This window comes from Bacillus sp. SH7-1, assembly GCF_008042405.1.
GTDB classification, from domain to species: domain Bacteria; phylum Bacillota; class Bacilli; order Bacillales; family Bacillaceae_G; genus Bacillus_A; species Bacillus_A thuringiensis_N.
Window position 1 is genome coordinate 1 of the sequence record NZ_QNUD01000015.1, and the last position, 57,671, is coordinate 57,671.

A 57,671-nucleotide genomic window follows, 5' to 3' on the forward strand; every position below is an offset into this window, starting at 1 on the left:
TTTAGCTTACTTTACGTTATTTCAATAATATCCGTAGTATTAAATACGTAAGTTTTATAAAATGCGTCAGTACACATTATACTGTGCTTTAGCGGATTTATATGCACCACTGTCATGTAGCTGGTAAGTATATAGCCATTTTCAAAATATGTCACCAATATTTCTTTCTCAGTCAACAATGACATTAATAATTTATCAGAAATCCTCTCTTTTTCTTCTTTTGTTAAGAGCGGTTTTTGTACTTTAAATTTCTCTCCAATAACTTTTCGCATACTTAACAACTGTTCCGACATTACTGTAAATGGAACCCATTCTTTTTCTTCTTTTTGCACCTTTACATCATTCATTTCTTTATCTCCTTGATCATCCATTCAATCTCACACATATTGTTCCTTAATTATTCTTTAATAATTGCTAGGCTCATATTTATCACGTATAAGCAGACAGTATAGCTCCCACCTCAAAATTCAGCATATGCGCGAAAAATCAACTGCCCGTAAACGCCCAATTGATGAAAGCCAATAATCAGTAGACGATGCCCCCGCTGATTACAGTTTCACTTTATTTCTAATTCTTATACTATCTGCACCAGAGAGAACGTCCGTTCTAATTATACACGAACTTACGTTCTTTTGAGAAGAGATTTAATTATATTTTTTAACAAAATGTAATTAAAATCATTTCGTTATACATTTTTTCTTCATCAAATACACTTTTCACTTCCTATTTAATAGGATGTTCACACTTCAACTAAAAAAAGCGACTTCATACAAAGTAAAGTCGCTTTTTTCTAATAACGTATATTTCTATATTTATTTTTCTATCCTGATAAGTGTTCTTTCTGAAATACAAATTTCATCTATATGAAAATGATTTAATTTTAATTTTCCCATTCGTTCCTTATCTTCATCACCAACCCAACAACTGAATAATTCAAAATAGTCCCCATCATTTAAATACCCTTCCATAATCGAGCATAGAGCTAATAACTTTTTTTTAGCTTCTTTCTTCTCTTTTTTTTGCCACTCAACAAGTTCAATGCCCCAACTCGTTGAAACTTCATACGTGTAACTTGTTTGAACTTGAAACTCTTGTACAATTTCAAGTTTACTTTCGTCTGAAAAACATGGTCCAAAAACAATTACATCATTAGAATCTGGATCTGTTAATGGAATTTCTACATTGCACCCTATATAACTTGCTAAACTCATTTTTACTCCTCCAATATTCGTATAAAAAATACTTCATATGAACAATTATCTACTCAAATATAAAATTCCTTCCTACACTAAAAAGTTTTAATTTTTTCGAGTTTATTAACCATCTATAACTGAAAGCATAGATTATAAAGAACGAACTCATAACATTTAAGGGATTTATAATGGGCTTCAATTCGTTCCTTATGAATTTTTGTGAAAAGAGAGCAATTTAAACACTCTCTTTTCGTACATACTGCATAAAACTATTTATTAATAATTAACTCTAATTATTAAATATATTTCGGTTGTACTATTATATGTAATTCCCTCTCTGTTACTGCTTTTTTTGGATTCCGAAAATACTCTAATTCGTATTTTAATACTTCATAGTCAACCATCCCGATCTTAATCCCTTTCGTTTCTTTTAAAATAGCTAATAAGTTATTTATATCTTCATCATACGATTCAAAAATTTTCCCTCCGTCTTCTCTTTGAAAAATTATTTTCACATTTTCTCCCCCTACATAATTTATTCATCAATCCAATAATTCATTTAAAAGTATTCATTCTTCCCCTTAAAATTTCATACTAAAAAGAACATCCATCATAATAGAATGCTCTGCTTTTCACTTCATTTAGCGTCAATATATTTCAATATAATTGTATGTTTCATTCTGCAAATTATGTTTATCCACTTCAATAAAGTAAAACTTAAATCCCTTCAAGCTTTGTCCATTCCTGACTAATAATTAGCCCACGCAAATCGTACTGCCTACAAATAATGGGCTAAAATTAATTAATTTGTTTTATATTTAATAAAATGAAACAAAACATTATAATATCAACATTCTATGAAGTAATAATTATTTCACTTTAAAATAATTACATAAATTCCCATTGTAATTCTTAATATTTAAATGTAATATTGTATTGTCTTACTATCTATTTATAACTCACACACTAACTAGAAAAGGGAACCTATATAGGTTCCCTTTTCTAATTACAGTCATTATTTCTTTTCTAGAAATTCAAATGTATTTTTAAAGTCTTTATCATTCACCTTAATATCAGCATCTTTCAATAATTCATTGACTACTTGCTGTTTCCATTTGCCTGTCGTATCTTGTAGTCTTTGCTGTTCTAAATCTTTACGGATTTGATCTTTTACTTCATCATATGGCTTCAATTCTTTTTTATCCGTCACTTTAATAATATGGTAACCATAAGTTGTTTTTACTGGCTCACTTACTTGTCCTGCATCTAATTTATATGCAGCTTCCTCGAATTCTTTCACCGTTTGCCCTGGAGCAAAACCAGTTATTTCTCCACCTTGTTCCTTTGAACCAGTATCCTCTGAGTATTGCTTCGCTAAAGCCGCAAAATCTTCACCATTATTTACTTTCTCTTTCACTTCTTTAGCAGTTTTTTCATCTTTCACTAAAATGTGACTTACCTTCATTTCTGGTTTATAGTTATTTTTTACATCTTTTTCTGTGACAGTCGCTTTAATCGCTTTCTCAAATGCAATTTCTGGTTTCATTTTTTCTTTTAATTCATCTTCATTTTTCAACCCAACTTGCTCTAAAGTCGATTTGAAGTTGTCACCCATTTTATCTTTTGCTGCCTCTACTTGTTTTTTTGCTTCCTCATCTGAAACTTTATATTTATCTAGCAACGCCTTACTTAACACCATTTGGTATAAAGTACTTTCCCCATATTTTTGTCTTAATTCTTTACTTAACTCTTTCTCTGTAACATTTCCTACTTTCGATGTTACTACGTTGTCTGAGGAACCACATGCAGATAATGTCAGTACTACGCATGAAATAATTGTTCCTAAAAATAGCTTTTTCTTTTTCAATTCAAAATACCTCACTTTTATTATTATACAAGAACAAATATACAATGTACTTGTGTAAATAATGTGTTTTCTAGATGTAATTCATTTCATTTGAAAAACTATGTATCATGTTGTTTTTATTCAAATATTAAATGTTATCTTACTATGTATCACTAAAATGACCCTTTACGTATGTAAGCGTCAAATATTCCCCACCTACTATTTGTTAATAATCCATGAGATAATCTCCTTACATACTATATGTGGAGGTTTTTTTATGGAAAGACACCGATTAAAGAAAGAATGGGAATCTTCTTATCACGACAAACGATGGGAAATTGGTTATTATATGGGGCTAATCGATGGTTAATGACTTTGTATGAAAGGATGCATGAACACCTACTTACTCGAACTATTCTTCATGCGGGCGAAACAACCTTCCAAGTTTTACGCGAACCTGGGCGAGCCCGCAACAACGAAGTCCTATCTGTGGCTATATCGTACAGGACGAGAGGATATCACTATTGTCCTCTTTGACTATCACCCTATAAGAGCAGGCGAACATCCGAAACGTTTTTTAAGTGGTTTTAAAGGATATTTTCAGGTAGATGGATATAGTGGGTATCATCAAGTACCGGATGTCACCCTTTTTGGATGTTGGGCGATGCGAGATGAAAGTTTGATGAAGCCTTAAAAGCTTTACCTGAATCACAGAAGGGGCAAAAAGTGAAGGCGAGTGAAGGCTTACACTTCTGTAATCAACTCTATTCGATTGAAAGGAAGTTCAAGCACGTAATACTTTATGATAGTACAACCGTCATGGAGTATGTACTTTTTAACAGCCTATTCTTTTTATCAATCTTCTGCTTTAAATATTCAGCAATTTCTGTTTGCCCAAATTCTCTAGCGTATTCATAAGCATCCATATTCTTAATATTTTCTCCAGTGTATCTAATTGAAATATCTATTCCTTTTTCAACTAAACACTCAACTACTTCTTTATGACCATCATATGTAGAATTTATGGCAATACTCACACAGATCTTGCATAAAATAAACCTTGATACTGTTTGAGTGTAACATAATTTGATTTTTTACTCGTCTTTAATTAATAGGAGTCTCAAATAATGAATATCACTATTTCATTAATCTTTTAAGAATAAAAATCAATTTTCTAGAAAGGGGATTATGTATGATAGGGATAGTGACATTATTCATACTGTCATGGATTACACTTCAAATCTTCGGAAAACACACTCTCTCAGTATTAGGTTTACTGCCAACAAAAAAACGAACAAAACAATTTATTTTCGCATTCCTATTTACAAGTATGTTATGCGCGTTGGTACAAAGTATAGATTTCTTGATTACACATCAATATTGGAAACTCAATCCAACCTATTCATTTATGAATTTTCTCACAGTTTTTTGGTGGAATATAAAATCCGTTCTCTTCGAGGAATTTATTTTCAGAGGAGCATTACTATATATAATAATGCAAAAAATTGGAGAAAAAAAAGGGGTTGCTTTTTCTGCGATTTGTTTTGGTTTCTATCACTGGTTTTCTTATGGATTATTTGGAAGTTTCATACCAATGATTCTTATCTTTTTAGCAACCGGATTCTCTGGACTTGTCTGGGCTTATGCTTTTCAAAAAACAAAATCAATGCTATTACCCATTGGATTTCATTTAGGATGGAACTTCACACTCAATCAAATTTTTTCAAAAGGTCCATTAGGAGATCAGCTTTTTATCTCTGTAAAAGGATTTGACTATGTCCAGCTCGTAGGAATTCCTTCCTTATTTCATTTTTTATTACCCAACATAGCCGTGCCGCTCTTTACTTATTTATTCATTAAGTTTTATATTTGTAAAACTTAAACAAAATCAATAGCTTCTACACAAAAATAATTCAAAACTCAAATAAAAAAGGAGCATGATAGCTCCTTTTTATTTTGAATCTCGTATTGATACTAAAAAACAGTATCCTTAATAGTTTTTCTAATTACTTTTCTTCTCAATATTATTTTGTTAATTGACGAAGCAATTAAAGCTTTTGGTATTGATGTCGTCAATTCATTTCTCCCTTTAAAAGGAAAAACAAAAATATTAGAGAAAGTTAAACAACGTTTACTTTTATAAAAGAATACTAAGTAAAGGATATAATTAAAAAAGATAATAAATATGGGAAACACGCCAATAGCCGTTACTGAATCTATAACTTATAACGACCTAAATGTATCCAAATCCGAAAATATATTTAACGATTTACTTATCAATGTATATATAATGGCAAAGTCTTTTGATGATGATGAATTGCTTATTCCGTGTAACATAAAAAATTATGCACCATTATTAAATACTATCTTTTATTACGACATGCTTCAGGTATCTCACCTTCAACTATAGAAACCGTATTCAATATACCAAAGAAAATAATTTTAGCAACTGAGGGAGTAACATCCACAGATCAATTCGAAAAATTACTTTCTAGTCTCAGCAAACCTTGGGCTTCAACATTAGCACTTGCATTTAAAGAATTCTTAGAATTTTCATCGTTGCCAGGACATGAAAAATACATAGAAATATGCGACTCACTCCCTTCATTTACGTATTCATAAAATATGTAACTACTTATCGTTACATGCTCTTCCAGCAACCAATTATTTCATCCAATATCTACCGCATTTTTCGCTCTACCCCACATATGAAAAGATTTTGCCCCATCAATTATTCCCTTAATAATTTATACATCAGGCCCTGCATAGTAGTTAACTTCATATCATTATCAACTAAAGATTCATATTATATTAATAAGCCTTTACAATCTAAATAAAAAACGCAGTATATAATACTGCATCATAGGAGCTGATTTCATGAAAAAAAAACCTATTGTTTTCAAAGTTCCACCAAATTCAAAATTAAAAGTTACATTTTTCGGTCCTTGTAACGAGGTAATTACAAATGTTTCTATAATTAATCAACTTTCCACACTTAAATGTCAAACTATTACACAATATCCAAACTATAAAAAATACGAAACTGAAGTACGATCATTATCCAGTGGTTAATCCGTTCTATGCACAATCCTTACAATTTGGTTAGCTAAATGACTCCGGCAATAGACTAAAATTACGCATTTCATGATATTTCATTGATAATCTATTGATTTTTTACACGTTTTTATTAGCTGAGCATATATTATCGTATGGAGATTATCCACTCATAAAACCTATCTTTCTTTAGAGCGTACTTTTTATGTATGCTCTTTTTTTATTTATCCCTCATTCTGTACAAATAAATCTGTACACTTTTATATTTCATAAGTGGTAAACTCATCCGCTTCTTATAAACAATTTAATCAATAATACTCCTCTATTTATTTTCACTTTCAACATTACATCCTAGCATGCGAAATGCTCTTAAAATAAATTACATTTAACCTATTTACTTATATATTTTAGAAAAACAATAATAATCCCCCCACCATTCGGTGAAGGGGATTAACTCAACCTACTGAAAAGTATTTTATTGTCTTCATTATTCAATTGGAGATGGGAATCTTGCAGCTTCAAAATGCGAGCCGTCTTCCGAAGGACTTAAAACTCCGTCTATGCTACTTTGTGCATAAACCTCAACTTGATCTCCTTCATGCAATTGAATAATCGTCGAAACACTTACTACATTTCCAAAACTTATTGGACCAAAAAAGTCATTATCTATAGCTATTGCTGCGTTTCCATTCACACGAATTTCTACACGAGCTCTATAATTTAAGCTAGGATCGTTTAAAAAAAAACCAATCGTTCCAATAACAGAGTATACTCCTTTAGTCTTCGGAATAAAAATAGACGTTGCTGGATTATACTCATTTGCTAAATCAAATTGTTCATTTTGGAACAATACTTTTACAAAAGTATTAGCAGGAACAGGTTGATTCACCGTATTTCTAGCTCTAAATGCTGATGCCCTAACAAGACTATCCTTTTTGTCATTACACTTACTATTGTTCTTACAACAGTTATGCTGTTTCTTTTTATGCTCTTTACAATACTTACAGTAGTAATAGCAAGACATACTAGTTCCCCTTTCATGCTTATTACTATATATTATGTAAGGGGGATGCATAACGTTTGGATGAGTATTGTTTTAGCCCTATACTTATCGCCTATTTATATACACTTGAGCAGAAGATGCATCAATAAAACCACAACCTAATAGAATAGTACCCCTTATTCAAATTCGATAGATTCTTCCCTTATCTACTTTACTTTTTGTACATAAAAAAGAGCGAATCTACATTCGCTCTTTCCCACATTTTTATGGCCCAAAGCTTATCATCCAGCCTAACATAAATCCAACTATAGAAAACAGTAGCATAAAAAGATATAAACTACATGCCCACAATGCATATTTCCGACTTTTGCTTTTTGTAATCATACCTACGACTGAGCACACCAATCCAATACCAACTATTTGAAGAAAACCTTTACCTATAAATGTTTCTTGAATAAGCAATATAATGTTCAAATACAATAACGCTAGAAAGGCAATAATTAATGAAATAATCCCCATCCACGTTTCCTGTTTATAAATATGATTTTTTCTTTTTTTTAAGAATGCCAATTCCATAACCTCGCTTCACCTACTTTCAATTTTCTAACTTTTTCGTGGCTCATCAATTTTTCAACTTCTGCTTTAGGTCCTGTTACAACTGCCCCATATGTTTTTACCCCATTTTTTTCAAGGAAAGAAATACGCTTTGACAACTCTAATACTTTCGCTCTAGATAGCTTCACTGCTAAATTTTCATGATTCTGTAATGACTTTAACACATCAATAAATTGTTCCTCATGAGGTGAATCACTTACAAAAGCACCACTTGGCCTTGAAATCATATCTGACGGAAAGCCAACCGGGGCAACATACATACCATCGTCATTCGTTTGCTTCTCCTCTAATCCTGTATTAACGGCATACCACACAATATCAATAGTAGGAAACATATTCGTTACCTCTTGTACACTTAATAATTCTCTAAAAGATACAAATGCTTCTACTACAGATTCTTGCGGAAGACCCTTTAATACCTGCGCTTCTTCGCTACTATTATAGGACGCATTATAATTATTAGGATGAGACAATACCTCGTTATCTATATACGGGATTTCTGGAATTTTTTCATCTGTTGTATATTCACGGCTTACTCTCGTTGCTCTACTAAATACGTAATCTGTTTTCTCTTCTCCTATTCGAATATCTTTCTTCCCTACCCTTTTATACAAATCAAAATGCATTTGTAAACTAAGCGGTAACAATGATTGCTCCATGTCCCTTTCTTTCAGAAATACATTTGGTTCTGTTACACTTAACGTTTGATTTACTACATTCCGTATCTCCAATGCGTTTGTAGGTGCCAATGTATAATATAAGAGTGTAGATATATATAAAATAGGTTGAATCAGTAATAAAAAAGTAAATACAATTAATACATTCGTAATACGCGCTCTTTTTTTTCCTATTTTTAACACTTGCTCCTGTTTTCCATTAGAAAGTGAATCCGGCCTTTGATGAAGAGCTTCTTGTAACAATTCTTTATAATCATCTTGTTCAAAATGAGGTTTATCATTTGTCATTTTGACTCTTTTCCTCCTTTAACAATTCTTTTAATCTCTTTCTCCCGCGAAATATGTGACTTTTATATGTGTTTAACTTTAAATCTAATACAGAAGCACCCTCTTCGTACGTTAATTCATGTACATCACATAATAAAACAGCTTGTGCCTCTACCATAGGTAAAGTATGAATAATCTGAATTAATTTTTCATAACTATTTTTTGCGACTACATACTCTTCTGTAGATTCACCTGCTTGAATTGCCTCTAATTCCTCCGTTCCTACAAAAGATACTTTTTTCTCTTTCCTAACAAAATCAATAAACGTATGATATGCTACTTTAAAAAGCCATGATTTTACCTTTTGGTTTTCATAGTCTTCTAGATAAAGATACGCACGATAAAAAGTCTCCTGCATCAAGTCCTCCGCTACATGATGGCTACGAGAAAGGGAAAATAAATACCGATACACATCGTTTATATAAATCTTATATATTTCTTCAATCTCCATCCCCCTCCTCCTTTCATATATAACACGAATAGACAAATTAAAAAGTTGCATTATTTTTCCTTTTTATTTATAAAAAAATAAAAAATATTTATACATTTCAATAACCATTTACAATTATAAACAAAATATAAGATGTTGTGGCTGTAAATATCCTTCAAAACCAGTAAAAAACGGTTCGAATATTCTCCTGCTCTTGTAAGTTGATGGCCATAGAACAATCGTTCTGTGCGATATAACCACAGATAGCATTTCGTTGCTACCTCTTGTCCTAGTTCGCGTTAGTAAATGTTCATGTATCCTTTCATATAGTGCCACTATCCATCATTTGTCATGATAAGATAATTCTCATTCTTTCTTCGATCGATATTTTTTTATCAAAAAAACCACTTATAGATTATGTACAAAGATTATCTCATTAGTTATTTACAAATTGTAGATGGAACTATTTGACGCTTACATATACACTCATCCCCCTCAATTGTTTCCGCTATTTGCGGATACCTCAAAATTCGGCATTTGCGATAAAGGTAGGTGGGAGCTGGGTTTCCCGTATATGTCCAATTGGTGATGGCTAATAATCGGTTTGGGATACCTGCTCCTACTGATAAAACTTTCAATTTATAGATTAAATACAGTTCCATATGGGATTGTAAGAAAAGAACTTCCATACGGTGTGATTTGATGCACTGGATAAAAATACTCCATGGATGAATAATACGGCTGGATACCTTGTTGCTGCATCTGCATTTGTTGTTGCATTTGTAACGCTTGTTGAACAGCTTGAACTGTACTTTGTGCTCCGCTAAACGTTATAGATGTACCATACGCAGGTCGAATATTTGCTTGAGAAGCAAAATATGAATAAAACATTATTTTCAACTCACTTCCATATAAGTTATTACAAAGTATGTTATGATTCTTTGTTTCAATGAGTGCTGAAATCTAGTCTATTAGCTTTTATTAAATTTAAATATGTCTATTATCTCTTACAATTTCATATTTCATTTACAAGTTTTCAATATTTACTTTACTAATTAAAAAGGTAAAGAATTCACTATTACTAATTCAATTCGATTACTTTCGAAACTATACAAATGAATTCTCAAGATTATTAAAGGTAAATTATCTATCTATACATCCTCCACAAAATAAAAGCACCCTAAACGGATGCTTTATTTTTCACACTATTATTTCTTAGCAATAATTTAATTGTCCACGAATTTCACCATTAGGATGTTGTACTGTATGAACATTAATATAAATGTTTCCAGATATGATTTCATTTACTAGAGTACCTAATGTTTGACCCGCTAACGGCCCAACCAAATCTTCTTGAGTAATCATTCCCGTAAGCGTTGCACACTCTATTGAAACCGGATTTGTTATTGGTCCAAATAAAAAAGCTACAACAGGACCGTTCGTTCCTTTTGCTCCAAGATGCAGATGGGCAGCTGTTACATCCTCTATATTGAATAGATCTAACTTGAATTTTAGGATAAGTTCGTCCCGACTTAATTTAAAGAAAGCCTCTCCTCGAGCGTCTGTTTCTACTGGTGGAACTTCATTTCTACCACGTAACTTTGCAAAAAAGATATCTATCACTCCTATGCTTTTATATACTACTAATATATTCATACCCTTTTTATAAGGTGACAAAAAAGCAGCTGTTAGGCCATTTAAAATTCATTTTATACAATAGATTAATTTATCAATTTTATAAAATCTATTAATTTAACTATTACGTTTTTAAATTTGATTCATATACTATAGTAGATTACTAGAAAGGCGGTGTAAGTATGGAAAGTTGTGTTTTGTTCGTTAATGGACAACCTCTTTTAGTGGTATCAGTTGCTGGAATCGAAATTGCTAGATTAGAACTTTCTCTTCAAGTAGCATTGACTTTAATAGCATTAGGAATTCCAATCTGTGCATAAAAGTTAGGCATTTATTAAAAAGAGGGCTTAAGCTCTCTTTTTAATTTATTCCTTAACAAAAAAAGATACCACTAAGATCATGGTATCTTTCTTAATAATTACCATCAGTTTCAACACTACTAAACTAGCAATCCTAATTTGCGTACAATTCCTGAAAATGAAAAACCATATGCAAAACCTACAATACGAATTCTTGGATTCCATTTATGTTCTAGATCTTCATTGTACGTTTTCTTGTAATACGCTAGTTTAGAATCTATGTTATATTTGTCGTTAATAATTAATTCATCACCAGAAAATCCATCTATTTTAATCTGAACAGCTACATACTCTGCTCCTTCATTTAAGGCTTCATTATAACACCTTTCTAATTCTTCTAATGTCTTCCCCACCATTAACCTCCTATTCAAATGGGCATTTTGTTCAATAAAAAAGCATTTAAATCAGTAGTTGCAAGCAACAATTTCAATGATTATTTAATAGATTATAAGCTGTTTGCTTGTCTTACAAAGTATCATATGATTTTTATATAGAAATGGTTCATCAAAATGAAGGTTATTCATATGTCTTTTCAAACATGTAGTGATAACATTAAACTACATCAATAAACTTGATATTAGTGTTAATTACATTATAATAATTTATTAACTAATAAGACCTTTCCAGTAGAGTTCTTTTTCATTCTCTCAATTTAAATCCAATATTTCTTTATCAATAAGTACATGTTGTTTTTCAAAAAGTATTTCCTATTTCCATTTTTTACGAAAGCATTTAGCTTTTGCTAACCGCTCCTTTTAAACTAGTCTATTTATCGCTCCCTTCTAACTCCTCACTTTTTCACGTATTTGTCCAATTAATGAAAATACAGAACCTACAGCTTGGATCCAACTACCTATGGTACCTATTGACTGTCCTTCTTTCTTTTTATCCAGCTCCCTATTTACTTGATGGTCTAAATTCCTCCAATCGCCTGCAAGGAATTCCCTATAGCTTGCAACAAGTTTCCTACAATATTAAAAGATTCATCTTGATCTGAAGCATCTTCAAATTCGTCTGCTAATGCTGTAAGTCCTCCTAAAGTCTGTGTCCAATTTCCAGAAATCACTAATTTAATTTTTGTTTCATCTTTAAAATCAACAACTAATCCGGATAGTACAGTTACATTACCACTTGATTGAATTTCATTTCCGATTTTTTCAAGAGATATTCCCCCTTGACCATCAGCCTCTAAAGCGTTACCAACTGCTTGTAATGTGTTTCCATATATATTAAAATTCCCCCTTATATTACCGCCTATAAAATAGAACGGTGTACTTCCAATAGCGGAAGTTATTGTACCTATAGCTGCTATCAACGCACCAAATATTTCTTTCATTTGGTTTTCCATTTATAACCTATCCCAACATTAAGTAATTACTTTCACCCTATTCAATTACACATCTTCCTGTTAAAAATCCAGACTTACTCTTAGCTTTCCACCACTTTATCAGATTGTCTTATAAAAGGAATTTCCCTCATTAATCACACTCATATTTAACGTTAATCTATATTGTTCTGATACTTATTACTAACACCGTTGCTTAAGCGACTCTACAATTCAGTTTATTAAAATACTCAGTATACAGCTTTTTCACATAAAATGGATAATAATTCATAAAAGCCCATATTGGATCAACAAAACATTCTAAATATTTTCGTTAGATATAAATATCTATTTGTATTACTTTTCCTATAAAACAAAGTAGTTTTTGCAAATAGATGATTCCTTCACTAGAACACTTAATAAATTACTCTTTTTATGTTTTAAGTTAATAAAAATATATTTCCATTTTGTTTTCTAGCCTTACTTACACTTCCTTTTAATAACCAAGTATTGATTATACATCCCATAAGAACGTCTCGATTTCCTAAACATATACTTAGAAGGAAAATATTCCTGAACATTTCACATTACACAAATACTTACAAATCCTTTAAATGCAGAAGAAAATACAAATTCTTAAGGCATACTTAACGATTATAAAATTTTAAAAAGGAGGTAATTATGAAATATAATCAAAACTCAAACGATCCGTGCGACAAGTTCCAATTCCCCTGTTTTATTTCTATATCCTCTTGTAATCAAACTAATTGTTGTACACCTGTTTTTTTCTCATTTTCTCAGCAACAAGAATTATTGTCCCTAATTAACCAATTAAACCAAGCTATCCTTTCTTTCTTTACCACGCCAAATCCGACAACTATACAAATACTCCAATCTGCATTACAGGCATTAAATGATTTAATAATTACAGTGCAACCAAATACTCCAAATAGAAATTTAGTTATACGAACTATAACTCAACTAATCAATTCCTTACCTACTGCATCTCTTACTCAAATCTCTGCGTTATTCCAATTTCTATTCCAAAATTTATCTTCGCTCATTAGTTGTTCCAATATATCGGACCCATTATTGCAACAAACATTCAACTTAATTTTGCAAGGAATATTGAATAGTTCTCTATTAAATATTATCGGAATACCCGGTCCTACTGGAGCTACTGGACCTAGAGGATTTCCAGGACCTAAAGGAGCTACAGGCCCTCAAGGTGTGCAAGGTATTCAAGGGCCAGAAGGACCAGAAGGAGCTACTGGCCCTCAAGGTGTGCAAGGGCTTCAAGGACCGGAAGGACTTGCAGGAGCTACTGGACCTCAAGGCGTGGAAGGACTTCAAGGGCCAGAAGGACCACCTGGACCGACTGGGCCCCAAGGTGTGCAAGGTATTCAAGGACCACCTGGACCACCTGGACCCACTGGCTCTGGGACTGGAATGGGAGTTCCTGGACCACCAGGGCCGACTGGACCTCAGGGGGTACAAGGAATTCAAGGGCCGGAAGGACCAGAAGGAGCTACTGGACCTCAAGGTGTGCAAGGTATTCAGGGACCAGAAGGACTCGAAGGGCCTACGGGACCTCAAGGTGTGCAAGGTATTCAAGGACCAGAAGGACCAGAAGGGCCTACGGGACCTCAAGGTGTGCAAGGTATTCAGGGACCAGAAGGACCACCTGGACCCACTGGAGATTGTGAGTGTCCAACGGGGCCTACGGGACCGACTGGGCCAACCGGACCTACGGGACCTGCATGTAATTTCCTTGTTTATGTTACAAACGCAGGAGCCATAGACGACCCCACAGATGATACAGTATCTGTAATCAACACCGGAACAAATACAGTTGTTGCTACAATTACTGTAAACAATGCACCTCTTGAAGTAACAGTTTCACCAAATGGGACTCGGGCTTATGTTACTAATATTTTTTCAAATACCGTTTCTGTTATTAATACTGCCACAAATATAGTTGTCGCTACCATCCCTGTTGGATCTAATCCAATCGGTGTTGCTGTTTCTCCAAATAACACAACTGTTTATGTTGGAAATCACGGTAATAATACGGTTTCTGTTATTAATGCTGCTACTAACACAGTCGTTGATACCATTCCTGTTGGCAACGCTCCGCAAGGAATCACTGTTTCTCCAAATGGAGCCTTTGCATATGTTGCAAACGAATTAAGCAACACAATATCTGTTATTAATACTGCTACTAATACTGTCAGCACTACGATTCCTGTTGGCATTCGCCCTAGGATAATCGTCTTTACATTAGATGGTACTCGTGCGTATGTCACAAATCAAAATAGCAATACTGTTTCTGTTATTGACACCGCTACTAATTCCGTTATTAATACAATTAACGTAGGTACTGAACCGGTTGGTATAGATATTACACCAGATGGCACTCGTATTTATGTTGTAAATAAAGTTAGCGATAATGTATCTGTAATAAACGTAGCAACAAATACAGTAATCGATACAATTCCTGTTGCTTTATCCCCGGATCAAGTAACCATCATACCAGATGGCACTCGTGCCTATGTTACAAACCAAGCTAGTAACACTGTATCTGTCATTGATACTGCTACAAATACGGTTATTTTTACAGTTCCAGTAGGTGTTGCTCCAACTGGTATAGCAACCGGAACTATTTGTGAATAAAATAAAAAACAGAGGGACAAAAAATATGTCTCTCTGTTTTTTATTTTTTGTGCTCTTTAAAAACTTCATATTCATAGCGGCCTCTCTACATACTATGAATTAGCCGCAATATATACGGAAGTAGTATTATTCACGATTAAAATTTGATTCATTTCATTTTTTCGTATGTATACTTCTATACATTTGTTTATCTCCCCTTGCATTAGATGAAAGTAACCGATTATCTTTACGAGCTTAAAAACAGTCACAAATTATCTATATCACACTCTAACCTTATTTTCCTAACCTCCTATTCATCACCTTCTAAAATTCCTTTCCACAATAAAAAAGCAGCTGTTAAGCTACTTTACATTCGTTTTATCCCCAAGAGAAATGATAAATATATTCCCCCGTTGCACTCTGATTAATCCCAGTAATTCTAGCAAACCTCATTAAGTCTGCCCCCTGAAGAAAATACATCGCAAGCATAACTGGCACTTGCGACCACATAAACTGATAAAGCTCCTCAACTCTCTGGTTTGTTGAAACAATTAAATCATTTACAGGCCCTTGATTCCATACAGAAGTTCTAACTGAACGAAACGGCAGATCTTTCCCATTAACCACGATTCTTGCCATACTTTGAGTTATGTCCACAATAATTCCCTCCATCATTACAAAAATTAGACCTGTGTATTTTACTCCTTTCGTTATAAATATTCTTAGCCTTCATAAATGTCTAAGGCAAACCTCTATTTTTGCGTCTATTCAAATAAATTTATTTCACACAATAAACAGGTAAATAAAATTTCAGTATTACTCTCTCACAACTTCCGTATCATTTAAATCATTTTCACCTTTATTCGGCTTTACAATCCGATATGCAAAATTACATATCTTATTATCTCAATATCACTTTATTTACTACGAATTAATAGAAAAACACTCAAACTAATTGATAAATCAGCGTTTGTAATTTAATTCCTTATTTTAAATTCTACCTTTTTATTTTTTAACACTATATTCGAATAATTATATTGGAATTTCTTGTTGTGTACACATCTATCTTTTTCAGGTATTATATACGAGAAGAGTAAGGTAAGAGTTACTCTTTGCCATTTTAGGAAAGGTCCTGTTGGAAACAACAGGACCTTTTTTCGTACTAGCAATACTAAATAAGAAACACAAAAGCCACGAAATTCACGCACCTTGGCTAAATATATAAAATTAATTGGCATTTCCGGATCAGCTTTACAACGGCATTGTGCATGAACATCGGTTTTTCTAGCATCTAGTTCACCTCCTTAAAAATGCAGGATTTCCCTTTTCAATATCGAATTAGTAATGTTTGGAAAGGGGGTGTAACATGGCGGAAATTAAGGTGGGACTTACACAATTTTTAGACTTCACACTGAAAAGTAGTGCAGCAAAAACAAATTTTGTAAAGAATCTAAAATCTCAACCTGAATATCACCCAGTTTTTGATTACTGGAAACAATTACGAGAAACTGTTATTAAATTTCATAAAAACGAACTACCTTTTGAATGTTTTGAAACATTAATACAAACTGTTGACCAGAAGAAAAAGCAAAACTATATTGATGTTATAAAGCAGTACAAAAAATTTATTAAAAACAAAGACGTCTCTTGGTTTGATCCAGGTAAATCACATTGGTTATCAGATAATTTAATCGTCCGCTCATCACCTGAACTTGGTTTGCTCATTAATGATGAGCCGCATCTTATTAAACTGTTTTTCAAAGGAAAAAAAGAGCGAATTGATAAATATAACATCAACTCAACACTGACATTATTAAATGAATCAACATTTTCAAATGAACATAACGATATGAATTATACAGTCCTTAACATCCAAAAGAACAGAATGTATACGAATAACTCTATTAATAATGATCATTTAATAGCTCTTGAATCAGAAGCTCACCAGCTTTGTTATTTATGGAATAAGATATAAAGGGTATAGGCATCTCTTTCAATGTCTTGTTCATGCGTAATTTGGGCACAATTTTCACAAACTCAATTCGTTTCGGTTAATTGAAGCTCACCCTGCATTGTTTCTCAAAAACAATGCAGGGTGAGCGTTTTTCGAAAACAGTTTCTTTCCCCATTTCAACATCCTAATTATCCCCTCTGAAAGAATAATATAATGATCTCTTTCTACCACATCTACATTAATCGCCTGACTTCTTAACCGCTGAATAATTACTAAGATGTTTTTACGATCCCTTCCATGTTCCACATCATGTTTTTCTTTCGCTCTATACAGTGCAGCAATTCCCCTCTTGTTACTCGCGCTTATTTCACCCACCTTACTTTATTTGATTGTGATTGTTGCTGGAACTCAGCTAACGCCGCCTTAATCTCTTCTCTCACAACTTCAAGAATAAGTTCTTATAACGACGCATCCCCCTACATCAATTTTTAAATTTCCTGCTTGTTGTTCAATTCACTCATAAAATTTATGAGTAATGATTATCCACCGTTTATATTCTCTAAGTGCTGGAAAGAGATTGCTTGTTTTATCCGACATTACTTTACTGCTGCTTCATAAACATCACATAAAAATATCTGAGGAAAAGAACGTTATAGCAATGGCTATCATGAATACAATTTGATGTACCCTACTTATAATAGTAACCTTACAATTTCAGAAGTTTGACACAGCTCACGAAAAAGCTTATAAAGAAAAGTGAGGTTCCTAATATGCATTTCTAGAATTAAGATGCATATCTGAAAATAACAAATGAACGACTAGGAAATAAAAGAGTAGAATCACACTGGATACCTACTCACATGTTATACCAGGACTTCAAGAAATTGCGGTGGATCAATTTGCTAACGAATTATTCGAAAAGAAAAACTCTCGTTAGAATTTTTCCTTTCACAGCAAATGCACCAACTAAATAACCAAAAATATTGATAGTGAAAAAGGAGAAACAAACATGAAAGAAATCAAATCTGAACAAGAATTCAAAGACATCATCGCAAGCGAGGAGCCAGTAGTTGTTAAGTTCTTTACTACATGGTGCCCAGATTGCGTACGTATGGATAACTTTATCGGAGATGTAATGGAAGAATTCAATAAGTTTAAATGGTATTCTATTAATAAAGATGAGTTCCCAAGTATCGCTGAAGAGTATCAAGTAATGGGTATTCCAAGTTTACTTGTATATCAAAATGGCGAGAAGCTAGGCCACTTACATAGTGCTAATGCAAAAACTGAAGAGCAAGTTACTGAGTTTTTAGAAGCATACTAAGATGAAAACCCTCTGAAAAATATTTTCTAGAGGGTTTTTTATTTTTTCCAAATCAGCTGTCAGAAGTGTACATATTTGAACTCCCTTCTCCTCCCCCCTCCGTTATACATAGATCCAAATCACGTCCATACCCTAACTTTGCACTTTACAACATATTTTTCCTTCACGAAACTTTGTTATCCACTTCTTAAAAAGCTATAAAACGTCAACAATGTTTGTATAGACCCACACGACTTTCGTTTGATACTCTATTTATAGAAAGAAATTCCTTGTAGAAAGGTGAGTGTTTAAAATGGATACTCTTTCTCATAAAGAAGCTGATAAAGGTGCGATTGTCAGCATTATGGCCTACATATTTTTATCCTCTATGAAAATCATCATCAGTTATATTACCCTCTCTAGCGCATTACGTGCTGACGGTTTAAATAACTTAACGGATATCGGTGCTTCTTTAGCGATATTAATTGGTCTAAAAATCTCTCGTAAACCTCGTGACCCAGATCATCCATATGGACATTCGCGTGCAGAACAAATTGCATCACTTGTTGCTTCTTTTATTATGGCAACGGTCGGATTAGAAGTTGTTATTAGTGCCATTCAATCTTTTTTAAATCCGAAACAAGCAGCGCCTAATGTCCTTGCTGCATGGGTAGCTTTATTTTCTGCTGTCGTTATGTACTTTGTATATTTGTATACGAAAAAGATTGCAGCTCGAACAAAAAGTAAATCATTAGAGGCCGCTGCAAAGGATAATTTATCAGATGCTCTCGTAAGTATTGGTACAGTTGTAGGTATTGTCGGCTCACAGTTCCAATTGCCTATTTTAGATCCGATTGCCGCTCTAATTGTCGGCTTTATTATTTGTAAAACCGCATGGGAGATTTTCGTAGAAGCTTCTCATATGCTAACGGATGGAATCGATCCAGATAAGATGGAAGAGTACGCTGATGCAATTGAACATATTGGTGGTGTGGAACACATCGTAGATATTAGAGCACGTATGTATGGGAATCAAACATACGTTGATATTACAATTGAAGTAGATGCTCGTATGGATGTTGGTGAAAGTCATTGTATTACTGATAACATTGAAGCTATGCTTCGGAAAAAGTTTGGCATTTACCATGCACACATTCATGTTGAACCAATGGAAAAAGAACCTATTATGACATAGGTTCTTTTTTAATGAACGCTTTATGAAATATTACACATAAAACGAGCCAGCTACCGCCAGCTGCCCACCCTGCTAATATGTCAGATGGATAGTGAACGCCAAGATATATTCGGCTAACTGAAATAGATAATACAACAAAGCTTGCTATAAAAATAATGAGCAATTTTTTATGCAATGTAATCCGTTCTTCTGTAATTGTAACGTATGCAATAAATCCTAAAAAAGCAGTAGCATTCATCGTATGACCGCTCGGAAAACTATATCCAGTTGCAGTAACAAGCTGCGTTACATCAGGTCTTGCTCGTTCGTACCATAGTTTAAGCATACTGTTTAAATAACGAGATCCATAATAATTAATTGTTAGAAGTAATGCACTAAGCAATTTTTTTCTAACGAGAAAGTACATTACAAGAATAATGAGTAAAGGAAAATATATTCTTTTGGAACCGATAAAAGACACCCAAGTAAAATAGGCTGTCAAGTAGTCGTTTCGAAAACTTTGAATAAAATGCGCGACTATATTGTCAAATTTCTCAATACAAGCGGTATGATACGAAAGTGATAATACGACAAAACAAATGAGTAGCGTAAAACTTAACAAGTATAAATGTCGATATCGTTTCACATACATAACCTCACTATGCAAAAAAATGGAGCGGTTGTTTTAGTTTTCCTCTCCATTTCTTTTTTATGCATAGTTTATTTAAAAATATAATTGCTAATTTTTTCTTTCATCGTTGGAATATCCTCATTCGTTACTGTAAAGCGAATCACCTTCTCGTCAAGATCCAGTGCTTCTGCAAATAAACCTGCTAATCCACGAGATTTTCTGTCAACTTCCATAATAATCTCTAGGCGATCGTAAGCACTTGGCAAGATTAATAATTCTAGTTCATCTAATTTTCCATAAAGCTGTCCGGAAACAGGAACAAACTCAAATTCTTGTGCAAATGGAACTTGCTTACGTAATTGATACGGTAATTCTTCACATTCTATATGACGCGCTTTAAAACCTAATTGATTTACACTCTCTAACACACTATTTAATAGTGCATTTGGCAACACTTGAATGTAATCACGATCACTTGGATCTATACTGCGTTTAATATCAAGACCTGTATGCACCCAAACTGTTTTCATTCCAAGTGTAAGCGGCGTTTCAACTGGCATTATAAATGAAAATGGAATTTCTTTTTTTTCATTCGGCTCAACAGAAAAAGGTTCTGTTAAACGAACTCGCTCTAAATCATATGTTGCTGTTACTTTTTTATCATCCACTTCTCGTATATACGATGTTGATAATGTTAAGTAAATGCTTTCAATTTGTTGGCTAACTGAACCACCAGTTATATGAACCTTCCCTAATATCTCTTCTCCAACAATATACTCATCTTTTTCAAGAACTGTATCTACTTTTGTACTACCAATACCAACGCTTGCTAAAAACTTTTGAAACATGGGGACTCCATCCTTTCTAAAGCAAGAGCTACATCTTTTTTTAAATCTTGTACATTCTCATAGTACGGCGTTTTTATTTGTAACATTCGCATAAGCATTTCACGGTTATAATTTTCCAAAGTTAATTCGTCATACCATGGTTTTTCATGTTTTTCATTAGATTCATAGCCTGCATATAATAAAAATAATGAGAAATGACCAAGCGCATAAAAATCACTACGAAAGTGAACTTCTCGCATCAAAGCTTGTTCACCTTCATAAGTTGTAGCTCGTTCATCACCCTCACCTTTTAATTTAGCCAATCCAAAATCAATAATACTAATTTGGTTTTCTTTCATTAATATGTTTGGAATGCGTAAATCTCGGTGAATAATACCTGCACTATGAAACACCGATACAATTTCTAATATTTCATATAAAATTTTAAAAACTTCACGTTCTGTATATGCATGCCCATCTAAGAAAATATAATCTTCGAAATTTTTACCTGGCATATATTCCATCACAAAAAAGCTTTTTTTCTCCCATACGAAATGATCGTATAAACTAGGAATTGCATGATGATTTAATGTTTGTAAAATCATTCTCTCTTGTTCAAATGATTTTCTTCCAGACTCATATCTTTGTTTGCTTTGTCTTAATTGTTTTAAGACTTTATATCTATTTATTTGTAAATCATTAACGACATATGTAACCCCATAACTGCCCATTCCAATTACTGATTCAATTTTATAACGTTCTGCAACAATTGTATTTTCACGCAGTGGTCTATCAAATAAAGCTAGTATACGACGCCATTTCATCAGCTACTTGAAAAGAAGCTACGGCTTTTGCGTTTTCTTTTATAATGATGATGCCCATAACCAGATGAACGTCGTTTATAATCGCTACTTGAATAAGAGCGACCTCTATGGCGATAATCACTACTAGAATACGAACGATATTTTTTCTTTCCTAATAAAGAATCAATAATTTTTTTGAACATCCCTTCACCTCTTGATTAAAATTTTCTTTTAATTATACCAATAATTGCCGACTATATTTGTGACAAGTTTGTAAAGAGTAAAAAACGACGAGTTAAGCCCGTCGTTACTTTCACTCATCTTCTTCATCAAAAACTTCATCAATCATACATTTCTCTAATAAGTACTCGAATGTAATGTCTGCGAGATCTTCAATTTCTTCTCTTTTTGGGACGTATCCTCTTTCAATTAGTTGCTCATAAAAAAACTCCGCAATCTCTTCCGTATCAATTACGACTTCAATTTCCTTCATGAGCATCACTCCTTTATTTCTGTTTTATGAAAAAATCTCAAAATTATGTATATGAGATTAGAAAAATAGTTTTTCTTTTTTTATAGGTCATATCCTTTGGACGAGGTGCATACGATGGTAGTACAAGCTATCAAAAGGGGGAAATAATTATGGAATATCAATATGAGGTAAAGCAAGAAGTAGAGCAAACAAAAGAAGAGTTCATGCATGAAGATCAATGGGCAGACTCTCTTATTAAATGGCTTTTTATTTTTTTAATTATTGTAGGCATACCTTATACTGCATATGTTGTTGTTCAATTCATTCTCTCTTTCTAGTTAACTATTTTTTCTCTGTCAATTTAACTAAATAATTATGAACAACATCCATAACAATTTTGTATTCTTCATCTTTAAATGTATCAAATAACAATTGATAATCGTTATAAATATCAAGTAATCCATCAATGATTTCTTGACGATTTGTCTTAACACTCACTTTTTTTGAGTTGTTAATTGACTTTAATTTTCCTAAATCTAATTTATTCATACCAGCTTTATCTTGTTTCATTTTCTTCAAAATTGCATTTGCCGTTTGAGCATTGGCAAGTAACGTTAAATCTGATTCATCCGCTTCTAACCATTCACCATCCGTAATTCGTGACAATTCATATATTGTATCTTCCCATGCGTCATTTTTATATCTCCATACTTCTGTACGAAAACCAACAATGCGAAACACATCTTTATCATACCCTGTTACTTGCACGAGATCACCAAATGTGAAATTATAATTTAATTCAATCCACTCAGTTTCACCTTTTTTCATGTCTTGCTCTGAAACGTGTTGCAATGTTTGCTCTACGTAAAATCCATCGTGATTATTGACTTCGTATACGTAAACTCCATCTAAAACCTTCATATTTGTGATTTTACCAACGGTTCCATATAGCGTAATCACGACTATGTCCCCTACGTTATATTTAGGTTGCTTTTTCCTTGCCATCTATATCTCTCCTTTTTTTGACGTCGTGATTTTGATAACAGTATATGCAACCTACATAAAAACGCTTATCACAGAAGCGTATATTCATAAATTTTTTCAATAAAAAATATCACCATATGGAAATTTATTTACAGCGTAAAAAAAAGCTAGCAAATAGACTAGCTTCACATCAAAAAAAATCATATAGTTTTTATCTCTCTTGTATGTACAAATCCCATGCTTCATCAAATATAGACATACTTTCTAGCATTCCACTTAACTCTAAGTATGAACTAATTTCATCATAATCTTCAGATTGCTTTGGAAAACTTAAATCATCATACATTGCCTCTGCTAAATTCGATATTTCATTACTAAATAAAGCTGCACGATGCTTCATCATATAGTGGTAAAATGTCTTTTTCAAAAATATTCCCTACCTTTCTAACTTGGGTACATTATACAAGGCAAAAAAGAAAAAAACCAGCATAAATGCTGGTTAAAAGTCGAAATAATTCCTTTTTAGTAGTCTTGGTCTTCCCATTAATTCTTCATATGTTAGTTGTTTTGGTAAATCTTTCGTATAAATTAAAAACAACTGATCTTCTATTTCTTTCACAGTTTGATCTGATTGATAGTCCATACCACATGAGGAACAAGAAATGCATGGTGTCTCTTGGATTTCAATGGCTTTCGTACCATCTGGCAATTCCCAATATACAGTATTCAAGCTTTCTTTCGCTTCTGTACCGTCACACCACATACAATTCATACTGCATCACCCTCAGTTTTTTTGTCGTTCTCTTCTAATTTAGCCATTTGTGCTTGATATTTTTTATCTTTCAATTGATCGCGCTTATCACGTTTATCTTTTAATGATGCATGAGTGTCATTATCTTCATAGTCTTTACGACGGTTCATACGCTGTAAGTCGTCTGGAACAAGGTTAAATTTCTTATCACTCATAAGACCTGCGATACCAACATCTGAACGTTTTTCTTCGTAGTTTGGATAGATTTCTTTAAAGTACCCTTCTGCTCTTCCTGGGATATAGCTCTCTGGCTCTGGATACGTTGTAATTACACCTTCAAAGTTACGAAGCACAACTTTATCTGCACTTTGCGAGATTAAATAGTTTGGTTGAAGCGCAATTTTCCCGCCTCCTCCTGGTGCATCAACAACAAATGTCGGAACCGCATAACCAGACGTATGTCCGCGTAAACCTTCAATAATTTCAAGACCTTTAGATACTGGTGCACGGAAGTGACCGATACCTTCAGATAAGTCACATTGATAAATATAGTATGGACGTACACGGATTTTTACTAGGTCATGCATAAGTTTTTTCATAATTGGCACGCTGTCGTTAATACCAGCTAAAATTACTGCTTGGTTTCCGACTGGAACACCCGCATTCGCTAACATTTCACATGCTTTTTTCGATTCCTCTGTAATTTCAATAGATGTATTGAAATGTGTATTTAACCATACTGGATGGTATTTTTTAATAATGTTACATAAGTTTTCTGTAATACGCTGCGGGAATACTACTGGCGCTCTTGTTCCGATACGAATAATCTCGACATGCGGAATCTCTCGTAAATTTTTTAATACATACTCTAAAATTTTATCATTAATTAGAAGTCCATCACCGCCAGAAATTAAAACGTCACGTACTTGTGGCGTTTCACTAATATAAGCAATTGCATCATCTAATTGTTTCTTCGGCACACCCATTCCAATTTGTCCACTAAAACGGCGGCGTGTACAGTAACGACAATACATAGAACATTGATTCGTTACTAAGAATAATACACGATCAGGATAACGATGTGTTAATCCTGGAACTGGTGAATCTTCATCTTCATGAAGCGGATCTTCTAAATCATATTTTGTTTTATATAACTCTTCCGAGATCGGTACTGATTGCATCCGAATCGGACAGCGTGGGTCATCAGGATTCATTAGCCAAGCATAGTACGGTGTAATGTTTAACGGGATCGTTTTCGTTGAAATTTTAACGCCCTCTTCTTCTTCAGGTGTTAAGTTAATTACTTTCTTTAAATCATCTAACGTTTTGATCGTATTCGTTAATTGCCAAACCCAATCATTCCATTGCTCTTCAGTAACATCCTTCCACAACTCGATATCCTTCCAGTGACGATTTGGTTTGTATACATCATGTAACATTGCTATTCCCCCTTTTTATACGCTCATCCTTTATATAAGCAATAGTTATGCCAACTTTACTTTATTGATAAGTAAATGTACGGAGAACCCTATTACATAAGCGAAAAAATATTTTTAAACACTGTATGAAATCCATACATACTATCATATTCATTACTTTATATATATGTAAACGCTCTTTTATTGGTGCAAACACACAAAAACCGCCAATTATTCGGCGGTTTTGTCGTACTTACTCAGTTTATATTGAAGCGTTTGGCGAGGGATACCTAACATTTTTGCAGCTTGTAATATATTCCCTTCCGTTTCAATTAACGCTTGATCTATTAATTCCTTCTCCGTTTGATGAAGTGCTTCTCTAAGTGGTAATATTCTCTTCTTCTTTGGAAGATTCTCTTTCCGAAATGCACGCGGTAAACAATTTGCTGTTAATGTATTCCCTTCTGCGATAATGACAGCATGTTCAATCGTATGTTTTAGCTCCCGAACATTTCCAGGCCATTGGTAAGACTGTAGTCTTTCTTTCGCTTCCTGATCCACTTGAAGTACACCTTTTTTATAACTTTTATTATATTCATTCAAAAAATAAGATGCTAATAATAATACATCCTCAGTTCTTTCACGTAGCGGCGGAATATATAATGAAAATACATTTAACCTATAATATAAATCAGTACGAATTTTATTCTCTCTTAAACATACTTCTGGTGGCTGATTCATTGCGGTAATAACACGAACATCCACTTTTCTAGTCTTATTATCACCAATTCGACGAATAACACCATCCTCTAATACACGTAACATCTTCGCTTGTAAATCGAGCGGCATTGAATTCAGTTCATCTAAAAACAATGTCCCTCCATCTACAAGTTCAAATAATCCCGCTCGTTCAATTGCCCCAGTATAACTCCCTTTCGTCGTTCCAAACAATAAACTTTCTAACAGCGACTCCGGCAAAGCTGCGCAGTTTTGTGCAATAAACGGCTTGTTCTTCCGCTTAGAAGCTTCATGAATCGCTTGTACAAATAACTCTTTTCCTGTTCCTGTTTCCCCATATATTAAAACATTTGCATCAGTTGGGGCTACTTTTTGCGCTAATTCTTTCGTCTGTTTAAACCGAGCATCATTCGTCACTATCGTCTCAAATGCAACATGCTTTTTGATTGCTTTTTTTCTAGATGACCGCTTTATTTTCGACTGCAAATCTACAATGGTATCCGTAAGTTTTTGAACTGTGGAATAATCCTTTGCGATTTCAACAGCTCCCGCAATATTTCCATCTATAAAAATAGGTAACGTTGTATTTACTGTACAAATGTCTTCCCCATTTAAATTTTGATAATGCTGAACTTGATGAACGATTGGTTTTTTTGTATCTAACACTTTCATCAACGTACTTGTTTCCCTAGATAAAGAAGGGAACGCCTCTAACAAATGTTTACCTAACACTTTTTCAATTTTTGATCCATCGTGTTTTGCAGCTACAGTATTATAGAAAATTGTGATACCATTTTCATCTACTGCGTGTATTGCCTCATCAATACTGCCCAAAATCGCTTCAATGACTTCTTGTGTCGAAACTGCTAGCAATGTCATCCCCCCTCTTGCCGAAAATCCAGCAATTACATGCCGAATTTTCGGCATACCTATGTGCGATTATAAGCATGACGATTCCGTTCTATTTTTATACCGTACTATTTAGACAAATCTTTCACCCATATATTCATATCTTCTAGCTTATCAAAAATGTAGCAATTGTTCGCCAATCTCCCTGTATACGTATAACCTAACTGATGAAAGGCCGCATTCATTCCGAAAGAAAGTGATCGAGCAATTGTATAAGAGCAGAAAATCGATTTTTCTTGAAGTTCTTCTTCTAACTTAATTAGTAAACTTTTCATAAATCCATGTTTACGATATTCGGGTAAAGTAGCACAATTCGTTAATTCTGCATTTCCTTCTTTTATATTCATTTCTGCAGACGCCGTACTAATTATTTTCCCCTCGAATTCATACACATAGTAAATTGTATCGTCTTCTTTCATCGTTTGTTTTACATAACTCGCCTCGTTTAAAGGAGTTGGATACACTTCAAATACTTTCCCAAAGACAGCTGCTAATTCTTCCGCATCCTCTACTGTCGCTTTTCTTAATAGAAACTTCTCTGGAACTATTTTTCCCTTTACTTCTTTCGCTTTTACACCGCTTAAAATAGTATCTTCCTCAGCCCACTGAATACTATTTCGTCTTTCATCATTATTAAATTTCACGAAGAAGTATGCATCGTGACCTTGAAAATAATGTGGTATTGTTGCTTCTAATAAAAAACCGAAAGAGAGCCATGTTGAAACATGCTCTCCCTTTCCTTTAACAATACATTTAGTGAAAGAATGTTTCTCTGCTAATTCGTCAATTGTTTGGATAATCCTCTCAACATTTCCTGTGTAATGGTCTACTCGAATTCGTTTATTAAAATAGTCTAAAACGCCTTCTATTGTATAGCCATTCGTCTGTTCTCTAAAAGATTCATAGTATTTCATTTTTTCACCTCACACCAATCTAGTAATGTACATGCAATAATTTTTGCGGCAGCTATCATTTTATCAACTTCTATATATTCGTTTGGATAATGTGCTACTTTCGTCTCACCTGGGCCAAATACTATTGTTGGTACATTGGCGATTTGTGTAAATAAACCTCCATCAGTCCCCCACGGAGATGCTTCAATAATTGGTTCGTTCCCTTCGATTTCAACAAAGTTGTGCTCGAGAGTTGTAATTAACTCATGATTTTCTTCTAGTTCACCAGGAACCCATCTCGCTCCAAACCATTCTACTTCTACTGGATTTTCAACAAACCAATTGTCCACATCATTTAATTCAACAATCCAATTCTCGAACTCTTCTTTTGCTGCCTCTATAGTCTCATTCGGCGCGATACCGCATCTTCCTTCTAAAATTAAAGAATCAGGAACAGAACTTGGCCAGCTCCCACCTTCAATTTTCCCAATATTAATTGGAATTGGGATCGGTATTCCTTTAAATAACGGGTCTGTAATTCGATCATTTCTTTTCTCTTCCAGTTTTCTCAAATGGTCTACAACAAACATACTTTTTTCAATTGCACTTACTCCTTCATAACGTGTTCCACCGTGTGCTGCTTTCCCTTTCACATGTAAGCGAAACCACATGGACCCTTGTTGTTTCGGGAAAAACTTCATATTTGTTGGTTCAGGAATAATAACACCATCCGCTTTATATCCTCGTAATATAGTCGCTAATGTTCCTGCCCCGCCACTTTCTTCTTCGATTACACTTTGAAAATAAATATCTCCTTTTAATTCAATACCAGATTCAATAATTGCTTCCATCGCAAGCATAAGTGAGACATTGCCGCCCTTCATATCTGTCGTTCCACGACCATAAATACGATTCCCTATTTTCTCACCACTATAAGGATGATGGTCCCACTGATTCACATCTCCTTCTGGTACGACATCAATATGTCCATTTAGTATCATAGATTTCCCTTCGCCACTTCCTTTTAAAGTCGCTACAATATTTGGACTATCTGAAAAACTCGTACGCGGTGATACAAAATAGGGATGATCTTTCATTTTAGAAAATGAAGGCTCCCAAATATCAAGATCTAAACCTAGCTCACGTAATTTTTCAATCACAATTGCCTGCGCACCACTTTCATCACCAGATATGCTCTTTTCTTGAATTAATCGTTTTAAAAATTTTACGCTTTCCTCTTCATGACTCTCAATATAATCACAAACTTGTTTTTTTAATTGCTCCATATATTACATCTCCCCTCATTCAATTACTAGTAAGTTAGAGCCAATTTCAAAATCTGCTTCTGTATGTTGTTTTATATCTTCCACTGTGTATGGACTCATCAATTCTTGTAAAACGAGTCCACCCTGCGTTACTTCCATTACTGCCATATCCGTAATAATTAAATCCACACATTTTTTTGAAGTTAATGGTAATGTACACTCGGAAACAATTTTTGCATTTCCGTATTTATCGACATGATTCATTACAACAACGACCCGCTTCGCTTTTTGAGCTAAATCCATTGCTCCTCCAATACCTGGAACGCGTTTCCCTGGAACAATCCAGTTTGCTAAATCACCATTCTCACTTACTTGTAATGAACCAAGAATCGTTATATCTAGTAAACCTTTTCGAATCATCCCAAACGCCATGCAACTATCAAAATAACTCGCTCCTGTAATAAGAGAAGTCGGTAAACCTGCTGCGTTACATAAATTTTCGTCTTCATTTCCTTTGCTTGGCGTAGGTCCCATACCTACGATTCCATTTTCCGCATGAAACATAACGTTTATATCGTCAGGCAGATGATTCGGTACAAGCGATGGTATACCAATTCCTAAATTTACAATCATACCATTTTGTATTTCTTTCGCCGCGCGCCTAGCAATCTTATCTCTCACTTCTACGCCCATACCCATTTCCAATTCACTCCTTCCGACGGTACGATATAATTTACAAATACTCCTGGGACAACAATTTCTTCTGGATCTAAACTTCCAAGTGGAACGATTTCTTCTGCTTCTACAATCGTTATATCCCCTGCCATAGCAACGTGAGGGTTCATGTTACGAGCGCTCTTATCAAACACAAGGTTACCGAACGGATCCGCCTTTTTCGCGTATACAATCGCAACCTCAGCAGTTAATGCTGTTTCAACTAAATATGTTTTACCATTCATTTCAACAGTACGTTTTCCCTCTTCTACAATCGTATCAACACCTACATCAACTAATACGCCACCAAGTCCTACACCACCAGCGCGAATACGCTCTGCTAATGTTCCTTGAGGAGAAAACTCAATTTGTAACCTTCCTTCGTTTAGTTGTCTTCCTGCATTTGGATTTGAACCAATATGAGAAGTAATTAATGATTTTACTCTTTCATTCGTAACAAGACGACCAATTCCTACATCAGGAAATCCTGTGTCATTCCCTATTAAATTTAAATTTGTAACTCCTTTTTCTAAAATGGCCTGTATTAAAGATGGAGGGGATCCAATCCCCCCAAATCCCCCAAACATTAATGTCATATCATCGTGAAACAAAGAAATTACTTCCTCTATCTCTTTTAATTTACTGAATGTATTCGTAATAGTTGTCATACGATACTATGCCCTCCTTTTTGCATCATTTCCTCCACACTTTTTGCAAAAATTGAAAGTAATTCATCTAACTCGGAATATGTAGTTGTCATTGGCGGTGCTACAAGCAGTGCGCTATCTTCTTTTCCTGCTTGCCCTGAAACAGCTTGGTATAAAAGAAGACCATTTTTAGCTGCAACCGAAATAAGTTCCGACGCTTTTGTAAACGGTTGCAATTCTACTCCAATCAGCAATCCTTTTCCGCGCACATCAGCAATGATTGTCGATTGTTGCTGAACTTTCTGTAATCCTTTTATTAAATACTCTCCCTTTTCCGCTGTTTTTTCAGGTAGATTATGTTTCTCCATATATTCAATAACAGCTAGCGCTGTTGCTGCAGATAATGGATTTGCACTTAACGTATGCCCACTCATAACAGAACGCGATCCTCGTAAAATCGGCTCCATAACACGGTCGCTTACAACCGTCGCTGCCATCGGCGTGTATCCAGCTCCTAAACCTTTACCAAGGGTCATAATATCCGGTTCTACACCCCAATGCTCCATCGCAAACCATGCGCCAGTACGACCAAGTCCAGTCATTACTTCATCAGCAATAAATAAAATATCATAATGACTACAAATATCTTTAATGACTTTATAATATTCTTTCGGCGGAACGACTGCGCCTCCAGCTGCCCCGATAATCGGTTCAGCAATAAAAGCTGCGATATGTTCTGCTCCAATTCTTTCAATTGATCTTTCAAGTTCAGTCGCACAAGCAAGCTGACAAGTCGGATATACCTTTTGCACCGGACATCTAAAACAATATGGAGCTGGAATAGTTGGATAATCTTCTAAAATTGATACGAAACGTTGTCTGCGTAGTGGATGCCCAGACATTGATAAGGCTCCCATCGTAATACCGTGATAACTCATCCATCGTGACAAAATTTTATGCTTCCCTTGAATACCTCGCTCTTGAAAATGCTGGATTGCAATTTTCATAGCTGTTTCATTTGCTTCCGTACCACTATTCACAAAAAAGCTCCAGTTCAAATCTCCTACACTTAAATCGCTTAATTTCTTCGCTAATTTTTCAGCTGGTTCACTCGTAAACTGTGATCTATAAACGAAAGCAATCTCCTCTGCTTGTTTTTTGATAACGTCTGCAATCTCCTTTACGCCATGCCCAATCCCTGCCGTAATTGCCCCTGACGAGCCATCAAAATATTTATTTCCGTTTTGATCATACAAATACACACCTTTTCCATGTGAAATCATTGGATACGGCTGACCAACAAGTGGTTTAATTAAGTAATCGCGCATAGCGCTCCCCCATTTCTCCAATTTGTATATATATATGAAGAAAATTGACGTTTCTTTCATAAAAAAGAACCCTCTGCGAAAGCAGTGAATTTATCAAAAAACTATTATAAAATATACAAATGAGTGCTAAATATCATTTCAAAAACAGAAAATTCAGAACTTAAACTAAAGACCAACCCTTATCTATACGCTCAAATAACCCTCCCTTATATAAAATTAGCGCTTCACTAAATATTTTTCTAACATAATGCCAGCCTCGCTCAATTGCCGACATTGTGTAAACTTCGACGAAACTCCCTTTAAACTCCTTCCTATTCACCTACTTTATATTGCATATTTTCAAACAAAATTCGACAATTATCCTTACTAAATACATAGCGATTATTTGTATAAAAAACAATATTCTACATACTTTACAGTTCGTTTTATACAATAAAAAAAGAACCGATTAACCACATTAATCAGTTCGGCACGACGCTCTATTACCGGTTAATACCTTCACTTGCAAAATAAATCAAAAACTATAGCACAAAATCCTTCATAACTTCATTCCCAATCACTTTTGGGATAACCTCATCCCAATTCGTCACTCCTTCCCTCAAATTCAAACTACCATTCCTTTATAAATTATGTAGGACAATCATCACTTCGTATGTGTATTTGCCTATAATTTAAAAAATCCCTATTTTTTTAAGAATTTCAGACCATGCATTTCAACATCTTCATTACAAATTTTCTCCTTTAAAAACCATTTTTTCGCATAACCTCGTTCTTGCTAAGCATATAGTTTTAATGATGACAAAGGAGGAATGTTCATGTCTCAATCTGAGCTCGAAAAATATGGACAAGAAGCTGCACGTTACGAACAACTCGCTCGTTACTACCAATTTCATAATCCGAAAAAATATGTAGAGTTATATATGAAATATTACGATGCACTTACGAAACTTGTACAGGCATATGAAAAAAGAGATTCCCAAGAAGCTACTTTACCATCACACATAAGGTTTTTTCACTCTGCTTCAAATACACCTGCAGTTGACATTTTAGTAAACGGGCAAAAGGTTATTAAAAATATTTCGTTTAAACAATTTAGTCCCTATTTAACATTAGTGCAAGGTAAATACCGTATAGATATTGTTCCTGTCGGAAATGAAACTCCCATCTTTTCAGCTTTAGTACCGATAATGGGAAACCACACTTATACTTTTGCCGCAATAAATAGTGATAATCATCTACAATTACAACCTATGCTTGATAATACACATTTACCAGCTGGCCAAGCAAAAATACGCTTTGCGCATTTTTCTCCAGATACACCTGTTGTAAATATAGATTTAAAAGGTGGAGATCATTTATTTGAAAATGTACTATTTAAACAAATAACAGATTTTTTAGAAGTTAGTCCTGGTACAGCAGATATTGAAATTTCACTCGCAGATAATCCAAGCGTCTTGCTAACTATACCGAATTTCAAAGTCGAACCGAACATCATTTATACAATTTCAATTTTAGGTTATTCAACGAAAGATCCTAAATTAGAAGCCGTTATACTTACGAATTAAAACAGTCTACACCATTCATTTGGTGTAGACTGTTTATTTTTGAAATACAATTTGAAATTCTGTCCAATCTTTATCTGAACGGCACATGATGGACCCATTATGTTTTTCTACAATTTGTTTACATACAAATAATCCAATACCAGTTCCTAACTTTTTAGTAGTTACAAATGGTTCAAAAATCGTTTCTACATTTTCAGCTGGAATCATTGGCCCATTATTTTTTATCACAATTCGAATCACTTGATTTTCTTCAAATACATCAATGATAATTTTTCGTTCTTCTTTCATTGATTCAAGAGCGTCAATTGAGTTCATTAATATATTTAAAACTACTTGTCTCACTTCACTCCGATAGCCAACAAACGAAATTGGATACGGCAAATTCTTTTCAATCGAAACATTCGCATTGACCAAGCTCGGATATAAGAACTGTATAATATCTTGAAACAAATCATTAAGCCAAAATCGTTCTGATTCAGTCCACATTTCTTTTTTCGATACGAGTAAAAATTGCGAAATACGAAAATTTAATTGGTCTAATTCATGCGAAATAATATCTAAATACGATAAACTAGGATGATCTGCCTTTAATAATTTGACAAATCCCATTATGGAAGTAAGTGGGTTACGAAATTCATGTACAAAACTAGCTGACATTTGCCCTAAAATCGTCAGCCTTTCTTTATGTGTTTCGTTAATATATTGCTGTTTTTCCTCTAAATTTTTTGATATAATTTCCGAGTATTTTAAAACAGTATAATAAATTAATTTGTCAAAACAAGTATGTATTTGAGCCATAATTGGTTTCAATTCACGTGCGCTAACATCTAATTCACACATCGCTTCGAAAAGCTCATTTCTTCCCACATTTGCATTATAAACAAAATCACCAATATTCGCATCTGCTCCTGCACGTTCAATAGCAATTTTCTCGCATAATGGCTGAAGATAATCTATATCTTTTTCTTCCATAGTAAGTTCGATAATTAACTCTAATAAATCCTCTCCATTTTGAACTGCTTCTAGTTTAAATGGATCTTTATCGGAAATTATCATTTTGTTTTTCCAGTTCTCAACGAATTGGTGCCTGTTGTTTTTCAAGTGCGAACAAAATACTTCTTTAATATCCTTATCGATTGGAAAAACCCCCATTCCCTCCATTTCCATGCGACGAACACCCTTTATATTTTGAATATTAACACAAAAACTGCAATTCGTTAATAGATTATTGTCACATTTTGTTAATATGTGTTGATAAAATTTTTATGACTTTATTAATTGTTTAGATTGATACATTCCATTTCCCTTCATTTCATTCAAAGTTTTTTACATTTGATGAGACTTTTTTTGCATCCTGCTTTATTCTTTCGTACAATAGAAAATGAAAGGTGTGAAAAATATGGTAAATAAAAATGTGGAAGATTATCTCCAAGAAGGCATTTACGGCCAAAAGCAGAACAAACCAGAAGAACGTAATATGTATTTAACTACATTACGTGAGCGTGTAGAAATCGCTTTAACTATCGGTCAAGTAATGCAAAGTAATGTATATTCTGAAGTAGCTAGTAGCATGCGCTCTTCTCAATCATTACAAATATTCCTAAATGGTGGCATTGCTTACCCACATTTATCAAAATACATCAAATTAGCAAATGAAAAAAATATTCCTTTTACAATTGTTCAAAATAAAGGTACAGAAACACCAATCGGTTTAGTATTATCTCATAGCACCGCTGTAGATAAAGAACAAATTTATGTAGAAGATGCTATTTTCAAACAAGAAATGAAGTAAAAGGTACACTTGCTTAAATGAAATTGTTCCGAGAAACGTAAAACAAACAATAAAAAACGAGTATGGAATCGTAAACATTCCCTGCTCGTTTTTTATTGCGATGTTTAAGCTGGATCTACTTTATTTTTTTATACACACTAATTTCAATTCTGTCATTTCTTCTATTGCATATTTAATACCTTCACGCCCCGTACCACTTTCTTTCACACCACCGTAAGGCATATGATCTACCCTGAACGTTGGAATATCATTTATCATGACACCACCAACTTCTAGCTCGTCAATCGCACGCATTGCTTTGAACAAATTATTTGTGAATACTCCTGCTTGTAGACCGTAACGCGAATGATTTACTTTCTCTATTGCTTCATCAAATTCTTTAAATGTATTTACAGTCATGAGTGGACCAAATACTTCTTGGCACTGAACAGATACATGCTCTGGAACATTCGTTAATACAGTTGGTTCAAAAATCCTTTCATCACGTTTCTTACCACCATATAAAACATTCGCTCCTGCTTTAACTGCTTCTTGCACCCACATTTCAATTCGCTCTACATCTTTTTTCGAAATTAAAGCCGATACATCTGTTTCTTCAAGCAATGGATCACCAACAACAACTGTTTCCATCGCTTTCTTTAGCTTTGAAAGAAATTCATCCATTCTCTTTTCATGTACAAAAACACGTTGCACTGAAATACAAACTTGTCCATTATTAACAAATGCTCCCCATTTCACACGTTCAATTATTTCATCCGTTAATTCTACATCTTCATCAATAATAACAGCAGCATTTGACCCTAGTTCTAACGTAACTCGCTTTAACCCAGCCTTTGCCTTAATTCCAATTCCAACCTTCGGACTTCCCGTAAAAGTAATGGAAGCAACATCATCATTTGTTACTATCGCCTCACCTACAGTTGAACCGGGACCAGAAATAATATTTAAAGCTCCTTTTGGCAATCCAGCCTCTTCAAATAATTCAACTAATGCGTAAGACGATAATGGCGTTTGATCAGCTGGTTTTAATACAACAGTATTTCCGGCAGCAATTGCAGGGCCAACTTTATGTGCTACTAAATTTAATGGAAAGTTAAATGGTGTAATTGCCCCTATAACCCCAATCGGTTTTCTTATTGTGTAGGCAATACGGCCATCTGCACCAGGCGCTGCATCAAGTGGCAATGTCTCACCGTATATACGCTTCGCTTCTTCCGCTGCAAATTTGTATGTCTGAACGGTACGATCTACTTCTCCCCTCGCAGCACGAATTGGTTTTGCGGCCTCTTTTGCAATAATCTCCGCAAATTCTTCTCTTCTTTCATCCATTTTTTGTGCAACCTTCTCTAAAATAGTCGCACGATCATATGCAGATAATTTATTCATTTTCTTCATTGCATTTTTTGCAGCAGTAACAGCCTCCTTTACATCTTCTTCTGTTCCTTGTGCAATTTCCGCTAATGTTTCTTCAGAATACGGTGCATATAATGGTTTATACGTGTTTACAGACTTCCAAGCTCCATTTATATATAAGTGCTTTTTCATAATTCTGCTCCTTCCAAATATATGTATACAACAATACTTCACCTAGTGAAAGGTCTGACTTATGCCATTGTATCATAGCTCTTATTCTCCAAAAAACATTATGCTCAAAAAAACTCTGCCATATAGCAGAGTCTATGAACTAATTTGTTCTTGTAATGAAATTTGTTTTTCATCTTCTAAAATAGCAATTGATTCTACAGTCTTTGTAACTTCTAATCTCTTAATATAGTGTCCATCTAATTCTTTCACACAAAACTTATAATTTTCAATTTCAATGAAATCCTCTTCAGCAATTTCTATATTCTTCGTTAAAATCCAACCACCTATTGTATCAACACCATTATCATCAATCGTTAAACCTAATAACGTATTTACTTCACTAACAAGCACTTTTCCCTCTAGTATTGTTTTCGTTTCACTTACTTGTTGAATTTCTGGCTGTTCATCTGTATCAAATTCGTCTTGAATATCTCCAACTATTTCTTCTAATATATCTTCAACAGTAACAAGTCCAGACGTACCACCATATTCATCTATCAATATAGCAATATGTGTTCTTTCTTTTTGCATTTTTAAAAATAAGTCGTGTATTGGGATAGAGTCGATAACTAAAATGATTGGCCTAATATATTGCTCTACTTTCTTATTACTAACCGCCTTATGCTGCACAAAATCTGTGAAAATATCTTTAAAGTTTACAAAACCTATTACATGATCTTTATCACCATCAACAACTGGATATCTCGTATATTTTTCCCGAGACATTTTTTGCAAAGCTTCTTCAGCAGGCATGTCTTTACTTATAATATGCATCTCAGTTCGGGGTACCATTATTTCTTTTGCTATACGATCATCAAATTCAAAGATTTTATTTACATATTTATATTCAGACTGATTAATCTCGCCATTTTTGTAACTTTCTGAAACTAATAACCGTAATTCTTCTTCTGAATGAACCTCATCGTGCCCTTTCGGCGGTTTCAACCCTAGGAACTTCGTAATAATTCGGGCTGATCCATTTAATAGCCAAATAAACGGAAACGCCATACGATAAAAGATAATTAACGGTTTAGCAACAAATAAACTCACTTGTTCAGCTTTTTGAATCGCGAATGTTTTTGGGGCCAATTCCCCTATTACAACATGTAAAAATGTAATAAACAAAAACACTAAAATTACAGCAAAAATGTCCGCTAGTTGAGTAGAAATGTTTAAATTCACAAAAATCGTGTCAAACATTTGCTTTAATGCAGGTTTACCAAACCACCCAATCCCCAGAGCTGTAACTGTTATTCCTAGCTGACAAGCTGATAAATATTCGTCTAAGTTTGTAATGACTGTTTTGACAGGTGTTGCGCGATTATTTCCTTCTGCAATTAAATAGTCAATTCGTGAACTTCGCACTTTAACAATTGCAAATTCTGCTGCAACGAAAAATGCCGTTAAGGCAATTAAAACAATCACTATACTTATACTATATATGTCCAAATACTTTTCCTTACTTACATTGTAAGCAAGGAAGCCACCTCCTACTTAATTTTATTCAAGTGAAGTAAGCATTCTAATACTCTAACAAAATTCTACATTAGCAACCACCTTTTTATATATTATATGCATACATAAAAAAGATATTTATCATTATGATAATCTAATTTATTTCCCTTAGTCAAATAATTCTAAATCTTACAATAAAATATTTTTATATACACGATATATTCCTCACAGCCTCATTTCGTGAAAAAACACTTTCTTTGCCGATTCCACACTTCTTTTGTCACACCAGAAGGGAACTTACTTCATAGATCGAAATCATTCAACAGGATATATATAGGAGGGATTATTTTGGAATATAAAACACCATTTATCGCAAAAAAATTAGGTGTTAGCCCAAAAGCTGTTGTCCGGATTGCACAACAATTAAATCTTACGATAGAAAAAAATAAATATGGTCACTTTATTTTTACACAAGATGATTTAGATCAAATGTTAGAATACCATCTTTCACAAATAGAGCAACCCCAGAACTCTCACCCTGCTCAAAAAACATCATCAAATGATGTTGAAGAATTAAAAACTCAAGTAAACACAATTGTTCAAAACATATCATCGCATGATTTTAAACAATTAGCCGATCAATTAAACACTATTACGAGAAGGTTAGATCGAATGGAAGAACAAATGCAAGATAAAGCAAATGATGTTGTTACGTACCAACTTTTACAACATCGCCGTGAAATGGAGGAAATGTTAGAGCGAATTCAAAAGCTAGAAGCTGGCCTTAAGAAAGAAGAACCATTATTTATTACTCCCGATACAAAACCAACATATGAACGAGAAAAGAAACCGAAGCGCCGTAAAATGATTTTTAGTATATTTGGATTATAATTTTTAGACCCTTATTAAAATAATAAGGGTCTTTTTTCATGAAGAATGATTTCATATTAAAATAGCATTCTCTTTATTATACATATTCATTTCGTTTTATTTGGTTAACATAATATTTTTACTGTATTCTGCGATTAATGCCTGTGCATGAGCGTTCCCTTGAATCACATCTCGAAATTCTTTTAAAGAATACAAATGTGTAGCCCCTTTTCGGGCATGAATTCGTACTGGTACACCTTGTAAAGTATCATGAAACTGAAATGGATTATCTATCGGTTCAATTGGGAAACCGAGTGTTAATAAATACATATACATTCTTTTTGTAACTGCTGCAATATACCATTCTGCTTTCGTTTCTAATGCATGCATAAATAAAATAGCTGTTAATCTTTTGAAGTGTCCTCTCCCACGAGACGTTTTCGCAATACTTAACTTTCCTATTTCATATACATTTTTCAAATCTTTCACTAAGTCATTTTTAGAAAACGGATAGAAAAACTCAGAATTTGATTGCTCTGGTACCGTATACTTAATACATTCTACTGTACCGATATGATGTTCATCTTCTATTAATAAAAATCGTGATGGATTTAAATTACGTTCTACGAACATTAAGTTTCTTTCTTCACAAAAATCTCCCCATAGTTGCTCGAACCAAAAATGTTCTTCCTTTGTTTGAACACGCTGGAACATATATACCCGCCTTTCCCATCGCCGCTCTGTTTTTGATAACGCTTTCACTATCTATCATATAAGAACAAATCTTCGTATGCAACTAAAAATATTTACGACTTATTATATTCTGTAAAATGAATTAAATTCCACCTTCATTGTCTTTTATCTCTCATGTACCGCTCTTCTTACAACATATTTAGATTACTTTCAAATTCAAATCGTAGTATGCTTCTTTCCACACTGCATATAATTCTGCTTAACCTAAAAGAAATCCTTTATGAAAAAGGATTTCTTTTACTTCTTAATGCTTTTTAACCACTTCTCAAAAATTTGTACCATTCCATGTTTTCCAGCTAATTTCTCTTCCCCTTGTTTCGTTTTATATGGATATAGTTGCAAGAACACACCGCACCCAGACTCAATTTTTTTACTGTGCATATGACTTCCTGGATATACACAAATGACTTCATAAATGGCCCTTCGATAATAGACTCGCCTTCCATCCTGTTCTTCTACATATTTTATAGACCAGTACTTATACATTTGCTCAGTTGCTTTTGTATTTCCAACGTGCTGAAAAATATTGTACATTGGGCTATATTTCACTTCGATAATAATAGAAGATTGATATATATATTTCTCTTCTTCCTTTACATAACAGTCTAAGCGAATATCTGGCTTCTTCGTGTCTTCTCCATTATAAAAATTACTCCCTTTACTTAATGCAATAAGTGGATGTGTTTCAATTAAATCATTAAATGCGACATGCACTCTAATGTCATCTCGATGTAAAACTACTGTCGTTCCATCTTGTAATCCATCAACATAAAAATGTTCCTGTATTTGTTCACGAATGGAATTTCTAGCCTCAAAACCAATTTGCTCTAACATGGAAATAACGATAAAAAAAGCGTAGTATTCATACACTAAAAATGTTGGTTTATAAACAAATAATAAAGATGGGGATTGATCTGTATATTGTGGAAGTAAATCTAAATGCTGTAGTAATTGTTGATGTGGTATCGGTAAATTATGTGAGTTCATGTTACCCGTTTCAGAAACTTCTCTCCAAAATGGAGAATGCGTTAAAGTTTGAAAGTATTGTACACTTTCATGTACAAAATGCGCTAATATTTTATATTCTTGTATCTTCATGGAACTTTTTCGTAAATCCGCCTCTTTTAGTAAATGTAAATTTTTGTATTTTTGTTTCTCTCTATCGGTAACTGATCCATTACGCTCAATTGTTTGTATAATCGTTTTTACAGCTTGAAATTCTTCATATTTCTTCTTTTTTGCTCTTTCTAATATTTCAATTGTTTGACACAAAAAACTTTCAGCTTCAAGTAAATAGAGATAAAATTGCATCGCTTTAAATTTAAGAAATGCATTTTCCTTACTATTTTTTTGTTCTATGAACTTACGATTATAATATTTTGCATACGGTTTTCTATCCGCTACTATGGTTCCTTTTCTCGTTGCTTTACGCTCCTTTTCTTCCCATTTATATTCATGTATAAATTTTGAACTCGATTCTATTTTCTTAAAAATTTGCTTTATCTTTTTCATTTTTTGCGGCAACTTTCTAAGTAACACTAAATAAGAAGAATCTTCAATATCACTAAGTGTAGAGAAAGTCTTTTTATAATAACCCCTATCTAAAATCAACTCATTTAAAATTGATTTCACATAGTTTTGAATCATTTCAAATTGGTCATCAAAAAAATTTTTAGGGACGACTTGAAAAGCACCATAATACGTTCTATCTTCTATATTCACTTCAAAATGATATAAGCCACAACGCCATGGATAAAAGAATTCTGTTTTACCATGTTCATATATTAGTACCTTTTGTTTTTTTTCATTTATTTCATACTTTGACTCTTTTATATTTTTCTGCCCCTCATATACTTTATTCCATATAAAAGTAATATTCATTGGACTTTCATAATGGTAATGCAATCTGATTGGTTTTAATTCTTGTACTTTATAAATACATTGTACTAATGCTGTAGTAGATGTACAAAGACGATTTAATAATATATATTCCCCTTTTGCCTCTGTTCCAATGATTAACTTTAATACAAAAGGAAGTTTTTCTTTCGTATCAACGATTTCTGTTTCATATCGCCCTTCATTTTGCATAGCCATACAACTCCAGTTCTCTACGCTTTTCTCTTATATATGCTAAAGAGTGTTCAAATGTAGATACTCTGTTTGCAAGTGTAGATTGCAAGAGAGGTACTAATGTCGCTCCCCTTTTTACTTCTTCTGAAAGTAAAGAACCCACCATCATTTCAGTCCCTCTTATTTTCGTCAATACACGTTGCTTTATTTGTAAATCAAATCCTTCTTCTCTACTGATCATATAGGAATGATTATTTTGGAACGGTATATTTTGCAAGTAAGTAGCTATTGCATTTGCACATCGAAAAGAAATTCCCTTTGACGCATCGTGTGATGACAATACACCATGTAATTTATCTAACAACTCTAACTCTTCTTCAGAAAATACTTCAATCATTGATTTATTCCTTACCCAATTTATACGAAATTCTCCTGTAGTTACTTTCAGAGGTTTTTGTAATACAACTTTCTCCTGCTCCATGCACATCTCACAAAACGGAATCTTTCGTAAAGTTATTACATTCGTCCGATCTAATAATCGATCTGAGAGCTCTTTCGTTGTTTCATCAAAATTCACAGTACCTACAAATATAATATTTTCTCCAATTTCAATTGTTGGTGGAATTGGATTTTCTTTTTCTTGTATACCTTCATACAAATTTAAAATACGGTTTTGCTTTTCAAGTTGAAGAACAGATAGAAATGGAGTAAACCAATGCTCAATATGTGACATATTCATTTCATCAAAAACTATTATATACAGCTGATTTTGATTTTCTTTCGCCTTCATTAACGCCCTAACTAATTTTGTTTCACTTTCAATAAAAGAACCATTTGGGTGAAGGTAACCAAGTAAATCATGTGGTTCTTGATACGATGGTGAAATCGGAATCCAAACCAATTCTTCTCCATACTGTAATCCAAGTGCTTCTGCATAAGCTTGCACAAAACGGGATTTCCCAGCGCCTGGTATACCACCAAGAATCGTCAACATATTTGTTTTTGCACTTATATGAAAATTATAAATATCCGTTTCATCCAAATATATCCCTTTATTACGCACAAAACTTTTTACATACTGTAAAAAGACGGATTCACGCTCATCCCATTCCCATTCATCCTTATGCACTTTTATTTCCTCTACCTCTACAAGCTTACCTTCTTCCGTCATTCGTTTTTTTAATTGCTCATACACATGATTGCTTACAAAATATAATTGATCTTCTACCGCTATTTCTACATACTTCATCCAGTCATTTAATTCTATATACTTACATTCCCGCTGCTGTTCAAAATATGCGATTGAACTAATTGATGATGACTTTAAAGATATATTTCCATATAATCTTCCCTCGTGCCACAATAATTCAGGAGGCTCAAAGTCTTTTGGATATTTTGGCATTAGAAATGACAAATAACCATTACCAAGTTTTCTTTCTAAAGACTCTCCCTTTCTGAAATCGGAAACTTTAGGTACTGGAATCATTTTATAGTCGTTTACCACTTCTCGCGGTTCCTCTGTACAAATTAACTCCACGTATAAATGTCCTCTTTCATAATAGAGGCGAAACATAGCCAATTGCTTTTCTAATTTTCTTTTCTTTAATTCCGAAAAGACTTTTTCATTCTTTTTATTGCTACATAAACCTTCAAATACGTATGGTTCATTTTTTAATTGCTCTTGTAACGTGAGTGGTATTGGCGATAGGCATTGTACAAAGAAATTCTCTCCACTCTTCTCTCTCTCTGCTTTTGTAAACTTCCCGATAAACCTCATATAGTACATTCGTTTTATAAAACTTGGCTGAAGAGCTTTATGTAATTTCACCTTCGTCACCTTCTTTTTTCATACTATTCTTAGTGTATGAAAAAAACGAAAAACTAGAAACAAAAAACCTGACGTTATCCGCCAGGTTCAAAATGAAAACGTATATTAATGAGAAGGAAATGCTTTTTTCTCTTGTAAAATTGCATTATGAGCAATTTTCATTTTCGCAAGTACGTAACGTAATCGATCTTCAGCGTTTTCATCTTTACTTTTTTGTAATTCCGCCAAATTTTCAACAGAACTTGCTAAATTTTCAATGACTCCTCTCAGTTCAGGATGATGATTAAAAAATGATTCTTGCACTAATACTTTCCTTAACTCGCTAGCTAAATCAATTATTCTAGACAACTGTTCTTTTTCTTCCATTCTCATCCCTCCTGAATATCTTATGTAGTAAATATTCTCTAAACAAAGAAAAAAGCCCTTTAAATGAAAAGGACTTTTTACATTTTTATATTTCCAGTTAATAACATATACAGTGATGTGATAGCCGCAATAATAATTGCCCACATCACATATCTCTCTGCACCTGCAAAGCAACGGTTCCCTTGTTCTTTTCTTGCAAACGTGTAAACAATAATTCCAATTCCATACACAATTGAAACGAGTAGTAAATTCTTTAAACCCGCTGCATAAAGAAGCCATACAGAGTAAATAGAAGCAATTAAAGCTAACGCTCCGTTTTTTAATTTAGCGTCTTTTAGTTCGTTTGTAATGACTAATTTAAATTGGAATAACGCTGATAATAAATATGGTAATAAAATTGATGTTGATGCAATGAAATACATAATTTGATATGTTGATTCCGAAAACAAAACGATGATAAATATAATTTGGGCAACACCATTTGAGATCCATAATGCCATGTGCGGTGTTTGTTTTTTATTTGTTTTCGTAAAGACTTTCGGAAATACGCCATCTTTTCCTGCTACGTGTGAAATTTCAGAAACAAGTAAAAACCAGCCAATTAATGTACCGACAAGTGAAGCAACTAATCCGATGTTAATCGCAACTGCACCCCATGGACCAACAACGTGCTCTAATACATGTCCCATTGACGGAGTTTCTAACACAGAAAGTTCGCCTCTTGTCATAGCTCCCATCGACAAGACAGAAATTAAAATATAAATGGACATTACTAAAATAAGTCCCAATACTGTTGCCTTACCAACATCTCGACTATTCTTCGCTCTTCCAGATAATACAACCGCTCCTTCAACTCCAATGAAAACCCAAAGTGTTACAAGCATTGTATTTTTCACTTGACCAAGTATAGCGGAAAGTGAGATCGTTCCTTCTCCCCAAAAATCATGTGTAAATGTGTCCCAGCGAAAGGCTGTTACCATTACAACAATAAATAAAACGATTGGAACTAACTTCCCTATTGTTGCGATCACATTCATAATAGAAGCTTCACGGATTCCAAATAAAATTAGAAAATGAAGTGTCCATAATAAAAGTGATGCCCCAACGATAGACGCAACATTATTTCCTCCTTTGAAAATTGGAAAGAAATAACCTAATGTACTAAACAGTAACATAATTGTTGCGACATTACCTAAGATTCCTGCTAGCCAATATCCCCAAGCACTATTAAATCCAATATATTCACCGAAACCAGCACGTGCATAACTATAAATTCCACCTTCAAGTTCCGGTTTTTGTCTTGCTAACGTTTGATATACGAGCGCAAGTGGAATCATTCCCATCGCTGTAATACACCAGCCAATTATTATTGCGCCACTGTTTGCTCCCACTGCTAAATCATGCGGTAAACTAAAAACACCGCCACCAACCATTGTTCCAACTACTAATGCGATTAATGGAAAAAACCCTAACTTCTTTTCTATTTGTACCACCCCATCTGTCATTCTAGGTGTTATGTTCGTTCAACTATTAAAGTCACCTTTTTCTCTAATAGACGTTTCTCTTATATTTTTTCAGGAAAACATTACTTATTCTAAAAGAAAATGAAGAAAAATGGAATACTTTTTTGAAAAAATGTATAAGTATGCACAAAAAAACCGTCCATTTTGTAATGAACGGTCATTTCATACATATAAATTTGTATATTTCTTGTAAAATTAACGAAGTAAATTCTCTTTTTGTAAAAATTGTTTCGCAACTTCTTCACTACTTTTCCCATTCACATTTACTTCATAATTCATTTTTCGCATTTCTTCATCTGTAATCTTCCCAGATAATTTATTTAATACTTTTTCAAGCTCAGGATATTTCTGTAACGTCTCTTTTCTTAATAATGGTGCACCTTGATATGGTGGGAATAACCCTTTATCATCTTTTAGTACTTTAAGTCCGTATTGCTCCAGCTCACTATCTGTTGAATATGCATCGATTACGTTAACATCCCCTGATTGAATTGCACTATAACGTAGTTTCGGTTCCATCGTTTTCACATTTGAAAATTTATAGTTATATAATTTTTGCATTCCTTTATAACCGTCTTCACGATCAGCAAATTCTAATGTGAATCCTACTTTTACATCCTGTGCAATTTTTCCTAAATCAGAAATTGTATTTATATTATTTTGAGCTGCTATTTTTTTCGGCATAGCTAATGCATATGTATTGTTATACTCCATCGGCTTCAACATGGACATATTATATTTCTTTTCCATTCCTATGCGAGCTTGTTCATATACTTCATCACGATTTGTACTTTTCGGTTCTTCCTTCACGAAAGTAGATAAAGCTGTTCCTGAAAACTCTGGGTATATATCTACTTCTCCTGATTTTAACGCTTCAAATACAAACGCTGTTTTTCCAAGACCTGGTTTTAATTGTACGTGTAAATCGGTATCTTGTTCAATAAGCTGCTTATACATTTGAATTAAAATTTCAGGTTCTGATCCAAGTTTCCCCGCAATAACAATATCTTTCTTTTGTGTATTCCAAAGAAATGGAGCGGCGACCATTACAAGAGTGATACATATCGTCAATATAACACGCTTAGAAGAGCGTTTTGGTTGTTCAAGTATGCGAAGTACTACATCAAAGAATAAAGCGAGTAACGCGGCTGGTACGGCCCCTAAAATGATAAGCGCATGATCATTCCGATCGATACCAAGTAAAATGAGTTTACCGAGCCCACCAGCACCTATAAGAGCTGCTAATGTAGCTGTTCCAACAATTAATACCATCGCCGTACGAATACCGGCCATAATAATTGGTAAAGCAAGAGGAAGTTCTACCTTCCACAGTCTTCTCCAACTATTCATCCCCATAGCTCTCGCGGCTTCTATTAGTGATTCATCTAATTCCCTTATTCCTGTATATGTATTTCGTAAAATAGGTAATAGTGCATACACAACTAAAGCAATAATGGCTGGAAGTTTGCCAATTCCTACTAACGGAATTAATAGTCCTAGTAATGCAAGCGATGGGACTGTCTGCATTACTGCTGAAGTTCCTATTATAAACTCAGCCAGTCGTTCTTTTCTCGTTAATAAAATGCCAAGTGGTACCGCAATAATTACTGCAAAAAATAATGAAATAAGCGATATTTGTAAATGCTCACTTAATGCAGTTAGTAATTCTATTTTTCGTTCTTGGAACGTTTGTATAAAATCAGTCACTGTTTAGCCTCTTTCCTTCATTTGTTCAACAATGTAATTGACAATATGACGACTTGTTAAAGCGCCAACATATTGACCATTTTCTTCAACTGGAACGACTTCTTCAGCTCGCAGGCGAACTAATGCTTCTTGTAAAGATGAATGTAATGAAAGTGCCTCCCCTTCTCCCCGCATGCTTTCATCAAGTGGTAATACATCTTCTATACTTTTCCCCTCATACCAAGGTCGTCCACGATTTCCAATGAACTCCTCTACAAATTCATTTTTCGGATTATGTATAATACCTTCTGGTGTATCTAATTGAACAACTTTTCCTTCTTTCATAATACAAATACGATCTCCAAGCGATAACGCTTCTTGCATATCATGCGTTACGAACACAATTGTTTTTTGAATCTTTTTTTGCAATTGTACAATATCCTTCTGAAGCTGTTCCCTACTTAACGGATCTAACGCACTAAACGGTTCATCCATAAGAACGATTTTCGGATTTGCGGCTAATGCCCGTACGACACCAACACGTTGCTTTTGCCCCCCTGACAATTCATCAGGCATACGATTACGATATACATCTGGTTCTAGCCCGACCATCTGTAGCAACTCATCGACACGGGCTTTTATTTTTTCTTTATTCCATTTTCTCATTTCAGGAACAACTGCAATATTTTCTGCAATTGTCATATGCGGAAACAAAGCGATTTGCTGCAGCACGTACCCTATATCCCAACGTAATTCATTAATATTATATTGTTGAATATCTTTTCCATCGATTAAAATTGAGCCTTCAGTCGTTTCAATTAAACGATTAACCATCTTCATTGTCGTTGTTTTCCCGCAACCACTCGGACCAATGAGAACAAAAAATTCTCCTTTTTTAATTTCTAAATGCAATGAATCCACTGCTTTTGTGCCATCTTCATATGATTTTGACACTTGATTAAACTGAATCACAAATACAACTCCTTTATCGTTGTTTCCTTTATTTTGATGGAATATGGAATTCATTTCAAATGATACGCATTATTCTACAAAAAAAGAGCTCACATTTGAGCTCTAACGGTCTAACAATATTGTTTTCATTATAGCAGCATATTCACGCACATACATTTTTCTCTTAGAACGAATTGGTGTTTCAGCAGCTAGTGCCTCCATCTTCATGCCTAAACGCTTTGCAATTATTTTCGTTCTATATAAATGATACGTATTACTTACAACTACTGCATGTTTCACATTATATAAATCCATACTAAACTTTAAGTTTTCATACGTATTTGTAGATTGATCTTCTATTAAAATACGACTCTCATCTATACCGTATACCATTAAATAGTTTCTCATGCTGTGAGCTTCCGGTATATCTTCATCTTCTCCTTGACCACCTGAAACAACTACTTTCGCTTCAGGGTGGGAAAATAAATATTCCAACGCTACATCCAAACGATTTTGAAGAGATAAAGACGGTCTATCTCCAAATAACTTTGCACCCAGTATAAGAACGTACGGAGAGTGATAGCTCAATTTTTCACGAGCAACTTCCTTCATTCGAAAGGTCATATAAAGAATGTATAGTGGTGGTAATAATAAGATTATAAGTAGTATCCATTTGTTCATATATATGTTTGCACTCCCTTTCTTTTTATTATATGAACACTCCCCCACTTAGCAAAGCTTGAAGTGAGGGTTTCTAACGTTTCGACCTAACGGACGATTAACGTCAGGGGAGTTAACACATTAGCGAGCTGTTTCACGCCTAACCCCTCTATCCCATTTGTCCATGCATTTGGGATTACTTTTCGTAAAATGTTAGCCGCAGCATTTACATCTGCATTAATTAAAGTTTTATTTGCTGAACGATATATGCCGCGCTCTATTCGTTTTCCTGAAAAAGTTGTATTTTGGTCATTTTCTCTATACGTTGGAATGAAGTCGTTATCCAGAAAACTTGCTTTCGATGTATATGATTCTTCAGTTACAACAACTTGAATGCCTACAGCATTTGCTTTGTATGTAATCATTTGAATCAGTAAATTATGCGAGATATGACAAAACGATTGGTTATTTCTTTTTCCCATATTCGTTTCTTGTTTCCAACTTTTGTTTTGACCTATAACGATTTTACAAACTTCTTCTTCTTGAGCTAGTTTTACGATGTGGTGACTAACTTTATGGAAGACGTCTTTTATTTTCAAGTAACGTTTTTGATGAAGTTTTTCTATCCTTTTAGAAGTAAAAGGTCCTTCATTAGTTTGTTTTCCATTTCTAAGAATGCTTGTAAAATGACTCTTCATTTTGTTGTAATATTGATTTATGCTTTTGACATGTTTGCCCTTAACAAGGACAGGTTTCATACCTGTGTTTGTTACGATGGTTGCAAGGTTATCAATCCCTAAATCAATACTCATATAACGAGCATTCTCTTCAATAATTTGTTCTTCAGAAGGAACATCAATTACCAATTCCACTACATATTCATTGTATTTTGGAATCACACGAACTTGTTTCAGTTTACCTTCAGTGAAACCTAGTTTCCCAATATTCAATTGTAATTTCGTCTTTGGAAACTTTAAAAATCTACCGTTTTTAATGATGCAATCTTGGTTTGTATACAGAATCTCTTTTTCAGAAGAATGAATATACTTTGGGATCCTAGGCATTCCAGCATATTTGTTTGGATTCTTTTTATAGTCTTTTAAAATAGCAAAAAAAGATTTCCAATTTTGGAACAAACCTTTCATGATGGACTGGCTACATTGCGTAGGCAAAGCTCGATAATCATTTTGAATCATAGCCTTAAATAGTGCATCTAGAAAGTTGTAATCTACATAAGGCTTTTCAAAATTAGGTTCTGAAAACAAATTACATTTAATCTCTTTCTGTTCTTCTTTAGGCTTTAATTTCTCTTTTTCCAATTTCTTCTGATAGGCAAGAAGTTGTGTGTCATTCATCTTACCAATATTTTTATGAATATTATCCAGAACTTCTTTTTGCAAAGGCTGCAACTCTTTTTTTTGTGTTAATCCAGTGTACACCTGGCGTATATAAAAGTTTGTGGTGTTGTACATGTTCTTAGCGTTATGACAACATTCTTGAAAATAAGAATACATACGATGCCCTTTTTTAATCCAGATTTGAAGAGTTTTATAGTTTGATGGATTTTCCTTTACCATTTTATTCACCTCCTTGTTAAGGATATTATAGCAAAAAAGAACATACGTTTCTGTTTTTTTCTCGAAAATAAAATATTTCTTTCGAGAGGACTCCCACCTTCACTTACGTTTAGAGGTGGGAGTCCTCTCGAAAGGAATGATAGAAAAAGATTGGAAGGCAGAAGGTTTTTTAAACGATTGATTTATTAGAAACGTTCGTTCCTACTTTACGTTGTGAATATACATAATAAAGAGCAATTCCTAATGATAGAATCAATATACAGCTAAGTACGTAAAACGGAAGCATTACCCCAGCTTTAGATACACCCGCTGTAAACAACATTAATAATACAATTCGTATTCCAGTACCAATTAGGCGAAATAAGCTGTCTACACGTCCCATTACTTCATTTGGAATTTCCTCCATCATCAATACATTTCTCGCCACTCTTGTCCCCGCATTTCCAATTGCATGAAAAATCGCTAGTCCATATAACAACATTACGGAAGGTTCAATACTCATTGCGGTAATTGAAATTACATAAATGAACATCGTCATAACGATTGAAACTTCTGTTTTGACATATTCCATTATGAGTGGAATACAGATTCCTGCAACAACCGCTCCGACACCGTACATCATGCCCTCTATTGCATATACAGAGGCATTGGCTTTGAGTATATCCGAAATATAAACTGGTATTAAATAATTTGCCATCATGACACCGATAAATGGCATATAAGTGGCCAGTAAGAACCAAAAGAGCTTGGGACGTTTTTTCATAAAGTGAATTCCTTCGAACAATTGCTTCTTAAATGTTACTTTCTTTTTTACTTCCTTTTTCTTTACGTATGGTATACATAAGAACAGGAAAAGTGCTCCTACAAAAGTAAACATATCTACTAACAAAATCCACTTCAAAGACACAATTTCAATTAAGAAGCTCGCGGCTGCTCCTGAAATAACTTGTGTTAACTGTCCTTGTATTTCCATCGTCCCACTTAAACTTTTATAATGTTCTGCTTGGAAAATTTCTTGGTTAAATGCAAAAATTGTAGGATAAAATAACAAATAGTAAAAAGACCCTGCTATATAAATAAGAATATAGTGAATAGAATGATAGGATTGCCCAGCAAATCCCCACATAACCATTATTCCGATTACGGCTATCCCAATTCCTTCGTTACATAACAATAAAGATTTTCTAGAGAAGCGATCAATACTTTGCCCGATAAACGGCGTTAATAAAAACATAATTAGAGTTGAGATGATGGAAACATAGCCAAACGTTGTCTCTCCTCCACTCTCTTTAATTAACAGCCACGGAATCGTTATCATAACAATTCCGGAACCAATAGCAGATAGACTATTGGCCCCTAGAATGTAATACAAGCGAGAATCATGATAAAGTGAGGACATATCACTCCACTCCTAGTTGTTTTTTCACCTCTTTATATACGCTCATATATGCTTTCAATTCTTTAACTACATCATGAATTAATGGTTTGGCATCTTCCCCAAGTTCACCATCTTGCACATGTAATCCATCAAGCACAACTTGTTTTGGAATTGCATTTGCATAAACACCTCTAGCAACCGTTCGCATGCTGTTTAATGCATTTATTCCACCTTTACCACCGCCAGCAACCGCTAACAACGCAACTGGTTTATGAATAAATTCACTACTACTTAAGTAATCTAAAGAGTTTTTCAGCGCACCGCTCATCGCATTATGATATTCTGGTGTACATAATACAACCCCATCCGCAGCTTTCACTAACGTTTTTAATTTTTTTACTGCCGCTAAATCACGTTGTGACTCTTCTCCATTGTACAAAGGTAACTCCTCAATTGCTAAATCATATAATTCCCCTTCAAATTGATCCGCAATATATTTTGCCACCACGCGAGTTCTACCAAATTTTCTTGGTGTACCGTTAATAACGACTAGTTTCATGATTATTTCTCCCCTTTGTTTTCAAGTTCTACTTATATATTATCAGAAATTTCTATACAAGACACAATATAAAGAGTTAACTTGTTTCATAAAATAGTATGATAAACAAAAAAGAACTCATACTTTCGTATGAGTTTCGCACAATTACTTCGTTTCATCTCTCAGACTCAATGTACCTAAACTTTCATTTGCTGCAAAATGATTATATGCTTTTCCCGCTAATTTTTTCCGTTCTTCTGGTAATTCTATATATTTCATTACGTTTTCAATTATTTTTTCGTACGGAGTAAATACAATTCCCGGCCACTCTACCTCATCTTCTGGATTACTATTTTCGGAAATAATAAATTTCTTATTTGCGACTGCATAAGACACGCGAGGTGTTTCAAGAATTCCTGATAAGTAAAAATGAATATTTAATATAATTTTAGCTCTAGCAATCAATTCATTTCTAACAATTCCCCACGCATTATTTTTAAAAACTATATTTAAATTCGGAGCAATCGCTTTTAGATGATCAAAAATAGCTTGCCGCCTCGGATTAAGAGCACCTATAAACAGAATATCAATATCTTCAGTAATCTCATCTTCAAATGCATCTTTTTTTATTTCCAAAGTTGGAGCATAGTTCATTTCTACATGTTTTATTTCTTTTCCTACCCCTTTTTGTTTTAGCCATTCTATATTTTGTTTACTATAATCCCAAATCACTCTATCTTTTAATAATATTAAATAAAGGGGGTGCGCATATGGACTTCCTTCGTATAGCTGTTCTAAATTATAAATAATTGCATCTTTCGGAAGAAGATTCGGGTTATATGCGTATGTATGTGCTCCAAAAACAACTGTATTCTTTACATTTTCCAGTATTGTTTCTGATATAATTACTGTATTTCCCTCCTGCTCCAACCGCCACTTTAAAGCTCGCGCAACATCTATGAAACTACCGTATGTCTTTGGGCATATAAAAAGACAATAATCATATTCTTTATTCAAATAAGCTTCCATTAATTTTAAATTATTTTTATATAAATCTACATCCGGATGTTTAAGTACTAACTCATTTGCATGTTTTCTTGCTACTTTATATAATCCAGCATAATAAGCAGCGATGCATCTTCTTAATTCGATTCTTTCCCGATGTTCATCTAATACATCCATGTTTAAAAGAAGATTTGCGATACAATACGCTTTTAAATGATCACGATCATAATAATAGTCTAGTAGTGGCATCAATTCTTCATACGTATTTCCATGCACCGATTCTCCTAGTTCAATCGCCCATCGCATTAATTCCATGATTACTCCACTACTCCTTTAACCGAAAATGTATTTAATAAAATTTCGCATTATTCTCTACTATATTTGCTATATGAAATGGAATCTTTTCTTTAATCGATTCCAAATACTTTTGCGACACGGCCCCTAAATGTTTTTTATGAGGTATATAGAAAGCACTAATAGAAATTTCATAGTCAAATAAGTAATCATACACATGATAATCTACAAATAGAAGATCATCCTTTGGAAAAGGAATTTCCTTCCCTTGCAGAGCATACATCAAAGCAATATTGTTTTGAGATCGTAATCGATACAACCTTGCAAGTTGGTATAATGGTTCAGCCCGAGTTGGTCTATATTCCCACGCTTTTTGAAAATAAAAAACAGCTAATGCTAAATATTGCTCTTCTTGCCCTTTAACATTTTCTTTTTCATCAGCAGCTGTCACTTCATTTTGTTTATTTGCTGAACGATTTGCTAACTGCTCATAACAAAATCCTATTCGCAATAACGAATAGAATACCTCTTCAACCCACCCCCCTGCTTCCACTCGTTTTTTATACCATTTAATCGAATCTTCAAATTGACTTAAATGAAAATAAGTCTGAGCTAAATAAAATAAATATCTTATATGCAAATCTGGCGTTGTTTCTGGGTCGTTTATTCCTTGTAACAACAACCTCTCATCTCTTTCAAATTTATCAGCTTTACTCCCGCCATCTCCGGGATCATTCACGACAAGAGTCTCTAACCGATCTACCCTCGTATTGTAATTCGCTCCAACTTTTGAGCGATCTATATCCCAATACTCATGAGTAACACCGACAGATTTCCATGGTAAAGAAGCTTTCAAAAGACGTGTAAGCCAATATTTAATATGAACATCATATTGCAATGTAAGATAATGATCTTCCGTTAAGCTCGTTTTATCGAAATTCGGATCAACCTCTAAAATCATATCCGCATCTAATATTAATAAATAATCTGCTTCTGGATATGTTTTTTGCGCTAATGAAACAGCTAAACTTCTGTTATAACCAAAGTTTTTAAACGGCTCATGATGAACCGTCCCAGGTATCTCATTTTCCTTACACCAATTTTCAATAATTTCAGGCGTATTATCCGTCGATCCAGTATCACAAATAGAAACAAAATCTACAATTGATTTTGTTGCATTTAAACATCTTTCCATTATTCTAGACTCATTTTTGACAATCATACAAAGACATAACTTTTTTTCTTCCTTTACAGACTTCACTTTCTCATTTCCCATTTAACCACCTCATATTTTATTAACACGCTCTTCTCATATGTAACAACATTTCTTAGCTATACTGATGACATAAGCACCCTTTTACTATTTATGAAAACTTCATTATATTTATTCTTACTTTTATGTTGGGACATATTTCATGCTTCGCTTTATATTTGATACAATCAATACAAAAAAACATAATACGGGAATCCGTACATTTCAAAGTCTAAGAGGGGGTTATATTTTGTTGGATTACATTTGGCTAGATGACAAATCACCAATTTTAGAACAACTACCAAGAAACTTTAAATCTGCAGCTATATTGCTACATCCTTTTGTCCAAATGCCTTTAGGATGGGAAAAGGATGTGAGAAAAAGACTATATGAGCACATCTATCCTAGCGCTGAAGCAATCATTCATAATGGGAAATCCGTTTCTTGGAAGGAAATGATGTCTTGTAGTGGATTACATTCATACGCAGACCTAGCAATGTCCATGTTGACTTCCATTAGTGCCCTTTCAGAAGAATATAAAAGAGAGGATTTAGCTGAAAAGCTACATTCAAACTTAAAAAAAGATCTTTATTATCCAACAGAAGATTATACGTCTATATTTTTATTACACAAATTACTTAAACTCCTCGGTTCTAAAGGTGTAAAAAATCTATATTTCTCTGAACCAATTCTTGATACAAACGGATTATTACAGGTAAATAATACTTACTCCATTAGATATTTGGGACATTAGCAATAATGAGTTAATTATTACTGGAGAAGACAATGAGTATGCGTTTATGAGTATATACGATTCCTTTACAACCTTATTATTAGCTAAAGAAGAAAATATAGAATATATTGTTCAATCAATGAATGTTGAAGCTGTCCTTTGTGACAAAAAAACGATGATTGATTGGTATTTTTAAATTAGTAATTTCTTAATCTATAAAAAAGAAACTTGCGCTTATGCACAAGTTTCTTTTCAAAAACATCCTTATTTTTTTACAACTTCATGTCCACCGAACTGATTACGTAGTGCTGAAACTACTTTTCCATGGAATGTATCATCTTCCTGAGAACGATAGCGCATAAATAATGACATCGCGATTACTGGTGCCGCTGCTTGTAACTCAAGCGCAGTTTCAACAGTCCATTTCCCTTCTCCTGAAGAGTTCATTACACCTTTAATGCCATCAAGTTTAGGATCATCTGCAAATGCTTTTTCAGTTAAGTCCATTAACCAACCGCGGATTACTGATCCGTTCGCCCATACTTTTGCAACATCTTCATAATTGAAATCAAAGTCACTCTTATCTAGTACTTCAAATCCTTCAGCAATTGCTTGCATCATGCCGTACTCAATACCGTTATGAACCATTTTTAAGAAATGACCACTACCAACGCGCCCAGCATAAGAATAGCCATTTTCTACTGCTAAATCTTTAAATAAAGGTTCTAATTGGTCATAAATTTCTTTTTCTCCACCAACCATTAAACAAGCACCGTATCTAGCTCCTTCTACACCGCCAGATGTACCAATATCTATATAATGTAATCCGAAGCTTTTTGCTTCTTCAGCACGGCGTAACGTATCTTTATAGAATGAATTTCCACCTTCAATAACGATATCACCTTCATCTAATAACGGATACACATCTTTTAATACTGACTCTACAACTTCTCCTGCAGGCACCATTACCCAGATCGTACGAGGAGCTTCTAATTCAGCGATCATTTCTTTTAATGTATGACGTGCAGTAATTCCTAGTTTTCCTGCCTTTTCTAAAAGCTCTTTATTTACATCGTATACAACTACTTCATGCTTGTCTTCATGTAAGTGTTCAGCTAATGGAAATCCCATTTTTCCTAATCCAATTAAACCTAGTTTCATATTAATCAATCTCCCATTCTATACAAATATATTTAATAACGAAATGAGTCCAAGTGCTACAACAGACAGTATCGTCTCCATTGCGGTCCATGTTAATAATGTTTCTTTCACAGTCATTCCGAAATATTCTTTAATCATCCAAAATCCCGAATCATTCACGTGTGATAAAATTAATGACCCTGCGCCTGTTGCAAGTGCTAGTAGTTCAACATTTACACCAGGTGTACTTGCTGCAATCGGTGCAACAATTCCAGCAGCTGTCATCATTGAAACAGTAGCTGATCCAGTTGCAATTCGGATAAGTGCCGCAATTCCCCACCCTAATAATATTGGTGAAATGTGAGATTCTTTCGCCATTTCTGCGATTGTCGTTCCAATTCCAGAATCTAATAATACTTTATTAAATGCTCCGCCTGCACCAATAACTAACAGTATGTTCGCAATTGGGCCTAAGCAATCATTTGTAAATTGTAACACTTTATCTTTTGAGAAACCTTTTGCATAACCAAGACTAAAGAAAGAATATATCGTTGCAATTAATAATGCAACTATTGGATCTCCAATAAAGTGCAATACTTGTGCAAGTTGACTTGTTTTGCTTAGCGCTACTTCCGCTATTGATGCACCTAGCATAAGAAATACTGGAAGTAAAATAGTAAACAATGTATTTCCGAAACTAGGAAGTTCCTTCTTCTTATCTCTTT

The 57,671-nt window shown here is 33.9% G+C and carries 56 protein-coding genes and 6 pseudogenes (1 of these 62 running past the window's edge); 14 read left to right on the forward strand and 48 right to left on the reverse strand.

Going from position 1 to position 57,671, the window contains the following annotated elements; genetic code table 11:
- Positions 1 to 11: 11 nt before the first annotated feature.
- The 4 genes from DN390_RS13810 to DN390_RS13825 all read right to left on the reverse strand — a co-directional run bounded on the left by DN390_RS13810 (position 12) and on the right by DN390_RS13825 (position 3,060).
- Positions 12 to 347 carry a YolD-like family protein gene (locus DN390_RS13810; protein WP_060630742.1) on the reverse strand — a complete coding sequence of 112 codons (336 nt, stop codon included), beginning with the start codon at positions 345 to 347 and terminating at the stop codon, positions 12 to 14.
- A 465-nt stretch (positions 348 to 812) separates the two neighbouring features.
- Positions 813 to 1,211: a KH domain-containing protein gene (locus DN390_RS13815; protein WP_147807587.1), complete on the reverse strand. Its 399-nt coding sequence runs from the start codon at positions 1,209 to 1,211 to the stop codon at positions 813 to 815.
- A gap of 278 nt (positions 1,212 to 1,489) precedes the next feature.
- The gene (locus DN390_RS13820) at positions 1,490 to 1,708 is read right to left on the reverse strand and encodes a hypothetical protein (protein ID WP_060630740.1); all 219 of its coding nucleotides are present in this window, start codon (positions 1,706 to 1,708) and stop codon (positions 1,490 to 1,492) included.
- Positions 1,709 to 2,208: 500 nt separating this feature from the next.
- Complete coding sequence (locus DN390_RS13825) at positions 2,209 to 3,060, reverse strand: peptidylprolyl isomerase PrsA (RefSeq protein WP_147807588.1); 852 nt, start codon at positions 3,058 to 3,060, stop codon at positions 2,209 to 2,211.
- A 279-nt stretch (positions 3,061 to 3,339) separates the two neighbouring features.
- Between DN390_RS13825 and DN390_RS13830 the strand changes: the two are divergent.
- Positions 3,340 to 3,834: pseudogene (locus tag DN390_RS13830) on the forward strand (IS66 family transposase); the annotation flags it as partial.
- 5 nt (positions 3,835 to 3,839) lie between these two features.
- Here DN390_RS13830 and DN390_RS13835 read toward each other — a convergent pair.
- Positions 3,840 to 4,052 (reverse strand): annotated as a pseudogene (locus DN390_RS13835) (hypothetical protein); the annotation flags it as partial.
- Positions 4,053 to 4,231: 179 nt separating this feature from the next.
- On the opposite strand from DN390_RS13835, the gene DN390_RS13840 reads away from it, so the two are divergent.
- Both DN390_RS13840 and DN390_RS13855 read left to right on the forward strand, forming a co-directional pair.
- Positions 4,232 to 4,921, forward strand: a complete 690-nt coding sequence (locus DN390_RS13840) for a CPBP family intramembrane glutamic endopeptidase (protein WP_255443962.1) — start codon at positions 4,232 to 4,234, stop codon at positions 4,919 to 4,921.
- A gap of 995 nt (positions 4,922 to 5,916) precedes the next feature.
- Positions 5,917 to 6,111 (forward strand): hypothetical protein, encoded by a 195-nt coding sequence (locus DN390_RS13855; RefSeq protein ID WP_147807590.1) that lies wholly within the window; start codon positions 5,917 to 5,919, stop codon positions 6,109 to 6,111.
- A gap of 469 nt (positions 6,112 to 6,580) precedes the next feature.
- On the opposite strand, the gene DN390_RS13860 is transcribed toward DN390_RS13855, so the two are convergent.
- From DN390_RS13860 to DN390_RS13895, 6 genes are all read right to left on the reverse strand, one after another.
- A complete protein-coding gene (locus DN390_RS13860) occupies positions 6,581 to 7,117 on the reverse strand; it encodes a C1q-like domain-containing protein (protein WP_147807591.1) in 537 nt (178 codons plus the stop codon).
- Positions 7,118 to 7,360: 243 nt separating this feature from the next.
- The gene (locus DN390_RS13870; protein ID WP_147807593.1) at positions 7,361 to 7,672 is read right to left on the reverse strand and encodes a hypothetical protein; all 312 of its coding nucleotides are present in this window, start codon (positions 7,670 to 7,672) and stop codon (positions 7,361 to 7,363) included.
- Complete coding sequence (locus DN390_RS13875; protein WP_147807594.1) at positions 7,654 to 8,676, reverse strand: anti-sigma factor; 1,023 nt, start codon at positions 8,674 to 8,676, stop codon at positions 7,654 to 7,656. The genes DN390_RS13870 and DN390_RS13875 overlap by 19 nt, the downstream gene beginning before the upstream one ends.
- The gene (locus DN390_RS13880; RefSeq protein ID WP_098608128.1) at positions 8,666 to 9,166 is read right to left on the reverse strand and encodes a sigma-70 family RNA polymerase sigma factor; all 501 of its coding nucleotides are present in this window, start codon (positions 9,164 to 9,166) and stop codon (positions 8,666 to 8,668) included. The genes DN390_RS13875 and DN390_RS13880 overlap by 11 nt, the downstream gene beginning before the upstream one ends.
- Before the next feature lie 618 nt (positions 9,167 to 9,784).
- Positions 9,785 to 10,036, reverse strand: coding sequence for a DUF3947 family protein (locus tag DN390_RS13890; RefSeq protein ID WP_147807595.1), 252 nt, complete (start codon positions 10,034 to 10,036; stop codon positions 9,785 to 9,787).
- Between the two features lie 324 nt (positions 10,037 to 10,360).
- Positions 10,361 to 10,759 (reverse strand): CHRD domain-containing protein, encoded by a 399-nt coding sequence (locus tag DN390_RS13895; RefSeq protein ID WP_098264318.1) that lies wholly within the window; start codon positions 10,757 to 10,759, stop codon positions 10,361 to 10,363.
- A gap of 203 nt (positions 10,760 to 10,962) precedes the next feature.
- Here DN390_RS13895 and DN390_RS13900 point away from each other — a divergent pair, with 203 nt between their 5' ends.
- Positions 10,963 to 11,100, forward strand: a complete 138-nt coding sequence (locus DN390_RS13900; RefSeq protein WP_000443219.1) for a DUF3956 family protein — start codon at positions 10,963 to 10,965, stop codon at positions 11,098 to 11,100.
- A 119-nt stretch (positions 11,101 to 11,219) separates the two neighbouring features.
- Here the strand turns inward: DN390_RS13900 and DN390_RS13905 are convergent, their stop codons facing one another.
- On the reverse strand, positions 11,220 to 11,492 hold the full coding sequence (locus tag DN390_RS13905; protein ID WP_147807596.1) for a hypothetical protein: 273 nt from the start codon (positions 11,490 to 11,492) through the stop codon (positions 11,220 to 11,222).
- Positions 11,493 to 11,904: 412 nt separating this feature from the next.
- Positions 11,905 to 12,487, reverse strand: a pseudogene (locus tag DN390_RS13910) (DUF6944 family repetitive protein).
- A 657-nt stretch (positions 12,488 to 13,144) separates the two neighbouring features.
- On the opposite strand from DN390_RS13910, the gene DN390_RS13915 reads away from it, so the two are divergent.
- Positions 13,145 to 15,136 carry a YVTN family beta-propeller repeat protein gene (locus DN390_RS13915; RefSeq protein ID WP_147807597.1) on the forward strand — a complete coding sequence of 664 codons (1,992 nt, stop codon included), beginning with the start codon at positions 13,145 to 13,147 and terminating at the stop codon, positions 15,134 to 15,136.
- A 357-nt stretch (positions 15,137 to 15,493) separates the two neighbouring features.
- Here DN390_RS13915 and DN390_RS13920 read toward each other — a convergent pair whose 3' ends face one another.
- Entirely contained in the window at positions 15,494 to 15,790 is a 297-nt protein-coding gene (locus DN390_RS13920; protein ID WP_060630728.1) for a hypothetical protein, read from the reverse strand.
- Between the two features lie 691 nt (positions 15,791 to 16,481).
- Between DN390_RS13920 and DN390_RS13930 the strand changes: the two genes are divergently transcribed.
- A complete protein-coding gene (locus tag DN390_RS13930) occupies positions 16,482 to 17,090 on the forward strand; it encodes a hypothetical protein (RefSeq protein ID WP_147807598.1) in 609 nt (202 codons plus the stop codon).
- A 344-nt stretch (positions 17,091 to 17,434) separates the two neighbouring features.
- Here DN390_RS13930 and DN390_RS31640 read toward each other — a convergent pair.
- Positions 17,435 to 17,521: pseudogene (locus DN390_RS31640) on the reverse strand (helix-turn-helix domain-containing protein); the annotation flags it as partial.
- A gap of 125 nt (positions 17,522 to 17,646) precedes the next feature.
- Between DN390_RS31640 and DN390_RS31145 the strand changes: the two are divergent.
- The 3 genes and pseudogenes from DN390_RS31145 (at position 17,647) to DN390_RS13950 (ending at position 19,567) form a co-directional block, all read left to right on the forward strand.
- A pseudogene (locus DN390_RS31145) lies at positions 17,647 to 18,006 on the forward strand (site-specific integrase).
- A gap of 72 nt (positions 18,007 to 18,078) precedes the next feature.
- On the forward strand, positions 18,079 to 18,393 hold the full coding sequence (locus tag DN390_RS13945) for a thioredoxin family protein (RefSeq protein WP_147807599.1): 315 nt from the start codon (positions 18,079 to 18,081) through the stop codon (positions 18,391 to 18,393).
- A gap of 292 nt (positions 18,394 to 18,685) precedes the next feature.
- Complete coding sequence (locus DN390_RS13950; RefSeq protein ID WP_147807600.1) at positions 18,686 to 19,567, forward strand: cation diffusion facilitator family transporter; 882 nt, start codon at positions 18,686 to 18,688, stop codon at positions 19,565 to 19,567.
- Here DN390_RS13950 and DN390_RS13955 read toward each other — a convergent pair.
- From DN390_RS13955 to DN390_RS13975, 5 genes are all read right to left on the reverse strand, one after another.
- The gene (locus tag DN390_RS13955) at positions 19,557 to 20,192 is read right to left on the reverse strand and encodes a phosphatase PAP2 family protein (protein WP_000833364.1); all 636 of its coding nucleotides are present in this window, start codon (positions 20,190 to 20,192) and stop codon (positions 19,557 to 19,559) included. The two genes, DN390_RS13950 and DN390_RS13955, sit on opposite strands and share 11 nt — an antisense overlap.
- A 74-nt stretch (positions 20,193 to 20,266) precedes the next feature.
- Positions 20,267 to 21,025, reverse strand: coding sequence for a sporulation protein (locus DN390_RS13960; protein WP_147807601.1), 759 nt, complete (start codon positions 21,023 to 21,025; stop codon positions 20,267 to 20,269).
- Positions 21,007 to 21,828, reverse strand: coding sequence for a serine/threonine protein kinase (locus DN390_RS13965; RefSeq protein WP_147807602.1), 822 nt, complete (start codon positions 21,826 to 21,828; stop codon positions 21,007 to 21,009). Before DN390_RS13965 ends, DN390_RS13960 begins: the two co-directional genes overlap by 19 nt.
- Positions 21,828 to 22,010 carry a hypothetical protein gene (locus DN390_RS13970; RefSeq protein WP_000473370.1) on the reverse strand — a complete coding sequence of 61 codons (183 nt, stop codon included), beginning with the start codon at positions 22,008 to 22,010 and terminating at the stop codon, positions 21,828 to 21,830. Before DN390_RS13970 ends, DN390_RS13965 begins: the two co-directional genes overlap by 1 nt.
- 110 nt (positions 22,011 to 22,120) lie before the next feature.
- Positions 22,121 to 22,300: a YozD family protein gene (locus DN390_RS13975; protein ID WP_000658451.1), complete on the reverse strand. Its 180-nt coding sequence runs from the start codon at positions 22,298 to 22,300 to the stop codon at positions 22,121 to 22,123.
- 149 nt (positions 22,301 to 22,449) lie between these two features.
- Between DN390_RS13975 and DN390_RS13980 the strand changes: the two genes are divergently transcribed.
- Positions 22,450 to 22,617 (forward strand): DUF3930 family protein, encoded by a 168-nt coding sequence (locus tag DN390_RS13980; RefSeq protein WP_060630721.1) that lies wholly within the window; start codon positions 22,450 to 22,452, stop codon positions 22,615 to 22,617.
- Positions 22,618 to 22,621: 4 nt separating this feature from the next.
- Here DN390_RS13980 and DN390_RS13985 read toward each other — a convergent pair whose 3' ends face one another.
- The 10 genes from DN390_RS13985 to DN390_RS14035 form a co-directional block, all read right to left on the reverse strand.
- A complete protein-coding gene (locus DN390_RS13985) occupies positions 22,622 to 23,284 on the reverse strand; it encodes a hypothetical protein (RefSeq protein ID WP_000101496.1) in 663 nt (220 codons plus the stop codon).
- Between the two features lie 190 nt (positions 23,285 to 23,474).
- On the reverse strand, positions 23,475 to 23,690 hold the full coding sequence (locus DN390_RS13990; protein ID WP_000750725.1) for a YozE family protein: 216 nt from the start codon (positions 23,688 to 23,690) through the stop codon (positions 23,475 to 23,477).
- Positions 23,691 to 23,762: 72 nt separating this feature from the next.
- Positions 23,763 to 24,035 (reverse strand): YokU family protein, encoded by a 273-nt coding sequence (locus tag DN390_RS13995; protein WP_063223422.1) that lies wholly within the window; start codon positions 24,033 to 24,035, stop codon positions 23,763 to 23,765.
- On the reverse strand, positions 24,032 to 25,453 hold the full coding sequence (gene kamA / locus DN390_RS14000; RefSeq protein WP_063223423.1) for a lysine 2,3-aminomutase: 1,422 nt from the start codon (positions 25,451 to 25,453) through the stop codon (positions 24,032 to 24,034). The genes DN390_RS13995 and kamA overlap by 4 nt, the downstream gene beginning before the upstream one ends.
- Positions 25,454 to 25,663: 210 nt before the next feature.
- Positions 25,664 to 27,049, reverse strand: coding sequence for an arginine utilization transcriptional regulator RocR (gene rocR, locus DN390_RS14010; protein ID WP_147807603.1), 1,386 nt, complete (start codon positions 27,047 to 27,049; stop codon positions 25,664 to 25,666).
- 98 nt (positions 27,050 to 27,147) lie between these two features.
- Positions 27,148 to 27,993, reverse strand: a complete 846-nt coding sequence (gene ablB / locus DN390_RS14015; protein ID WP_147807604.1) for a putative beta-lysine N-acetyltransferase — start codon at positions 27,991 to 27,993, stop codon at positions 27,148 to 27,150.
- Positions 27,990 to 29,258 (reverse strand): peptidase, encoded by a 1,269-nt coding sequence (locus tag DN390_RS14020; RefSeq protein WP_147807605.1) that lies wholly within the window; start codon positions 29,256 to 29,258, stop codon positions 27,990 to 27,992. Before DN390_RS14020 ends, ablB begins: the two co-directional genes overlap by 4 nt.
- Positions 29,259 to 29,273: 15 nt before the next feature.
- Positions 29,274 to 29,936 (reverse strand): CoA transferase subunit B, encoded by a 663-nt coding sequence (locus tag DN390_RS14025; protein ID WP_098264315.1) that lies wholly within the window; start codon positions 29,934 to 29,936, stop codon positions 29,274 to 29,276.
- Positions 29,921 to 30,619 (reverse strand): acetate CoA-transferase subunit alpha, encoded by a 699-nt coding sequence (gene atoD / locus DN390_RS14030; RefSeq protein ID WP_000208119.1) that lies wholly within the window; start codon positions 30,617 to 30,619, stop codon positions 29,921 to 29,923. Before atoD ends, DN390_RS14025 begins: the two co-directional genes overlap by 16 nt.
- Positions 30,616 to 31,926, reverse strand: a complete 1,311-nt coding sequence (locus DN390_RS14035) for an aspartate aminotransferase family protein (RefSeq protein ID WP_060630714.1) — start codon at positions 31,924 to 31,926, stop codon at positions 30,616 to 30,618. The genes atoD and DN390_RS14035 overlap by 4 nt, the downstream gene beginning before the upstream one ends.
- An 815-nt stretch (positions 31,927 to 32,741) precedes the next feature.
- On the opposite strand from DN390_RS14035, the gene DN390_RS14040 reads away from it, so the two are divergent.
- Positions 32,742 to 33,491, forward strand: a complete 750-nt coding sequence (locus DN390_RS14040; RefSeq protein ID WP_060630713.1) for a DUF4397 domain-containing protein — start codon at positions 32,742 to 32,744, stop codon at positions 33,489 to 33,491.
- A 33-nt stretch (positions 33,492 to 33,524) separates the two neighbouring features.
- On the opposite strand, the gene DN390_RS14045 is transcribed toward DN390_RS14040, so the two are convergent.
- Entirely contained in the window at positions 33,525 to 34,658 is a 1,134-nt protein-coding gene (locus DN390_RS14045; protein WP_088116051.1) for a BA2291 family sporulation histidine kinase, read from the reverse strand.
- A 232-nt stretch (positions 34,659 to 34,890) separates the two neighbouring features.
- Here DN390_RS14045 and DN390_RS14050 point away from each other — a divergent pair, with 232 nt between their 5' ends.
- The gene (locus DN390_RS14050) at positions 34,891 to 35,283 is read left to right on the forward strand and encodes a YueI family protein (RefSeq protein ID WP_063223431.1); all 393 of its coding nucleotides are present in this window, start codon (positions 34,891 to 34,893) and stop codon (positions 35,281 to 35,283) included.
- Positions 35,284 to 35,403: 120 nt separating this feature from the next.
- Here the strand turns inward: DN390_RS14050 and DN390_RS14055 are convergent, their stop codons facing one another.
- Both DN390_RS14055 and DN390_RS14060 read right to left on the reverse strand, forming a co-directional pair.
- Positions 35,404 to 36,828 (reverse strand): aldehyde dehydrogenase family protein, encoded by a 1,425-nt coding sequence (locus DN390_RS14055; protein ID WP_098539183.1) that lies wholly within the window; start codon positions 36,826 to 36,828, stop codon positions 35,404 to 35,406.
- A gap of 132 nt (positions 36,829 to 36,960) precedes the next feature.
- Positions 36,961 to 38,316 (reverse strand): hemolysin family protein, encoded by a 1,356-nt coding sequence (locus DN390_RS14060; protein ID WP_147807606.1) that lies wholly within the window; start codon positions 38,314 to 38,316, stop codon positions 36,961 to 36,963.
- Positions 38,317 to 38,670: 354 nt separating this feature from the next.
- Between DN390_RS14060 and racA the strand changes: the two genes are divergently transcribed.
- Positions 38,671 to 39,213, forward strand: coding sequence for a chromosome-anchoring protein RacA (racA, locus tag DN390_RS14065; protein WP_147807607.1), 543 nt, complete (start codon positions 38,671 to 38,673; stop codon positions 39,211 to 39,213).
- Between the two features lie 96 nt (positions 39,214 to 39,309).
- On the opposite strand, the gene DN390_RS14070 is transcribed toward racA, so the two are convergent.
- The 13 genes from DN390_RS14070 to DN390_RS14130 form a co-directional block, all read right to left on the reverse strand.
- Positions 39,310 to 39,906 carry a hypothetical protein gene (locus DN390_RS14070; protein ID WP_016088027.1) on the reverse strand — a complete coding sequence of 199 codons (597 nt, stop codon included), beginning with the start codon at positions 39,904 to 39,906 and terminating at the stop codon, positions 39,310 to 39,312.
- A gap of 276 nt (positions 39,907 to 40,182) precedes the next feature.
- Entirely contained in the window at positions 40,183 to 42,033 is a 1,851-nt protein-coding gene (locus tag DN390_RS14075) for a hypothetical protein (RefSeq protein ID WP_147807608.1), read from the reverse strand.
- On the reverse strand, positions 42,023 to 43,843 hold the full coding sequence (locus tag DN390_RS14080) for an AAA family ATPase (RefSeq protein WP_147807609.1): 1,821 nt from the start codon (positions 43,841 to 43,843) through the stop codon (positions 42,023 to 42,025). The genes DN390_RS14075 and DN390_RS14080 overlap by 11 nt, the downstream gene beginning before the upstream one ends.
- Before the next feature lie 105 nt (positions 43,844 to 43,948).
- A complete protein-coding gene (locus DN390_RS14085) occupies positions 43,949 to 44,209 on the reverse strand; it encodes a hypothetical protein (protein WP_000391447.1) in 261 nt (86 codons plus the stop codon).
- Positions 44,210 to 44,286: 77 nt separating this feature from the next.
- Positions 44,287 to 45,714, reverse strand: a complete 1,428-nt coding sequence (locus DN390_RS14090; RefSeq protein ID WP_060630704.1) for a basic amino acid/polyamine antiporter — start codon at positions 45,712 to 45,714, stop codon at positions 44,287 to 44,289.
- 213 nt (positions 45,715 to 45,927) lie between these two features.
- Positions 45,928 to 47,439 (reverse strand): ABC transporter permease/substrate-binding protein, encoded by a 1,512-nt coding sequence (locus DN390_RS14095; RefSeq protein WP_147807610.1) that lies wholly within the window; start codon positions 47,437 to 47,439, stop codon positions 45,928 to 45,930.
- A 3-nt stretch (positions 47,440 to 47,442) separates the two neighbouring features.
- On the reverse strand, positions 47,443 to 48,390 hold the full coding sequence (locus tag DN390_RS14100) for an ABC transporter ATP-binding protein (protein ID WP_147807611.1): 948 nt from the start codon (positions 48,388 to 48,390) through the stop codon (positions 47,443 to 47,445).
- Positions 48,391 to 48,492: 102 nt separating this feature from the next.
- A complete protein-coding gene (locus DN390_RS14105) occupies positions 48,493 to 49,050 on the reverse strand; it encodes a YdcF family protein (protein ID WP_147807612.1) in 558 nt (185 codons plus the stop codon).
- 86 nt (positions 49,051 to 49,136) lie between these two features.
- The gene (locus DN390_RS14110) at positions 49,137 to 50,606 is read right to left on the reverse strand and encodes an RNA-guided endonuclease InsQ/TnpB family protein (RefSeq protein ID WP_147807613.1); all 1,470 of its coding nucleotides are present in this window, start codon (positions 50,604 to 50,606) and stop codon (positions 49,137 to 49,139) included.
- A gap of 169 nt (positions 50,607 to 50,775) precedes the next feature.
- Entirely contained in the window at positions 50,776 to 52,005 is a 1,230-nt protein-coding gene (locus tag DN390_RS14115; RefSeq protein WP_147807614.1) for an MFS transporter, read from the reverse strand.
- A 1-nt stretch (position 52,006) separates the two neighbouring features.
- Entirely contained in the window at positions 52,007 to 52,543 is a 537-nt protein-coding gene (locus DN390_RS14120; protein WP_147807615.1) for an NADPH-dependent FMN reductase, read from the reverse strand.
- A 144-nt stretch (positions 52,544 to 52,687) separates the two neighbouring features.
- Positions 52,688 to 53,842: a CgeB family protein gene (locus tag DN390_RS14125; protein ID WP_147807616.1), complete on the reverse strand. Its 1,155-nt coding sequence runs from the start codon at positions 53,840 to 53,842 to the stop codon at positions 52,688 to 52,690.
- Positions 53,843 to 53,876: 34 nt separating this feature from the next.
- Positions 53,877 to 55,097, reverse strand: a complete 1,221-nt coding sequence (locus DN390_RS14130; protein WP_147807617.1) for a tetratricopeptide repeat-containing glycosyltransferase — start codon at positions 55,095 to 55,097, stop codon at positions 53,877 to 53,879.
- A gap of 139 nt (positions 55,098 to 55,236) precedes the next feature.
- Between DN390_RS14130 and DN390_RS14135 the strand changes: the two are divergent.
- Positions 55,237 to 56,002 (forward strand): annotated as a pseudogene (locus DN390_RS14135) (DUF2711 family protein).
- Between the two features lie 68 nt (positions 56,003 to 56,070).
- Here DN390_RS14135 and gnd read toward each other — a convergent pair.
- Positions 56,071 to 56,967, reverse strand: coding sequence for a phosphogluconate dehydrogenase (NAD(+)-dependent, decarboxylating) (gnd, locus tag DN390_RS14140; RefSeq protein ID WP_147807618.1), 897 nt, complete (start codon positions 56,965 to 56,967; stop codon positions 56,071 to 56,073).
- Between the two features lie 18 nt (positions 56,968 to 56,985).
- Positions 56,986 to 57,671 carry the 3' portion of a GntP family permease gene (locus DN390_RS14145; protein ID WP_063223445.1) on the reverse strand. Its footprint extends 664 nt past the window's final position, so only the last 686 of its 1,350 coding nucleotides appear in the window; its start codon lies off the right edge, out of view; it ends in the stop codon at positions 56,986 to 56,988.

Excerpts from the sequence above, each read along its gene's own strand:
- DN390_RS13810 (WP_060630742.1), bottom strand. The coding sequence starts at position 347 with ATGAATGATGTAAAGGTGCAAAAAGAAGAAAAAGAATGGGTTCCATTT.
- DN390_RS13815 (WP_147807587.1), bottom strand. The coding sequence starts at position 1,211 with ATGAGTTTAGCAAGTTATATAGGGTGCAATGTAGAAATTCCATTAACA.
- DN390_RS13840 (WP_255443962.1), top strand. The coding sequence starts at position 4,232 with ATGATAGGGATAGTGACATTATTCATACTGTCATGGATTACACTTCAA.
- DN390_RS13855 (WP_147807590.1), top strand. The coding sequence starts at position 5,917 with ATGAAAAAAAAACCTATTGTTTTCAAAGTTCCACCAAATTCAAAATTA.
- DN390_RS13860 (WP_147807591.1), bottom strand. The coding sequence starts at position 7,117 with ATGTCTTGCTATTACTACTGTAAGTATTGTAAAGAGCATAAAAAGAAA.
- DN390_RS13870 (WP_147807593.1), bottom strand. The coding sequence starts at position 7,672 with ATGGAATTGGCATTCTTAAAAAAAAGAAAAAATCATATTTATAAACAG.
- DN390_RS13875 (WP_147807594.1), bottom strand. The coding sequence starts at position 8,676 with ATGACAAATGATAAACCTCATTTTGAACAAGATGATTATAAAGAATTG.
- DN390_RS13880 (WP_098608128.1), bottom strand. The coding sequence starts at position 9,166 with ATGGAGATTGAAGAAATATATAAGATTTATATAAACGATGTGTATCGG.
- DN390_RS13890 (WP_147807595.1), bottom strand. The coding sequence starts at position 10,036 with ATGTTTTATTCATATTTTGCTTCTCAAGCAAATATTCGACCTGCGTAT.
- DN390_RS13900 (WP_000443219.1), top strand. The coding sequence starts at position 10,963 with ATGGAAAGTTGTGTTTTGTTCGTTAATGGACAACCTCTTTTAGTGGTA.
- DN390_RS13915 (WP_147807597.1), top strand. The coding sequence starts at position 13,145 with ATGAAATATAATCAAAACTCAAACGATCCGTGCGACAAGTTCCAATTC.
- DN390_RS13920 (WP_060630728.1), bottom strand. The coding sequence starts at position 15,790 with ATGATGGAGGGAATTATTGTGGACATAACTCAAAGTATGGCAAGAATC.
- DN390_RS13930 (WP_147807598.1), top strand. The coding sequence starts at position 16,482 with ATGGCGGAAATTAAGGTGGGACTTACACAATTTTTAGACTTCACACTG.
- DN390_RS13945 (WP_147807599.1), top strand. The coding sequence starts at position 18,079 with ATGAAAGAAATCAAATCTGAACAAGAATTCAAAGACATCATCGCAAGC.
- DN390_RS13950 (WP_147807600.1), top strand. The coding sequence starts at position 18,686 with ATGGATACTCTTTCTCATAAAGAAGCTGATAAAGGTGCGATTGTCAGC.
- DN390_RS13960 (WP_147807601.1), bottom strand. The coding sequence starts at position 21,025 with ATGTTTCAAAAGTTTTTAGCAAGCGTTGGTATTGGTAGTACAAAAGTA.
- DN390_RS13965 (WP_147807602.1), bottom strand. The coding sequence starts at position 21,828 with ATGAAATGGCGTCGTATACTAGCTTTATTTGATAGACCACTGCGTGAA.
- DN390_RS13970 (WP_000473370.1), bottom strand. The coding sequence starts at position 22,010 with ATGTTCAAAAAAATTATTGATTCTTTATTAGGAAAGAAAAAATATCGT.
- DN390_RS13975 (WP_000658451.1), bottom strand. The coding sequence starts at position 22,300 with ATGAAGGAAATTGAAGTCGTAATTGATACGGAAGAGATTGCGGAGTTT.
- DN390_RS13980 (WP_060630721.1), top strand. The coding sequence starts at position 22,450 with ATGGAATATCAATATGAGGTAAAGCAAGAAGTAGAGCAAACAAAAGAA.
- DN390_RS13985 (WP_000101496.1), bottom strand. The coding sequence starts at position 23,284 with ATGGCAAGGAAAAAGCAACCTAAATATAACGTAGGGGACATAGTCGTG.
- DN390_RS13995 (WP_063223422.1), bottom strand. The coding sequence starts at position 24,035 with ATGAATTGTATGTGGTGTGACGGTACAGAAGCGAAAGAAAGCTTGAAT.
- kamA (WP_063223423.1), bottom strand. The coding sequence starts at position 25,453 with ATGTTACATGATGTATACAAACCAAATCGTCACTGGAAGGATATCGAG.
- rocR (WP_147807603.1), bottom strand. The coding sequence starts at position 27,049 with ATGACATTGCTAGCAGTTTCGACACAAGAAGTCATTGAAGCGATTTTG.
- ablB (WP_147807604.1), bottom strand. The coding sequence starts at position 27,993 with ATGAAATACTATGAATCTTTTAGAGAACAGACGAATGGCTATACAATA.
- DN390_RS14020 (WP_147807605.1), bottom strand. The coding sequence starts at position 29,258 with ATGGAGCAATTAAAAAAACAAGTTTGTGATTATATTGAGAGTCATGAA.
- DN390_RS14025 (WP_098264315.1), bottom strand. The coding sequence starts at position 29,936 with ATGGGTATGGGCGTAGAAGTGAGAGATAAGATTGCTAGGCGCGCGGCG.
- atoD (WP_000208119.1), bottom strand. The coding sequence starts at position 30,619 with ATGACAACTATTACGAATACATTCAGTAAATTAAAAGAGATAGAGGAA.
- DN390_RS14035 (WP_060630714.1), bottom strand. The coding sequence starts at position 31,926 with ATGCGCGATTACTTAATTAAACCACTTGTTGGTCAGCCGTATCCAATG.
- DN390_RS14040 (WP_060630713.1), top strand. The coding sequence starts at position 32,742 with ATGTCTCAATCTGAGCTCGAAAAATATGGACAAGAAGCTGCACGTTAC.
- DN390_RS14045 (WP_088116051.1), bottom strand. The coding sequence starts at position 34,658 with ATGGAAATGGAGGGAATGGGGGTTTTTCCAATCGATAAGGATATTAAA.
- DN390_RS14050 (WP_063223431.1), top strand. The coding sequence starts at position 34,891 with ATGGTAAATAAAAATGTGGAAGATTATCTCCAAGAAGGCATTTACGGC.
- DN390_RS14055 (WP_098539183.1), bottom strand. The coding sequence starts at position 36,828 with ATGAAAAAGCACTTATATATAAATGGAGCTTGGAAGTCTGTAAACACG.
- DN390_RS14070 (WP_016088027.1), bottom strand. The coding sequence starts at position 39,906 with ATGTTCCAGCGTGTTCAAACAAAGGAAGAACATTTTTGGTTCGAGCAA.
- DN390_RS14075 (WP_147807608.1), bottom strand. The coding sequence starts at position 42,033 with ATGCAAAATGAAGGGCGATATGAAACAGAAATCGTTGATACGAAAGAA.
- DN390_RS14085 (WP_000391447.1), bottom strand. The coding sequence starts at position 44,209 with ATGGAAGAAAAAGAACAGTTGTCTAGAATAATTGATTTAGCTAGCGAG.
- DN390_RS14090 (WP_060630704.1), bottom strand. The coding sequence starts at position 45,714 with ATGACAGATGGGGTGGTACAAATAGAAAAGAAGTTAGGGTTTTTTCCA.
- DN390_RS14105 (WP_147807612.1), bottom strand. The coding sequence starts at position 49,050 with ATGAACAAATGGATACTACTTATAATCTTATTATTACCACCACTATAC.
- DN390_RS14110 (WP_147807613.1), bottom strand. The coding sequence starts at position 50,606 with ATGGTAAAGGAAAATCCATCAAACTATAAAACTCTTCAAATCTGGATT.
- DN390_RS14115 (WP_147807614.1), bottom strand. The coding sequence starts at position 52,005 with ATGTCCTCACTTTATCATGATTCTCGCTTGTATTACATTCTAGGGGCC.
- DN390_RS14120 (WP_147807615.1), bottom strand. The coding sequence starts at position 52,543 with ATGAAACTAGTCGTTATTAACGGTACACCAAGAAAATTTGGTAGAACT.
- DN390_RS14125 (WP_147807616.1), bottom strand. The coding sequence starts at position 53,842 with ATGGAATTAATGCGATGGGCGATTGAACTAGGAGAATCGGTGCATGGA.
- DN390_RS14130 (WP_147807617.1), bottom strand. The coding sequence starts at position 55,097 with ATGGGAAATGAGAAAGTGAAGTCTGTAAAGGAAGAAAAAAAGTTATGT.
- gnd (WP_147807618.1), bottom strand. The coding sequence starts at position 56,967 with ATGAAACTAGGTTTAATTGGATTAGGAAAAATGGGATTTCCATTAGCT.